The 54,965-nt window shown below is 61.2% G+C and carries 61 protein-coding genes and 3 pseudogenes (2 of these 64 cut by a window edge); 41 read left to right on the top strand and 23 right to left on the bottom strand.

Going from position 1 to position 54,965, the window contains the following annotated elements; genetic code table 11:
• The 3 genes from ilvB to VSR34_RS14300 form a co-directional block, all read left to right on the top strand.
• On the top strand, positions 1–611 hold the end of the coding sequence (gene ilvB / locus VSR34_RS14310) for a biosynthetic-type acetolactate synthase large subunit (RefSeq protein ID WP_342962743.1). 1,255 nt of this gene lie to the left of the window's left edge; 611 of the gene's 1,866 nt are visible here — the last part of the coding sequence; the start codon falls outside the window, past its left edge; the stop codon is at positions 609–611.
• Between the two features lie 185 nt (positions 612–796).
• Positions 797–1,438 (top strand): DsbA family protein, encoded by a 642-nt coding sequence (locus VSR34_RS14305; RefSeq protein ID WP_028210888.1) that lies wholly within the window; start codon positions 797–799, stop codon positions 1,436–1,438.
• A gap of 101 nt (positions 1,439–1,539) precedes the next feature.
• Positions 1,540–1,902: a nuclear transport factor 2 family protein gene (locus VSR34_RS14300; RefSeq protein WP_028210889.1), complete on the top strand. Its 363-nt coding sequence runs from the start codon at positions 1,540–1,542 to the stop codon at positions 1,900–1,902.
• 63 nt (positions 1,903–1,965) lie between these two features.
• On the opposite strand, the gene VSR34_RS14295 is transcribed toward VSR34_RS14300, so the two are convergent.
• Positions 1,966–2,673, bottom strand: coding sequence for an SDR family oxidoreductase (locus VSR34_RS14295; RefSeq protein WP_028210890.1), 708 nt, complete (start codon positions 2,671–2,673; stop codon positions 1,966–1,968).
• Between the two features lie 173 nt (positions 2,674–2,846).
• A complete protein-coding gene (locus VSR34_RS14290; protein ID WP_342962759.1) occupies positions 2,847–3,809 on the bottom strand; it encodes a helix-turn-helix domain-containing protein in 963 nt (320 codons plus the stop codon).
• Positions 3,810–4,134: 325 nt separating this feature from the next.
• On the opposite strand from VSR34_RS14290, the gene VSR34_RS14285 reads away from it, so the two are divergent.
• From VSR34_RS14285 to VSR34_RS14265, 5 genes are all read left to right on the top strand, one after another.
• The gene (locus VSR34_RS14285; RefSeq protein WP_028210892.1) at positions 4,135–4,794 is read left to right on the top strand and encodes a response regulator; all 660 of its coding nucleotides are present in this window, start codon (positions 4,135–4,137) and stop codon (positions 4,792–4,794) included.
• A 152-nt stretch (positions 4,795–4,946) separates the two neighbouring features.
• Complete coding sequence (locus VSR34_RS14280; protein ID WP_051390821.1) at positions 4,947–5,342, top strand: response regulator; 396 nt, start codon at positions 4,947–4,949, stop codon at positions 5,340–5,342.
• A gap of 213 nt (positions 5,343–5,555) precedes the next feature.
• Positions 5,556–6,518 (top strand): LysR family transcriptional regulator, encoded by a 963-nt coding sequence (locus VSR34_RS14275; protein ID WP_342962742.1) that lies wholly within the window; start codon positions 5,556–5,558, stop codon positions 6,516–6,518.
• Positions 6,518–6,700, top strand: coding sequence for a hypothetical protein (locus VSR34_RS14270; RefSeq protein WP_036018409.1), 183 nt, complete (start codon positions 6,518–6,520; stop codon positions 6,698–6,700). Before VSR34_RS14275 ends, VSR34_RS14270 begins: the two co-directional genes overlap by 1 nt.
• A 63-nt stretch (positions 6,701–6,763) precedes the next feature.
• Complete coding sequence (locus VSR34_RS14265; RefSeq protein ID WP_342962741.1) at positions 6,764–7,084, top strand: hypothetical protein; 321 nt, start codon at positions 6,764–6,766, stop codon at positions 7,082–7,084.
• 121 nt (positions 7,085–7,205) lie between these two features.
• Here VSR34_RS14265 and VSR34_RS14260 read toward each other — a convergent pair whose 3' ends face one another.
• Complete coding sequence (locus VSR34_RS14260; protein WP_028210894.1) at positions 7,206–8,759, bottom strand: 4-hydroxyphenylacetate 3-hydroxylase N-terminal domain-containing protein; 1,554 nt, start codon at positions 8,757–8,759, stop codon at positions 7,206–7,208.
• A gap of 35 nt (positions 8,760–8,794) precedes the next feature.
• Positions 8,795–9,328: a flavin reductase gene (locus tag VSR34_RS14255; protein WP_051390823.1), complete on the bottom strand. Its 534-nt coding sequence runs from the start codon at positions 9,326–9,328 to the stop codon at positions 8,795–8,797.
• Between the two features lie 165 nt (positions 9,329–9,493).
• Between VSR34_RS14255 and VSR34_RS14250 the strand changes: the two genes are divergently transcribed.
• A complete protein-coding gene (locus tag VSR34_RS14250; RefSeq protein ID WP_051390824.1) occupies positions 9,494–10,471 on the top strand; it encodes a LysR family transcriptional regulator in 978 nt (325 codons plus the stop codon).
• 60 nt (positions 10,472–10,531) lie between these two features.
• The gene (locus VSR34_RS14245) at positions 10,532–11,329 is read left to right on the top strand and encodes an FAD synthetase family protein (RefSeq protein WP_051390825.1); all 798 of its coding nucleotides are present in this window, start codon (positions 10,532–10,534) and stop codon (positions 11,327–11,329) included.
• A 178-nt stretch (positions 11,330–11,507) separates the two neighbouring features.
• On the opposite strand, the gene VSR34_RS14240 is transcribed toward VSR34_RS14245, so the two are convergent.
• Both VSR34_RS14240 and VSR34_RS14235 read right to left on the bottom strand, forming a co-directional pair.
• Positions 11,508–12,374, bottom strand: a complete 867-nt coding sequence (locus tag VSR34_RS14240; RefSeq protein ID WP_342962740.1) for an ABC transporter substrate-binding protein — start codon at positions 12,372–12,374, stop codon at positions 11,508–11,510.
• 89 nt (positions 12,375–12,463) lie between these two features.
• Positions 12,464–13,204: an SDR family oxidoreductase gene (locus VSR34_RS14235; RefSeq protein WP_342962739.1), complete on the bottom strand. Its 741-nt coding sequence runs from the start codon at positions 13,202–13,204 to the stop codon at positions 12,464–12,466.
• Positions 13,205–13,703: 499 nt separating this feature from the next.
• Between VSR34_RS14235 and VSR34_RS14230 the strand changes: the two genes are divergently transcribed.
• The 5 genes from VSR34_RS14230 to VSR34_RS14210 all read left to right on the top strand — a co-directional run bounded on the left by VSR34_RS14230 (position 13,704) and on the right by VSR34_RS14210 (position 17,854).
• A complete protein-coding gene (locus VSR34_RS14230) occupies positions 13,704–14,594 on the top strand; it encodes an intradiol ring-cleavage dioxygenase (RefSeq protein WP_028210897.1) in 891 nt (296 codons plus the stop codon).
• Positions 14,595–14,686: 92 nt separating this feature from the next.
• Complete coding sequence (locus tag VSR34_RS14225) at positions 14,687–15,280, top strand: malonic semialdehyde reductase (RefSeq protein WP_028210898.1); 594 nt, start codon at positions 14,687–14,689, stop codon at positions 15,278–15,280.
• 33 nt (positions 15,281–15,313) lie between these two features.
• A complete protein-coding gene (locus tag VSR34_RS14220; protein WP_342962738.1) occupies positions 15,314–16,375 on the top strand; it encodes a maleylacetate reductase in 1,062 nt (353 codons plus the stop codon).
• A gap of 120 nt (positions 16,376–16,495) precedes the next feature.
• Positions 16,496–16,726 (top strand): hypothetical protein, encoded by a 231-nt coding sequence (locus VSR34_RS14215; RefSeq protein WP_342962737.1) that lies wholly within the window; start codon positions 16,496–16,498, stop codon positions 16,724–16,726.
• Between the two features lie 54 nt (positions 16,727–16,780).
• The gene (locus VSR34_RS14210) at positions 16,781–17,854 is read left to right on the top strand and encodes a porin (protein ID WP_342962736.1); all 1,074 of its coding nucleotides are present in this window, start codon (positions 16,781–16,783) and stop codon (positions 17,852–17,854) included.
• A gap of 864 nt (positions 17,855–18,718) precedes the next feature.
• Here VSR34_RS14210 and VSR34_RS14205 read toward each other — a convergent pair.
• Positions 18,719–19,165, bottom strand: a complete 447-nt coding sequence (locus tag VSR34_RS14205; protein ID WP_342962735.1) for a response regulator — start codon at positions 19,163–19,165, stop codon at positions 18,719–18,721.
• 317 nt (positions 19,166–19,482) lie between these two features.
• Positions 19,483–20,580 (bottom strand): IS5 family transposase, encoded by a 1,098-nt coding sequence (locus VSR34_RS14200; protein WP_342962734.1) that lies wholly within the window; start codon positions 20,578–20,580, stop codon positions 19,483–19,485.
• 120 nt (positions 20,581–20,700) lie between these two features.
• On the opposite strand from VSR34_RS14200, the gene VSR34_RS14195 reads away from it, so the two are divergent.
• From VSR34_RS14195 to VSR34_RS14180, 4 genes are all read left to right on the top strand, one after another.
• Positions 20,701–21,849, top strand: a complete 1,149-nt coding sequence (locus tag VSR34_RS14195) for a sensor histidine kinase (RefSeq protein WP_028210900.1) — start codon at positions 20,701–20,703, stop codon at positions 21,847–21,849.
• 241 nt (positions 21,850–22,090) lie between these two features.
• Positions 22,091–22,501: a hypothetical protein gene (locus VSR34_RS14190; protein WP_342962733.1), complete on the top strand. Its 411-nt coding sequence runs from the start codon at positions 22,091–22,093 to the stop codon at positions 22,499–22,501.
• A gap of 157 nt (positions 22,502–22,658) precedes the next feature.
• Entirely contained in the window at positions 22,659–22,946 is a 288-nt protein-coding gene (locus VSR34_RS14185) for a hypothetical protein (protein WP_342962732.1), read from the top strand.
• Positions 22,947–23,010: 64 nt separating this feature from the next.
• On the top strand, positions 23,011–23,220 hold the full coding sequence (locus tag VSR34_RS14180; protein ID WP_342962731.1) for a hypothetical protein: 210 nt from the start codon (positions 23,011–23,013) through the stop codon (positions 23,218–23,220).
• A 984-nt stretch (positions 23,221–24,204) separates the two neighbouring features.
• Here VSR34_RS14180 and VSR34_RS14175 read toward each other — a convergent pair.
• Positions 24,205–24,976: pseudogene (locus VSR34_RS14175) on the bottom strand (class I SAM-dependent methyltransferase).
• 183 nt (positions 24,977–25,159) lie between these two features.
• Entirely contained in the window at positions 25,160–26,053 is an 894-nt protein-coding gene (locus VSR34_RS14170; RefSeq protein WP_028210902.1) for an NAD(P)/FAD-dependent oxidoreductase, read from the bottom strand.
• Positions 26,054–26,331: 278 nt separating this feature from the next.
• Here VSR34_RS14170 and VSR34_RS14165 point away from each other — a divergent pair, with 278 nt between their 5' ends.
• On the top strand, positions 26,332–26,964 hold the full coding sequence (locus tag VSR34_RS14165) for a TetR/AcrR family transcriptional regulator (RefSeq protein WP_342962730.1): 633 nt from the start codon (positions 26,332–26,334) through the stop codon (positions 26,962–26,964).
• Positions 26,958–27,073 (top strand): annotated as a pseudogene (locus VSR34_RS14160) (IS5/IS1182 family transposase); the annotation flags it as partial. The gene VSR34_RS14165 and the pseudogene VSR34_RS14160, both read left to right, overlap by 7 nt.
• Before the next feature lie 53 nt (positions 27,074–27,126).
• Here the strand turns inward: VSR34_RS14160 and VSR34_RS14155 are convergent.
• From VSR34_RS14155 to VSR34_RS14135, 5 genes are read right to left on the bottom strand one after another with little or no spacing between them, the layout of a single operon-like run.
• Entirely contained in the window at positions 27,127–27,768 is a 642-nt protein-coding gene (locus VSR34_RS14155; protein ID WP_028210904.1) for a DUF1109 domain-containing protein, read from the bottom strand.
• Positions 27,765–28,268, bottom strand: a complete 504-nt coding sequence (locus VSR34_RS14150; protein ID WP_028210905.1) for a DoxX family protein — start codon at positions 28,266–28,268, stop codon at positions 27,765–27,767. Before VSR34_RS14150 ends, VSR34_RS14155 begins: the two co-directional genes overlap by 4 nt.
• A gap of 5 nt (positions 28,269–28,273) precedes the next feature.
• On the bottom strand, positions 28,274–29,053 hold the full coding sequence (locus VSR34_RS14145) for a DNA-binding domain-containing protein (RefSeq protein ID WP_028210906.1): 780 nt from the start codon (positions 29,051–29,053) through the stop codon (positions 28,274–28,276).
• Entirely contained in the window at positions 29,043–29,957 is a 915-nt protein-coding gene (locus VSR34_RS14140) for a DUF692 domain-containing protein (RefSeq protein ID WP_342962758.1), read from the bottom strand. The genes VSR34_RS14145 and VSR34_RS14140 overlap by 11 nt, the downstream gene beginning before the upstream one ends.
• A 58-nt stretch (positions 29,958–30,015) precedes the next feature.
• The gene (locus VSR34_RS14135) at positions 30,016–30,327 is read right to left on the bottom strand and encodes a DUF2282 domain-containing protein (RefSeq protein ID WP_028210908.1); all 312 of its coding nucleotides are present in this window, start codon (positions 30,325–30,327) and stop codon (positions 30,016–30,018) included.
• A 238-nt stretch (positions 30,328–30,565) separates the two neighbouring features.
• Between VSR34_RS14135 and VSR34_RS14130 the strand changes: the two genes are divergently transcribed.
• Both VSR34_RS14130 and VSR34_RS14125 read left to right on the top strand, forming a co-directional pair.
• A complete protein-coding gene (locus VSR34_RS14130) occupies positions 30,566–31,504 on the top strand; it encodes a cytochrome P450 (protein ID WP_342962729.1) in 939 nt (312 codons plus the stop codon).
• Positions 31,505–31,525: 21 nt separating this feature from the next.
• Positions 31,526–32,197: a hypothetical protein gene (locus tag VSR34_RS14125; protein ID WP_028210909.1), complete on the top strand. Its 672-nt coding sequence runs from the start codon at positions 31,526–31,528 to the stop codon at positions 32,195–32,197.
• A 443-nt stretch (positions 32,198–32,640) separates the two neighbouring features.
• On the opposite strand, the gene VSR34_RS14120 is transcribed toward VSR34_RS14125, so the two are convergent.
• Together VSR34_RS14120 and VSR34_RS14115 are read right to left on the bottom strand one after the other, a co-directional pair.
• Positions 32,641–33,420: a GntR family transcriptional regulator gene (locus VSR34_RS14120; RefSeq protein WP_028231635.1), complete on the bottom strand. Its 780-nt coding sequence runs from the start codon at positions 33,418–33,420 to the stop codon at positions 32,641–32,643.
• Positions 33,417–35,138, bottom strand: coding sequence for a sigma-54-dependent Fis family transcriptional regulator (locus VSR34_RS14115; RefSeq protein WP_028231636.1), 1,722 nt, complete (start codon positions 35,136–35,138; stop codon positions 33,417–33,419). The genes VSR34_RS14120 and VSR34_RS14115 overlap by 4 nt, the downstream gene beginning before the upstream one ends.
• Before the next feature lie 295 nt (positions 35,139–35,433).
• On the opposite strand from VSR34_RS14115, the gene VSR34_RS14110 reads away from it, so the two are divergent.
• The 18 genes and pseudogenes from VSR34_RS14110 (at position 35,434) to VSR34_RS14025 (ending at position 50,090) form a co-directional block, all read left to right on the top strand.
• Positions 35,434–35,676, top strand: coding sequence for a phenol hydroxylase subunit (locus tag VSR34_RS14110; protein ID WP_042290402.1), 243 nt, complete (start codon positions 35,434–35,436; stop codon positions 35,674–35,676).
• A complete protein-coding gene (locus VSR34_RS14105) occupies positions 35,673–36,668 on the top strand; it encodes an aromatic/alkene monooxygenase hydroxylase subunit beta (RefSeq protein WP_342962728.1) in 996 nt (331 codons plus the stop codon). Before VSR34_RS14110 ends, VSR34_RS14105 begins: the two co-directional genes overlap by 4 nt.
• Before the next feature lie 41 nt (positions 36,669–36,709).
• Entirely contained in the window at positions 36,710–36,979 is a 270-nt protein-coding gene (locus VSR34_RS14100; protein WP_028210914.1) for an MmoB/DmpM family protein, read from the top strand.
• A gap of 37 nt (positions 36,980–37,016) precedes the next feature.
• Positions 37,017–38,564 (top strand): aromatic/alkene/methane monooxygenase hydroxylase/oxygenase subunit alpha, encoded by a 1,548-nt coding sequence (locus tag VSR34_RS14095; protein ID WP_342962727.1) that lies wholly within the window; start codon positions 37,017–37,019, stop codon positions 38,562–38,564.
• A 40-nt stretch (positions 38,565–38,604) separates the two neighbouring features.
• Complete coding sequence (locus VSR34_RS14090; protein ID WP_081715918.1) at positions 38,605–38,865, top strand: hypothetical protein; 261 nt, start codon at positions 38,605–38,607, stop codon at positions 38,863–38,865.
• Positions 38,862–39,218, top strand: coding sequence for a phenol hydroxylase subunit P4 (locus VSR34_RS14085; protein WP_342962726.1), 357 nt, complete (start codon positions 38,862–38,864; stop codon positions 39,216–39,218). Before VSR34_RS14090 ends, VSR34_RS14085 begins: the two co-directional genes overlap by 4 nt.
• A gap of 125 nt (positions 39,219–39,343) precedes the next feature.
• Positions 39,344–40,408 (top strand): 2Fe-2S iron-sulfur cluster binding domain-containing protein, encoded by a 1,065-nt coding sequence (locus VSR34_RS14080; protein ID WP_028210917.1) that lies wholly within the window; start codon positions 39,344–39,346, stop codon positions 40,406–40,408.
• A gap of 1 nt (position 40,409) precedes the next feature.
• Positions 40,410–40,766, top strand: coding sequence for a 2Fe-2S iron-sulfur cluster-binding protein (locus tag VSR34_RS14075; protein ID WP_028210918.1), 357 nt, complete (start codon positions 40,410–40,412; stop codon positions 40,764–40,766).
• Positions 40,767–40,784: 18 nt separating this feature from the next.
• Positions 40,785–41,729, top strand: a complete 945-nt coding sequence (locus VSR34_RS14070) for a catechol 2,3-dioxygenase (RefSeq protein ID WP_028210919.1) — start codon at positions 40,785–40,787, stop codon at positions 41,727–41,729.
• Between the two features lies 1 nt (position 41,730).
• A complete protein-coding gene (locus VSR34_RS14065) occupies positions 41,731–42,213 on the top strand; it encodes a heme-binding protein (protein ID WP_042290394.1) in 483 nt (160 codons plus the stop codon).
• A 136-nt stretch (positions 42,214–42,349) separates the two neighbouring features.
• Positions 42,350–43,804, top strand: a complete 1,455-nt coding sequence (locus VSR34_RS14060; RefSeq protein WP_028210921.1) for a 2-hydroxymuconic semialdehyde dehydrogenase — start codon at positions 42,350–42,352, stop codon at positions 43,802–43,804.
• A 51-nt stretch (positions 43,805–43,855) separates the two neighbouring features.
• Complete coding sequence (gene dmpE / locus VSR34_RS14055) at positions 43,856–44,638, top strand: 2-oxopent-4-enoate hydratase (RefSeq protein ID WP_028210922.1); 783 nt, start codon at positions 43,856–43,858, stop codon at positions 44,636–44,638.
• 31 nt (positions 44,639–44,669) lie between these two features.
• Positions 44,670–45,593 (top strand): acetaldehyde dehydrogenase (acetylating), encoded by a 924-nt coding sequence (locus VSR34_RS14050; RefSeq protein WP_028210923.1) that lies wholly within the window; start codon positions 44,670–44,672, stop codon positions 45,591–45,593.
• 57 nt (positions 45,594–45,650) lie between these two features.
• Complete coding sequence (gene dmpG / locus VSR34_RS14045) at positions 45,651–46,697, top strand: 4-hydroxy-2-oxovalerate aldolase (protein ID WP_342962725.1); 1,047 nt, start codon at positions 45,651–45,653, stop codon at positions 46,695–46,697.
• Entirely contained in the window at positions 46,694–47,482 is a 789-nt protein-coding gene (gene dmpH / locus VSR34_RS14040) for a 2-oxo-3-hexenedioate decarboxylase (RefSeq protein WP_028210925.1), read from the top strand. The genes dmpG and dmpH overlap by 4 nt, the downstream gene beginning before the upstream one ends.
• 13 nt (positions 47,483–47,495) lie before the next feature.
• A pseudogene (locus tag VSR34_RS14035) lies at positions 47,496–47,684 on the top strand (2-hydroxymuconate tautomerase); the annotation flags it as partial.
• 62 nt (positions 47,685–47,746) lie between these two features.
• A complete protein-coding gene (locus VSR34_RS14030; protein ID WP_028210926.1) occupies positions 47,747–48,577 on the top strand; it encodes an alpha/beta hydrolase in 831 nt (276 codons plus the stop codon).
• A gap of 133 nt (positions 48,578–48,710) precedes the next feature.
• Positions 48,711–50,090 (top strand): outer membrane protein transport protein, encoded by a 1,380-nt coding sequence (locus VSR34_RS14025; RefSeq protein WP_036045603.1) that lies wholly within the window; start codon positions 48,711–48,713, stop codon positions 50,088–50,090.
• Positions 50,091–50,160: 70 nt separating this feature from the next.
• On the opposite strand, the gene VSR34_RS14020 is transcribed toward VSR34_RS14025, so the two are convergent.
• The 6 genes from VSR34_RS14020 to VSR34_RS13995 all read right to left on the bottom strand — a co-directional run.
• Positions 50,161–51,939: a sigma-54-dependent Fis family transcriptional regulator gene (locus VSR34_RS14020; RefSeq protein ID WP_238327697.1), complete on the bottom strand. Its 1,779-nt coding sequence runs from the start codon at positions 51,937–51,939 to the stop codon at positions 50,161–50,163.
• A gap of 218 nt (positions 51,940–52,157) precedes the next feature.
• Positions 52,158–53,159: a 2Fe-2S iron-sulfur cluster-binding protein gene (locus tag VSR34_RS14015; RefSeq protein ID WP_342962724.1), complete on the bottom strand. Its 1,002-nt coding sequence runs from the start codon at positions 53,157–53,159 to the stop codon at positions 52,158–52,160.
• A gap of 61 nt (positions 53,160–53,220) precedes the next feature.
• Entirely contained in the window at positions 53,221–54,222 is a 1,002-nt protein-coding gene (locus tag VSR34_RS14010) for an aromatic/alkene monooxygenase hydroxylase subunit beta (RefSeq protein ID WP_342962723.1), read from the bottom strand.
• A gap of 12 nt (positions 54,223–54,234) precedes the next feature.
• The gene (locus VSR34_RS14005; RefSeq protein ID WP_028231645.1) at positions 54,235–54,549 is read right to left on the bottom strand and encodes an MmoB/DmpM family protein; all 315 of its coding nucleotides are present in this window, start codon (positions 54,547–54,549) and stop codon (positions 54,235–54,237) included.
• A 19-nt stretch (positions 54,550–54,568) separates the two neighbouring features.
• Positions 54,569–54,904, bottom strand: coding sequence for a Rieske 2Fe-2S domain-containing protein (locus VSR34_RS14000; protein ID WP_028210932.1), 336 nt, complete (start codon positions 54,902–54,904; stop codon positions 54,569–54,571).
• 7 nt (positions 54,905–54,911) lie between these two features.
• Positions 54,912–54,965, bottom strand: partial view of a toluene-4-monooxygenase system B family protein gene (locus VSR34_RS13995; protein ID WP_028210933.1) — the final stretch only. It continues 207 nt past the right edge of the window; only the last 54 of its 261 coding nucleotides appear in the window; its start codon lies beyond the right edge, outside the window; its stop codon occupies positions 54,912–54,914.

Here is a 54,965-nt window from a genome sequence, read left to right as displayed (position 1 = left end):
TCACCACGGGCGTGGGTCAGCACCAGATGTGGGCCGCGCAGTTCTTCGACTTCGTCGAGCCGCGTAGCTTTCTCACCTCGGGCAGCATGGGGACGATGGGCTTTGGCCTGCCCGCTGCGATCGGCGCCCAGATGGGCCGCCCGGATGCTCTCGTGATCGACATCGACGGTGACGGCAGCATGCGCATGAATATCGGCGATCTGGAGACCGCGACCACATATGGCGTGCCGGTCAAAGTGCTGCTGTTCAACAACGCCGGTGACGGGATGATCCGGCAGTGGCAGCGTCTCTTCTACGACGGGCGGCTGTGCGTGAGCGACAAGTCGTTGCATCGCAAGGACTTTGTCATGGCCGCGCGCGCCGACGGGTTCGAGTTCGCGCAGCGCGTGGAGATCCTGAGCGAGGTCGAGGAAAAGCTCCGGGCTTTCGTGGCGTTTGATGGTCCCGCTTTCCTCGAGGTCATGATCGATCAGGATGCCGATGTGTTTCCGATGGTCGGACCCGGCATGAGCTATTCGGACATGATCACGGGCCCGTTCATCCCGTCGAGGGATGGCGAGGAGTCTGGGCACACGCGTGCGGGTCATCAAAGCGCTTCGGACATGTTCTAGGCCGGTACAACGCGCCAGTCGGCTCGTGCGGCGCATTTCGTCTTTCCGCCATGTAACAAAAGAAGTTCTGGCGGTGGCGTTTATCGAGTCCGGCCTCAACCCTATAGTGACTCTGATGGCAGCGAGCGATGCGGGGCATGGGGTCCTGCGGGCTCCGCGTTGTCTTTTCATGTGAGCGAGCAGGAATGAAACTGATATATGTTGGCGACCCGATGTGTTCGTGGTGCTATGGCTTTGGCAAGGAGCTTTCGGCGCTCGTCGCGCGCGTGCCGGACCTGAAGCTGGAAATCGTGGTCGGCGGGATTCGCGCGGGCGCGACCGATGTGCTCGACGCAACCGGCAAGCGCTTCCGGCTACAGCACTGGCAGCGCGTGGAGGCGCTGAGCGGCTTGCCGTTCAACCGCGAAGCGTTCATGGCGCGCGAGGGATTCGTCTACGATACCGAGCCCGTGTGCCGGGCCGTCGTGGCGGCGCGCCGCTTCGCCAGCGGTGACGCCTTGCTTGCGGTGTTCCGTGCGCTGCAGAACGGCTTCTATGTGGAAGGGCTGGATACGACCGACGGTCGCGTGTTGAGCGATATCGCCGCAACGGCGCTGGATGTCGTTGGCGTTCAGGTGAGCGCAGACGCGTTCTACCGGGCTTGGGCAGCAGCGGAAACGAAGGAGGAGACGCAGCGCGATTTTGCCCGTGCGCGAGCGCTTGGCGTCGCGTCGTTTCCGACCTTGCTGCTTGAAGAACAAGGCCGGACGTACGCCTTGCATGCGGGCTATGCGAGCGTCACCGCGCTCGAAGAAAGGCTCAATGAACTCGAGGGGCCGCTTGCCTGATCGTTGTTGTTCCGCGCTGTTCGAAGCGGGCTGCGCAAGCGATTGCACGGCCCGCTTTGACTTTCTGGACCTACGCTTGAATCCATAAGGAGTGTCATGCAATGAACGATAGCAACGAAATCGTCGAACTCGTCCAGCGCTATTTCGACGCCACCTGGCGCGGCGATGTGGAGCAGTTGAGAACGGTGTTCGACGCGCGCGCGATCGTGGCGGGGGAGGTGAATGGCCGGCCCTACTACAAGACGATCGATGAGTATCTTGTGGGCGTCGCAGACAGGCAATCGCCGGCCGAACTGGGTGAGCCGGTCGAAACGGAACTGCTGATGCTCGATGTTCAAAAAAACATCGCAACGGCGAAACTGCGCGTGCGGATGCTGGGTTTCAATTACTACAACTATTTCTCGATGGTGCGCCAGCGCGACACATGGCTCGTCATCACGAAGACGCTGACCAACGTGGCATAAGCGGCCCCCCGCGCCCGCGCCCCGACGAGCCATCGAGCCCGGGGGCGCGGGCTGCTCGTGCGCTTAGTGACCGGCGCTCTGGCCGCCGTCCACGTGCAGGATCTCGCCCGTCACGAACGGTGCCGAGTCGAGATAGAGAATCGCATTGACGATGTCGCTCATTTCGCCCATGTGGCCGACCGGATGCATCGCGCCGAGCGCGGCGTGCGTTTCGGGAGCATGCATTGGCGACTTGATGATGCCAGGCGAAACCGCGTTGGCGCGAATCCCCGCGCGTGCATATTCGATTGCGAGCGAGCGCGTCGCAGCGTTCAAGCCGCCCTTGGTGAGCGATGCAAGAACGGACGGGACTTTGCTGTTGGCCTTGTCGGCAAGCGTGGTGGTCACATTCACCACGTGGCCGCTCCTGTGCTTCTGCATCGCTTCAATCGCATATTGCGTGAGGTGGAAGAAGCCATTCAGGTTCACGTTCAGGATCGCGGCGTAGTCCTCGGCGGTGTACTGCGTGAAGGGCTTCGCAATGAAAATGCCCGCGTTGTTGACGAGCGTATCGACACGGCCGAAGTGCTCGATGGCGGCGTTCACCACGCGGCGAGCCGTAGCGGCATCGCCGATGTCTCCGGCCACGGCGACATAGTTGGCCTCGGCGGCCGGCGTGATGGAACGGGCCGTGGCGACCACGCGATGGCCCTGTGCGCGAAATGCCTTGACGGTTTCTGCGCCGATGCCTTGCGATGCTCCGGTGACGATGACGACCTTGGAAGTGCTCATTGTGTATCTCGCAGTATGGGTAAATCGGCCGGTGGCCGTTCGGATCGACGGATCCGATGGAGATGCACTGTAGGCGCATCGGTTGCGCGTGCGAACACACACCATGGACAAAGAGTCTTGCGCCGCGAGAACAAGTCGCGGCAGGGCGGCGAGTCGGCGCCCGCGGCGATCATTCAGGCGGCGGCCTCGGTCGTGTGGGACTGCTGGCGGTATTGCCGGGGGGTGAGCTTGAGGCGCCGCTGAAACACCATGCGCATATGAGCGGCGTTATGAAAGCCGCAGTCGAAAGCGACGGTTTTCATCGGAATGTTGCGTTCTTCCAGCAGCCGCTTTGCCGCACCGACGCGGACCTGATCCACGAACGCCGAAGGTGTCGTGTGGAGATGCTTCGCAAAGATTCTCGAGAGCGTGCGCCGGCTCACGTAGACTGCACAGGCAAGTTGCTCTATCGAAAGCACGTCCGAAAGATGGTCGTCGATATGGCGTTGCACTTTGCCGATAATCGAACTTTCATCGGTAAGCGGCGCATCGTAATCATTTCGTTGGGAGGGGGCGCTCTGCAGATTGGTGCCGAGACGTCTTGCCACTTGTTCGGCGAGCTTCTGGCCCCAATCTTGCGCGATGAGCGCGAGGCCAAGATCGAGTCCGGCGGCCGCGCCGGCAGACGAAATCAGGCGTCCGTCGCGGATCAGGTTTTTGTCGGGACGTAAGTGGGCGCGCGGGAATTCGCTGGCCATGCGGCTCGCGTCGGTCCAGCGCGCGGCAATCTCCCTGTCATCGAGCAGACCGGCGCGCCCGAGCAGCCATGCCCCGTTGCAAACGCAGCCGTATCGCTTCGACTCAAGTGCGCAGCGCCTCAGCCAGTCCAGCAAATCCCGTTTCGGCCGGACGTGCATTGCGTGAGAGGCGCCTGTCACCAGCAGCACATCGATGTTGGCGCGAAAGTCAGCATAGCCCCACGGCACGCAAAGCTGCATGGCGTTCGAACACGCAACCACGCCTGCGTGCTCTCCAATGAGGAGCACCTGATACTGGCGCGTCTCGCCGAGCAAACAGTTCGCTTCGGAGAATACATCGAGCAGGGCCGCAATATCCATGGCCTGTACACCATCCAGCACCACAATAGCGACTTTCATTTTGCGCACCCAATCTGACCCAGGATCCCGATAGCGCGATAATCCGCTGGAAAAAGATTAGGCGTGCAGCGCCGGGCTGACCATTCTCCTAATGGCTGAAGCTGCATCTTGCCGGCATGTGGTCTCTCATACGCAGGGATGAGCCGTGTAGTTCCCATGCGTGGTGCGCGAAGAGGGACCGGGCCAAGGCGCATGATTTATGGAGGCGCCTGCTTCAAAGGAAGACAGTGCTTGCTATGGTCAAGCGGTGGCGATAAGTCCTGCAATTGCTTACTATAGGGCATCGGCATTTTTTCGCCATCACGAACTTTTCGAAGATCGAGCGATGAAACACGATAGCGCTGGGACGAGAAGCGAACCACTACCGGACTCGCTCGTGTACGTGATTGACGACGACGAGTCCATTCGAGGCGCGCTGACCAGTCTTCTCATGTCAGTAGGCATCGAGGTGTGGGCATTTGAATCGGCTGACGAATTTCTCGCCGTGAAAATGCCCGACGTGCCGAGCTGTCTCATTCTCGATATCCGGTTGCGCGGCGAGAGCGGCCTCACGCTGCAGCAGGAAGCCTTTAAAGAAAGCATTCGATTTCCCATCGTGTTCCTGACGGGACATGGCGATATCGGCATGACCGTCAAGGCGATGAAAGCGGGCGCTTTCGATTTCATGACGAAACCATTCAAGGACCAGGATCTGCTCGACACGATCGCCGCCGCGCTCAAACGCGATGGCGAACTGCGGCGCCAGGCGAGGCTCGTTGCGGGCATTCGTCAAGCGTACGATTCGCTCACCGCACGCGAGCGCGAAGTGATCGGGCTGGTGGCGGAAGGCCTGTTGAACAAACAGATTGCCGACCTCCTGTGCCTGAGCGAGGTCACGGTCAAAATCCATCGCGCTCAAGCCATGCACAAGCTCAATGCGCGCTCCGTGGCCGAGCTCATCAAGAAGTTGCAGCAGGTGCAGCAAGCCCCGCAGAACGCGAGATAGGCATTTGCCCTCTCGCTGCGTGTTGCCTTCGTCAGCGTGCGGATCTCGCCCCGCTAATACGGACTGTCGCAAGAATCATCCGAAGGTGTGATTGCTGACCCCTTGGCGGGTTTGTATTTTGCAGAAAGGTTCAACCTCTCTGCATCATTTCGATGGCCACCGGACCCCAGATAACACCCGCGCACCCGTCTGCAACCATCGCGCTGGTGGATGACGATGAATCCGTCCGGATGGCGCTGTCGAGCTCGCTGCGTTCGGCGAACTGGAACGTCATCTACTATGCCTCCGCCGGCCAGCTTCTGAGCGATGCGCGCCGCTCCAAACCGGAACTCGTCGTTGCCGACATCCAGATGCCGGGCATGGACGGCTTTGGGCTGCTCGAGTCGATCAAGCGATGGAAGCGTCCGATCCCCGTCATTTTCGTGACCGCTTATGTGACCGAGGACGTGCGCGAGCGCGCAAAAAATAACGGCGCCGCCGGCTTCTTTTCGAAACCCGTGGATGATGCGCGGCTTCTCGCACTGGTCAGCGAGTTGCTGAAAAAGTGACGTGGTCGCAGGTCCGGAATTCGGGTGCAGGCGGGTCTGACGCAAGCTCCGCTATGCCGGCCGCTCGTTCAGGCTATCCGCATGTATTAACCGCGCACGCGCCTGCATAAGGCATCACACCACATTGGACGATACCGCCGCAGGGCTTGCGCGCCTACGCTTGACTCGTCGGCCGGGCAAAAACTTGTGAGGTGGGAGATGGATCAGCTTTACATGTTGCGTGCATTCGTTGCCGCTGCGCGGTATCAGAGTTTCAGCAAGGCTGCCGAATCGTTGAACGTGACCACCGGGTCCGTTTCGAAAGCGATCGCCAGGCTCGAAGAATGCGTCCAGACGAGAGTCTTGCTCAGGACCACGCGGTCGGTTTCCTTGACGGACGCCGCGCAATCGTACTACCTGATTTGCTGCCGTTTGCTCGAAGAGCTCGACGAGGCGAACCGGCGCATTGCGATGGAGCATGAGGTCAACGGCGGAAAGTTGCGGCTTGTCGTCCATCCCATGCTGGTGAGCGGAACATTCTCGCGTCTGATACGAAGTCTTCGCGCCAACGCGCCTCATGTGAGTCTGGTGGTGTGCGTTCAGGATCACGCCACGAACCTGTTCGACGGCCGTTTCGATATCGCCATGCTTCCGCCTGAGCTCGTCGAGCAGTCCACCGTGATTCGCCGGACGCTATTGCGCTCGCCTCGCATTCTCGTGGCCTCTCCCGCGTATCTGCAGCAATACGGTGCACCGGATTCCGCTGCGATGCTCGCCAGTCATTTTCTGCTGATCGATCCGGAAACGAGAAAGAAGAGTGCGGGTTCCATCGATCTGCATGAGGGAGGCCGGAAGGTAAGCATAGCGCCCATGTCATTGATGGAGGGCAACGAGGCGCTGCTGCGCGCGGCAGCGCTCGACGGCACCGGGATTGCTGCGCTGCCCGAGACCATGGTTCGCGACGGTATCGATATGGGCGATCTCGTGCACGTCCTGCCGGAATGCACGGTGTCGGATGGCAGCGTTGAGCTATGCCTCTTCTATGCTCACAGGGAACTGATCCCCGCGCGGCTCAGGATGTTCGTCGACTTCTGCATAGAGTTCTATCGGGCGCCCGCGAAGGCGGGTGCGGGTGCCGGTGACGTGATACGCATACCGCGACCGATCAACCGAAGCAAAGCGCTCGCGGTGATGTGATGACGGCTTCCCTCGAGATGCAGGCAAATGAGTACAACGAAGAAGAGGTAGTGATGTCTTATGTATTGCACAACTGGATATTCGTTGGCAGTACTGCTTATGACGAGTACACCTTCGTTCCTTGGCTCAACAGGAACGTCTACCGCCGCACGGTGGATTTGAGCCGTGTTTGCCTGCTGTGAGCGTCGCCGCGTACTGCGCAAGCCGGCTCCTCGATGCTCCCACGAAATGGAAGGATTATTCCCGTGATCGTGGGATTCTCTTGGTCAATGAAAGTGATTAATCTGGCCAGGCTGTTTCCCGGAGGCGTCGCCTCCATCACCTTGCTGGAGTTTGAAATGAAATTGCTTACTGCTGTCCTTTTTGCCTGTTCGCTGTCGGCCAGCTTCGCTGTCCACGCCGAATCCCTCGCTCCGGTGCATGCGGATGCGCAACAAATGGCCCAGGCGAACACGTCCCAGGCGGGTACGTATCAGGCGCCGCGGCGTCCGGCTACGACGCCGGCACGGGACGCCAATACCTGTGTGGGTCCGGCGAGTTTCTGCAACCTGTTCTTTGGCAGTTAAGGTAGCTATGGGTTGGCGCTACGCGCATCGATCGCGATCAGGTACACACATCGGGAGGAATGAGCAGTCGCTTTACCCCGTCCAGGTGTGCGGCACGGCAAGCGCCGCACACCCTTTTTCACTAGACGGTCAGCGCGCTGCGCATGGCGATCTGCTCCTGATGACGCGCCTTGTCCTGAGCCTTGGCGTAGTCAGCGGCGGCGGCATATTCCGTCATCGCCTCTGCGCGATGTTCGATGCCGCAAACCCTGGAGGCGAGCGCGCCATACGGTCCCGAGCCGGCAAATTCCGCGCGCTGCATCGTCAGTGAACGAATGGTCTGCAGCGGCGTGCCGTTGAAATTTTCGAACATGAAGAGGCGCCCGCCCCATTCTGAGAGGAACAGATCGCGCACGACGCGGCCAATTTTCACGCGATCGAGCGGCTCGCCCATCGGGCCGCTGTTCATGCGCTCGAACCACGGACCAAGCTTGGGGTCTTTCCACTGTGCGTCGGTTGGGAAGATCAGCGCGCTGCGGCCGCATAGATCGACCAGTTCATAGATCATCGCCGAGAAGTGTTCGAGGTAAAACGCGCGGCCGAAATCGTAGATCAGAATATTGGGCTTGTAGTGGCCGCCGGGCGTATGAAAACCGAGTTCTTCGGCTGCGATCATGTGCGCGAGCGTCGCCTGATGGAAGCCGATTAGCTTCGCGACGCGTGTCTGCACCTGCGGAATCTTGTTTGTGCCGATGTGCTCGGTGATCAGCACGGCGAGCCCGGCCATCAGTTCCGCACGCACCACCTGACGAATCAGCGCGGCATAGTGCAGCCAGTCGAAGACACGTTGTGGATAGAGCTTGGCGTGCTCCGGGTTGCCAATATGGAATACATGGCTCCACGGAATGAACACGTTGTCGAAAACCGTGACGCCATCGAGTTCGTCGCCTTGTGCCGCAAGCGGGTGCTCTGTTTCATCCTCCCGCACTGTGCTTTCACGGCAAACGATCGTCACACCCTTCGTATTGACGGGAGTAGCGGCAAAAATGATCTGCTCGCCTGGAATGCCGGGGCGAAAGAATACGCCGATATGGATCCAGTCCGCAAACGGCACGCCGGTGCCGATGGCCTTGACCCCGGTGACGGTAATGCCGTGCTCATCGCTCTTGACGACGCGCAGCCCAGGAGATTTCGATTGCGCCTCGGGACCGGAGCGATCCATTTGAGGATCGACGAACTGCGGAGCACAGTTGAAGTCGTTGTCCTTCGCGTACTTCACGAAATTTACGATATTCTGCGCGAGACCTTTGCCTTCTGCACCAATGGCGTGGGTTTCCCACGGCGTCGGGTCGTCGGCGTAAGTCATCAGCACGTAGTTGTTCACGTCTGGCGTCCGCGGAAACGAAGCGCCGGCAAGCTCGCGCATGATCGTTTCGTGATACTTACGTTTACGGCGAAGTTCGTCCTTGTTGCGATGGCCGAACCACTGCATCGAACGTCGAATGCCATCTTCGTCGACGAAGGTCAGAACATCCTGGAGGTCTTTGCGATGGTGCAGATCGTAGAAGTCGGCGTGAATCTTTGCATAGCCGCGCGTTTTCGGGTGCGTCGCTATATTGTCGATCTTCTCGTTGCCGACCCATACGTCACGTCCGTCGTTGAGCGACTCGAGATATTGCTTGCCGGTGCGAATCATTCGTCTACTCCTTTGGTGGTCTTGATGCTGCCTGGTCAGGATTGGGTGGGGCGTGTCGTTGCATAGGCACGTTGGCAGTAAACCAGTGGTGCCGCGTCCGGTGATTTCCGCGCATCCAGTACTTGCGCGAAGAAAACGCTGTGGGTTCCCACTTCCGTTGCCGAAGTGAACCGGCAATCGAGCGAGACAATGGCGTCGGCGCGGTACGGAATGCCGTGTTCGGAGAGCTGCCAGCGTTCGTCGCTGAAGCGCTCCGACATTGGAATCTGGCCGGCGCCGGCAAAGAGCTGCGAGACTTCCGTCTGGAGGGCATGCAGCCAGTTCACGGACAGCAGTCCATTCGCCTTGATAATGCTATTCGCAGCACTGCGCCGGTTGACGCAAAAGAGAATTGTCGGCGGCGCATCGCTGACTGAGCAGACGGCGGAGCAGGTCACGCCGGCCTTGCCTGCCACGCCGTCCGATGCGATGACGGTAACCGGGGTCGCGGCATGGGCAAGCGCCTCGCGAAACGCCGCGGAGTCGATGTGCGGCAGTCGATGCACCGATTCAATTTGCGCTTGAGTCATCGTGTCTCCTCGTTGGCTTTGGCTTTGAACGTGCTGAAAATGCCTGCGAGGCTGGGCGTATTGGCGGAATTCCAATGGTGCCCTCGGGATTACCCGGTGCCCAGCGGCTCTTCGGTTTGAGCTAAATTACACCGACCCAACCCACAGCTCTATGGATGACGCGTCATGGACACTATTCCGCAGCGGAATGAGGCGGATCTCGACTTTCATCACCTGCAGGTTTTCGATGTGTTGATGACAGAGCACAGCATCACGAAAGCCGCGCATGTGCTCAACGTCACGCAGCCGGCGCTGAGCAAGACGCTCGCGCGCCTGCGCCTCTATTTCGGCGACCCGCTCTTCATTCGCGTGTCGATGCGCATGGAGCCGACGCCCAAGGCGCTAGAACTCGCGGACCCCATCAAGTCGATCCTCGATAACTTCAGGCAATTGCGCTCCTCACATGCTGCTTTCGATCCAGAGGCCACGGAGCGGGTGTTCAGAGTTCACGTGGTCGACGCGGGTGTCGTGAACATGTTCCCGCCGCTGCTCAACTATTTTCGCGAGCACGCGCCGCGTGCGCATTTGCAGGCCGTCCATTGTGACGCGCAGCATCTGGACCTGTGGCTGGAGTCGGGATTGATCGACATCGCGATCGGTTCGTTCCCTTCGCTGGCGACAGGCATCCGGCGTTTGCCGTTGTGGTCGGAGCGATTTGCCTGTCTGGCGCGCAGGGGCCACCCTCGCATCGGCGGCACACCGAGCCTCGAGGCGTTCATCACCGAGAAGCACGTGGTCGTTTCGGCCGTCGGCACGGGGCACGAGCATCTGTCCGTCGAGCGCTTGCTGGAGGCACATGTACCGCGCGAGAACATCGTGTCCCGCGTTCCCACGTTTTCGGCCGCGGCACTGATCGCGCAGCGCACGGATGCCATTGCGACGATTCCACGGTCGCTGGCGGTCGGGCTGGTCCGCGATTGCGGCCTTCAACTCGTCGAGCCGCCGTTCGATTTGCCAACCATTGGGATCGCCCAGTATTGGCATGACCGCGTGCACCGCGATCTGGGAAACCAATGGCTCCGAACCGTCATGAAGCAACTCTTCTCCGAGCAAGATTGCCTCCGGACTATGACTGCCGGTTATCTGGATCATTCGATGGTGTAGGTGGCCCGGGCCCCGATTGCCTTCTATGATCGGCTCCATCACCCGTCATGGAGCGAGATCATGAAGATACAGAAGCAAGGATGCGTGATTTCGATTGGCGTTTTCGACGGGGTCCATGACGGTCATCGGCGCGTGTTGCAGACCTTGCGAGAAACGGCGAGCGATCTTGGATTGCAGGCGGCCGTCGTGACATTTGACCCGCATCCGCGTAGTGTGCTGCGACCGGCAAGTGCGCCGGCCATGCTTGTCAGCGTACAGCGAAGGCTGGAGCTGCTGCAATCGACAGGATGCGTCGATCGTACATACCTGATACCCTTCGATCGGAGTCAGCGGGAGCAGGCGGCGGACGATTTCGTACGAAATACGCTCATCGGGCAACTGGGGATGCGGGCGCTGGTGGTCGGCGCAAATTTCGTTTGCGGAAAGGGTCGCGTAGGGACAGTCGAGCATCTTGGGAGACTTGGACAGTCCGCGAATTTCAGCGTCCATCCTGTGGATTTGCGTCCCGCAGTGGACACGAAACCCGCTTCGTCGACGCTCATTCGCCGTCTGATTCTCGAAGGCGATATGCGGCGCTCTGCCCAATTGCTGGGACGGCATCATGAGCTGGAATGCGAAACGGGACCCGATGGAGAATTATTCTTGCCGAGGGGGATGTGTATCCCTCCTGCCGGACGGTATTCGGTTCTTCTACGTCACGGATGCAACGCGACGCTGCAGGCAAGTGTGGGCATAGCGAACGAGCGTGGGTTACACCGCTGTTTTGCTTCGCGCTCCGATTTCGAACCGGGTCTCCATGTCACGGTGCAATTTCTCGACGTGCTCGAGATGATTCGAGATGAGGAGGTCCCGGCATGAAGCCGGGCCGACGCTGCCTTGCGCTACGGCCAATGCGGTTTCCGACTACGCTGTATCGTCGCTGGATACGAGTGTTGATGGGTTGGAACCATTGGAACGCCGAAGCGATCAGTCCGCCGTTGCTCCAGAAGAAGCGACGGCGGACCACGAACCTGCCCCGATCAATAGAATAACGGCACTAAAGGGCAGGGAGGTACATCTGGTCTGCATCTGCCGCGGATACACCGAGTTCGGCGGCGACCGCAGCGACGCCTTCCCGAACCGCCTCGGGGTTCACCTTGCCGTCACCGGTGAACCAGGGGCGAACGTAACGCTCGTAGTGCTGCTGTGCTTCTTCCATCGTCAACCGATTCAGGAGTGACGCGATGTGCTTGACAGCCACGCGCGGTTGCTCGGCGATGGTCCGAAGGGCACGCTTGTTTGCCCGAACCACGGCCTGAAGGGCGGGATCGTCGAGCGCAATGCGCGAACGGTCCACAGCAATGCCCACCGTGGGGATCTGGAAATGGTCTCCCACCCAGGATAGCAGCGTAAGGCCTTCTTCCGCGGCGATTTGTTCGGGCGCCAGCGTGCTACCCACGTAGGCCGCATCGATCGAACCATCACGTAGGCGCCGAAGATCCATTTGATAGTCGGCAGGGATCCGCTCCACGCACTGCACGTCGTGATCGGGATCCAGTCCGTGCTTGCGAAGAACGATTCGCGCGAAACACCCGGGGGCGGTGCGGGCGCCATGGACGGCGAGTCGGCGCCCGCGAAGATCGTCCATCGATTTGATATCGCCGCGCGCGAGAAACCAGAACAGCGGACGATGGGTGTTGGCGGCGAGCACGGTCCACGGGATGCCGTTGGTCATTCGGGACAGCAGAGCCCGGCCCAGGCCGATGGTCGCGCCGCCGCGCACGCGTTCAGTCGGCCAGACCGCTCCGTCACGGAGTGCGACGTGCACGCCTTCGTCTTCAAAATAGCCCTCCTGATCGGCGACATGCGCGATCAGTTCTTCGTGAATACCACTCCCCACATAAGTCAAGTCAATCGAGAGCATGGGCAATTCACTCCTGTATCAGGTTGATTAGATGCATTGGCGAGCGCAGCGCGCTCGCCGTCGGGTAACGAATCCCGTATTCGCCGGGTTCAGTCCATGCCAAGGCCACCACTGACCGGAAGGTAGTGACCGGTGGTGAAACCCGCACCCTCGCCTGCGAGGAACGCCACCGTGCTTGCCACTTCATTCGGATTGGCAAGTCGTTGCATCGGTATGGCGGCGGCGATCGCGCGCAACCGGTCGGGCGAGATCCGCTCCGTCGCGGTGGCGCCCTCCACGGTGGTCGGTGCAACGATGTTGGCCGTGATTCCATGCGGCGCCAGTTCGAGTGCAATGTACCGGACAAACTGGTCCATGGCGGCCTTGGCGGTGCCGAGCGTGATCATCCCCACACGCGGACGACGCGACAGCAATGCACTCAGATAGATCAACCGCCCGTGACTGCGGGACATCATGCCAGGCACGACCGCTTTCGTTGTCAGGAAGGCGGCGCGCAGTTCGCTGTCGAGTTTGTCTCCGAGTTGCTCCCAGGTCAGGTCGGCGAACGAGGTGATGGCATAGGGCGTCAACGCGTTGTGCACGAGAATGTCGACGCCGCCCCACCGCTGGGTGATTTCATCGACCATGGCCGTGACATCGGCGGGCTCCGTTACATCGCCTTTGATCGCCACCGCTTCGCCGCCTGCCGCGACTATGGTTCCGACGACGTCTTCGGCGAGGGGCGCACTGTTGCGATGATTGACGACTACGCGGTGTCCCTCTTTGGCAAGGGTCAAAGCGATAGCCGCGCCAATGCCGCGGCTGGCTCCTGTGACTAGTGCGACGGGCATGAGATCACCTCCGGGTCAGGGCTGGTCTGATACGCTTTCTCTGCAGGACGTTTTTGCTGATCGGCAACAAAGGCGACCAGTTTTTCGCGGGAATCGCTTCCCATATAAGTCGGATCCATTACTCGAATTGGCAAGATAACTCCTCTCCGGTGAATTAAAAAATGACAAAACTACCTTCCCCTGCGATCCAGAATGGCGCAACTGCTCATTGCCTGTATTTTTTTTGTACGGATTTCATCTTCGGCATGTGATGCTGTAGAGGCAACGCCGACTCTTTATCCTTTGAATACACCGATATAGCCGGCACGTGCCGCGACGAGTGACAGCCGTGCAAGCGGACCGGCTTTGAAGCCTGTATGTTTTATTGGAGCCAACAGTACACCGTTTAATAACCGGACTCTATGTATTCCGGGTCATGGATACTATTCCGCGGTGGCATGAGGTGGATGCCGGCGGTTGGATATATCTTTGTTCCAATTCCCTACCATTTGGAGGATGCATGCGAAACGTCAACGAAGACACCATTACGAAAATTGCCCTTGCGTATCACGCGCACGCCGAAGATCCGCGCTTCAAGCAAATCATGACGGGCGCCATCCAGCATCTGCACGCATTCGCACGCGACGTGGCTCTGACCGAAGATGAGCTATACCAGGGAATCCAGTTCCTCACGGATGTTGGCCATATCACCGATGAAAAGCGGCAAGAGTTCGTCCTGCTTTCCGACGCGCTAGGCCTGTCCATGCTCGTCACGGCGCTCAACAACCGCAAGCCAGCTGGCTGCACGGAATCGACGGTGTTTGGACCGTTTTTTGTCTCCAATGCACCTCGTTATGAGAATGGCGGCGACGTCGCCAATGGGGCTAAGGGAGAGCCGTGCTTCGTGAGCGGGCGGGTGATGGGCCTCGCCGGGGAACCGGTGCCGAACGCGCATATCGAGGTGTGGCAGGCGGATTCCGAGGGCTTTTACGACATTCAGCACGATGGCGCAGAGAGCAAAGCCCGTGGATCGCTGCGCAGCCTCAAGGACGGATCGTTCCACTTCCGTTCAATTACGGCTGAATCCTATCCAATCCCGTACGACGGTCCCGTTGGGCGCATGCTGAAGGCACTCGGGCGGCATCCCTGGCGTCCAGCTCATCTGCACTTCATGATCGAGGCCCCGGGCTATGAACGGCTCATTACCCATGTATTTCGCGAAGGCGACCGCTACCTCGATTCCGATGCCGTGTTCGGGGTGCGCTCTTCATTGATAGCCGACTGGAAACACCACGAGCGCGGCACGGCGCCTGATGGCACTAGAGTCGATACACCGTTCAGCACGCTCGACTTCAATTTCGTCCTCAATCGCGCCGCGGCTGCGGTCCCGCATCGGAGCAACGCGGCGTAGGGAGTCTGCCGGCCGCAGGGCTCGTGTTGACGTATCGCCGTCTGCGACGTCTTGCGCGAGCGAATTTCTTCTCTCTAATCAGGATGACGAACATGATCAAACAGCCGGTTTCAGTCGAACTCGACACGCTTTTCCGCGGCGCCCGTACTCAAAACGGCTGGCTCGACAGGCCAGTGGCTGACGAGCTATTGCACTCGCTCTACGACCTGGCCAAATATGGCCCAACGAGCATGAACACTTCGCCGGCGCGCTTCGTGTTCCTGCGTACACCCGAAGCGAAGGCGCGCTTGCTGCCGGCGCTGGCGCCGGGGAACGTCGAAAAGACACGCGCCGCGCCGGTGTGCGTCATCGTCGCGCACGATCATCGCTTCTACGACCACTTGACGAAGTTGTTTCCGCATCGCGCCGATGCTCACACGATGTTCGAAGGTAAGGCGGATCTGATCAAGAGCACGGCATTTCGCAACGGCACCCTGCAGGGCGCGTATCTGATTGTCGCTGCACGCGCGCTTGGGATGGACTGCGGCCCTATGTCGGGCTTTGATGATCAGAAAATCAACGACGAGTTCTTCCCGGAAGGCGATATCAAGGTGAACTTCCTTTGCAACATTGGTTATGGCGATCCGGGCAAGGTGCTCGAGCGATTGCCGCGCCTTTCGCTCCAAGAGGCATGCCAATTCCTGTGAGTGCACCGCTGTGCGATATATCGGGGAAACAGAATGATGAAGGGTTCTTTTGTCTACCAGATGCTCCCAGCGAGGGTCGTCTTCGGCCGTGGCACGATTGCCGCTCTGCCCGCAGAGGCGGAGCGGCTGGGCTTGCGGCGCCTGCTGGTATTGTCGACCCCGGAGCAGGTCGGCCTGGCGGAACGTGTCCGAAAGTTCCTCGGTGATCGCGCAGCCGGGATATTTGGTCTTGCGACGATCCACACGCCGATCGAGGTGACTAAACAGGCGCTGGAACTCGTCGCGGCGGAGCGGATCGACGGCGTCGTCTCGGCGGGGGGCGGGTCCGCGACCGGGCTAGGCAAAGCTATCGCACTGCGCACTGATCTGCCACAGATCGTGCTTCCGACTACCTATGCGGGCTCCGAAATGACGCCGATTCTCGGCGAGACGCAGGATCGCCGCAAGACGACTCAGCGCAGCCCGAAGATCCAGCCCGAGGTCGTGATTTACGATGTGGACCTTACGCTTACCCTTGCGCCGCTGATGTCGGCACTGTCCGCATTCAACGCACTCGCGCACGCTGTCGAGGCACTCTATGCGCCCGACAGCAATCCAATAGTTGAGATGATGGCCGAGGACGGGGTTCGCGCGATCGTGGCAGCGCTGCCGAAGGTACTGAAAGAACCGACCAACCCGGAGGCGCGCGCATCGCTGCTATACGGAGCGTGGCTTTGCGCCTGCTGCCTCGGTGTGACCACAATGGGTCTACATCACAAGCTGTGCCATACGCTGGGCGGTTTGTTCGATCTACCGCACGCGCAGACGCATGCCATCGTATTGCCCTACGCGCTTGCCCACAATGCGCCGATGGTCCCAGAGGCCATGACGCGCCTATGTCGCGCAATCGGTTCCGATGATGCTGCTGGAGCGCTCCTGCGGCTGGGACACGACTGTGGTATTCCACTGGCGCTACGCGACATCGGTATGCCGCATGATGGCATTGCCTATGCGATCGAGCAGGCACTCACGAATCCTTATGCTAATCCACGTCCCATCGAAGTCGGCCCATTGAGCAATCTGCTCGAGCGCGCGTGGGCCGGTGCAGGGCTCTGACGTGTTTGAAGGAGACGTCTGAGTCGTAGCGCGGCGCGTGGTCGATGCGACTCTGATCGCGGTGTTGCGTCCGGGGCGCCTACGCAGGAGGCTGACGCCGTGTGCCCCTGTGAGTCGGGCATGGAATTTCACATTGATCAAGGACGTGGATTAGGTACCAGCCTGGCCCTCTCCGTTGGCCATCGCCCGATTTCCGGTTTGGGGCGAACAGTATTTTCGATCTCAACTCTGTCCCGCGGTCGATTCCGTATAGGGAATGCGCGCGGCGAGCAGCAACGCGCCACGGAAACCGCCTCACCATCAACCGACGGTCTGCTTTTCCACGACATTCTGCTCGTTTCGCAATATTGAATATTCATGTTGATTGGTAAGGATTACAGATGATAACCGAAAGGAGGTATCGAGATGGGACGCATCAGGGTGAGATTGTTGTGCTTCTTCATGCTGTTGCTCGATTCACTTGTTGCCTACGCACAATCGGGTGTCACGCTGTATGGGCTCGTGGATGCGGGGCTGGAATATTCCAGCAAGGTTGCGAATTCAAAAGGAGGCAACGCCGGACACAAGTATGCGCTGGTCGATAGTGGCGTGGGTCCGTCATCGTTTGGCATGGTTGGCAGAGAGGACCTTGGTTCAGGGGTGAGGGCGGAGTTCACGCTCGCGAGTGGGATCAGCATTGCCAACGGTGGGTTCAAGAGCTCCAACGGAAATTTGTTCGGACAACAAGCATGGATCGGCATCGACAGCCCATTGGGCATGGTCAAGGGCGGCGTCCAGTTTTCCCCGTTTTATCTCGCGTTGTACGACTCGGACCCACGTCAGTTTTCGGAATTCGGCAGCGGGCTCGTGGTGTACTGCAACAACGTCTTCGTTACGGGGGCGTTCAATTCCAATGCGGTGTCCTATACGAGCCCTCCCGCGGCAGGTTTTCAGGGCAGCGTCATGCTTGCACTGGGCGGTCAAGCCGGCGATTTTTCTGCAGGACGGCAATGGTCGGCGAGTTTGAAGTATCAAAATGGCGCCGCTGAAATCAATGCAGCGATATACGACGGCAACGCGGGCGGAACAGTCCAGACCCCGATCCCGAGCACGGTTCAGTTCGAGGGGCGAACGCTCGGTGGAAGCTATACGATCGGGTCCTTGACCATAAGAGGGGCCTTTGTCAACTACAAGGTCGCACGGTCGAACAATAACAACGTCTACGGAGGCGGTATCCGATATCAGGTCACACCTTTCCTCGACGTGAATACGGGCGCGTGGTACACGAGCGACCGCGATGCCACTGCGAACCACTCGTTGATGGTGGCAGCGGGAACGGACTACTTTTTGTCCCGGCGCACGGCACTATATCTGCAGGTCGGCGTTGTCTCCAATCACGGCAACATGAGGACCGGTCTTGCCGTATCCGATCTGAGCTTGTTGCGTGGAGTGTCGGGCACGACGGTCGGGGGAAACGTTGGCATAAGGCACACGTTCTAGGGTCGTTCGATACACGGTGGGGCGGCTTGCGCGCCTGTTGGGGTAGGCCTTCTTTTGTCACCCAGGATTCGCTTCCGGCGCGCCACGGGGCCTGCCGGTGTGAATGGGAATGGATCCCGGAAGGATGGCGACCCAACTGGGTCAGGGTGGACGCGGAGGGGGGCATGCACTGACCGTTCCGATGTCCATTTGACGTTGCGATTGCAGTCAGCCAAACTTTATAGTTCGTAATCCTATGTTTGTAAATCGAGGCGGCGATGACGTGGTGACGCGATCTGACCTCGAGGTCGATCACTCGCATATAGGCAGTGGCCGTGAGTGTTAAAGATTACGAGCGCTGCCGGGGAATAAAGGGCTGGAACAACGTTTTTTAAGCGGTCATGTATCAAAACGACAGGAATTGCTTGTCCTTCCTGCCATTACGCGCTGTGGGTGGCGGATTTCTCGGCTCAAAACGACAAGAATTGGTTGCAAAACAGCGACATCAATTGGTGAACTCCACAAAAAAATCTGTCCAGAGTGAGGCGACGTCGCATGCGGTGCATATTCGGTTCTTGTGCGGCGCGAACTCGAATCCTACAGATGGGTAAGCTTCGCCTACCAGACAAGCGAATCTGACTTGATGACTGTTGAGGCGTTAGGATCGTTCGTTTTCGACGCAAGTATGTATAAAGACTCTGTGCTCGCTGCATCGGCGATTGACGGAACCGAGTAGGCCTGCGGCAACAGACGGCCAATTTCGGCCATTTGACCGAGTTTCGCGGTTGACATTTCAAATTCCGTTGCACTCAGTTCAACCACCTTTTGTGCGCCTGTTCGTCCCGCGCCTTGCGCATTGGGGATTGCGGAGCACCGGGAATTTCTTCAGTGTGGCATTTCGGCAATCTGTTCGAGTAGACGCAGCAGTGAATCGGAGGCTGCGCCCTTTTGGCAGTACCCGTCAAACCCGGCCGCGATCCCCGCAGCCCGCACGGCGACTTCGTCCTGGGCGGTAAAAGCTACAATGGCGATATGCTGCGTCCGCTTGTCGTGGCGCAACTGCCGTGCGACTGCAAATCCGTCCATGCCTGGCATGTTGATGTCCAGCACTGCGATCTCAGGCGTCCAGGCAGCGAGGATGTGCATGGCGGCCTGCCCGCTCAGGACGAATTGAACCTCATACCCCGACATGGAAAGCGACGCGACGATCGCTTCAGCCCCTGCCTGCTCATCGTCGACGACAAGCAGCCGACGCGGGCGGCTCGACTGTTTTCGAGAGAGAGTGCGCGGTGTCCAGCGGGTGGCGGGGGGGGGGCACCATGTTCGATCCATGCCTTCAATCGGGTGAAAAGGAAGGAGCGCATTAGCTGTTCCCGTTGTAGCAGGGAGCGATGGCGGGAAACGCGCGTGCCGAAACGGTCGCCCTCAGCGGGGTTTGTTCCGATCGGCGTTCGCGCGAAGTGCGCGTAAGATCTGTACGCTGCCGGCCCTTAACAGGTTGCGGAAATACACCCCCCACCGGAAGCGGCGCTCCTCGATTTACGCGCTCGCCGGTCGCAAACTTTCGCATTGTGCAATCTCAACGCGGATTCAACGTTCTTTCGGCGGCTTGAGGCTAATTTTTGGCCTCGTTGTCGCGCTTACCGCCATTACGGACGGACTTGTGCCAGCGATCGCATGCGCACAAGGTTGTACGCTGCCATGTTCAACACGAACATCTGGTCCACCTTCTTCAAACCACGCACCATCACCTGGCGCATGCGGCCCACGGTCTTGGCCCAGCCGAAACCCTGTTCGATCAACTTGCGCTTTTGCTGCGAAATGGCGTAGCCCGCGCTCGATGCAATCATATCGGGCACTGCCGAACGCCGCCCCGAGGTGTTTTGCGCAACGTGCGGTGTGACCTTCATCTGTTGGCACGCCTCGATGAATTCCTGGGCATCGTAACCCTTGTCTGCACCCAACGTAATTTCTACGTTCGGATCCTGTACCGCTTGCCGTGCGTCATGGATCATGATCTTTGCCGCTTCACGCTCGGCATGCCCGTCGGCACGTGTCACGCGCGCGTTGACCACCAGGCCGTGACGGTTATCGGTCAGCGTATGGCCCATGTACCGCAATTCGCTGGCCGTTTTGCCTTTGCGATAGAGCTGCGCATCTGGATCGGTCTTCGACTGATGTGTCTCGTTGCTACGTTTTTCGCCCTTGAAATCGCCCGCGCCGCCACCGTCGTTGTCCTGATCGCCCCCATTCTTGCGTATGAAGCTCTTGTGTCCAGCCCACGCCTGAATCAGCGTGCCGTCGACGCTGAAGTGTTCACCCGAGAGCAGGCACTTCTTTTCGGCAATGGCCACCACTTCGTTGAAGAATTCGATGACGGCGTCGTGTTTGATCAGGCGTTCGCGGTTCTTCGTGAAAACCGTGGGCACCCACACCTCGTCATCCATTGCCAGGCCGATGAACCAGCGAAAAAGCAGGTTATATTGAACCTGCTCCATCAGTTGGCGCTCTGAGCGAATGCTATAGAGCACCTGGATTAGCATGGCTCGCAGCAACTTCTCTGGCGCGATGCTCGGCCGTCCACCTTTTATGTCCGCTTCGTACATCTCGCCGAATAGTCGATCCATCCTCGCCAGCGCTTCGTTCGCCATCACGCGGATCGAACGCAATGGATGCGACTTCGGGACGAAGTCATCCAGCTTGCGCACGGAAAACAGACTCTCGGTGAACGTGTCGGCGCCGCGCATGATTTCCAGTGGGCAAGTGGTGGTTCATCTATCAACGCTTCACGAACTCTGCGCGATGACGTCTTTCAGCGGTACTTCAGCAACCTGTTAAGGCCCCGTTTCCTGTTCGGAGATGCCTTCATGCGCCTTGCCGACTTTATCCTACGAGACATGGAGCCGATCCTGGAGCAATGGGAGGCGTTCGCCGCAACCCTCCTGCCGGCGGCGGAAAACATGGAATCGCTGGCATTACGTGACCACGCGCAGTCCATCCTTCTCGCGGTAGTACAGGACCTGCGGACCTCGCAGACCAGGGAAGCTCAACGCGAAAAATCCTTGGGGCGCAGCTCCAATCCGATCGACGCGACCGAAACAGCCGCGCAAACGCATGCGGTGTTGAGAGCCCGGGCCGGTTTCAAAATCAACCAACTTGCCGCCGAATATCGCGCCCTGCGCGCAAGCGTACTGCGCTTGTGGATGGACGACTGCGCCCCCGAAGCGCCTGATTTGGACGACGTCGTTCGTTTTAACGAAGCGATCGATCAGGCGATTGCCGAATCGGTCGGCTTTTTCAGTGCACAGGTGGACCAGAGCCGTAACCTTCTGCTTGGCATGTTGGGACACGACATGCGAGGCCCTCTTCAGGCGATTCTGGTGACTGCTTCGTATCTGGCGAGACTGAATGACGGGGAGCGCGTTTCGGTCGCCGCCGCCCGCCTGATACGGAGCGGAGCGCGGATCCAGGCGTTGCTTGATGACCTGACCGATTTCAACCGAACCAACCTGGGCTTGGGCATTAAGGTGATCCCCTCGAGCATCAATCTGGCGGATGTCTTTGCTGAGGAGGTGGATGAGTTGCGTGCAATTTTTCCTGACAGGCAGATTGAGCTACACGTGAGCGGTGATCCGCAGGGGGTCTGGGACGGCCGGCGCCTGCAGCAATTGCTTGGAAACCTGGTTTTCAACGCCATCAAGTATGGAGCGCAGGATACTCCCGTGCGCGTGACTGTGACTGGCGACGTATCGCATGTCCGGTTCGACGTCAACAATCGCGGACCTGCCATTGAGAGCACCGTGCTGGCGCAGATCTTCAATCCCCTGACGCGGGGGGCAGACCGTCAGGGCGTACACGAGACGGCGGGTAATCTCGGACTGGGACTGTATATTGCAAGCGAAATCGCCAAGGCCCACCATGGAGTCATCGAAGCGCGGTCCGATGAGACGGAAACCAACTTTTCAGTCACACTCCCTCGTGCGAATGGAACCGTAGAACCAGGGCGCTCAGATTGAGTCGCAGCGAGAACCAGTGTTGGACGGTGGTCCTCGCGAGCACACGCTGGACAGCGAGCGCCCATTGATCTGGCGCGACCGACAAGGCCGTTTCATCCCTGGAAACAGCCATTGATGTTGCGCGCGATCGCCACACTTGATCGTCGGGCGCTGGCCGGCCAGAAGCGGCCGTTCGACATGAGGGCGTGAATCGCGGACAATTGCCCCGTCCGCCGCCGATAGTCTCACCGGAGCATCCAACATGAGCTGGGACGTCTCGCTGTACAAATTCACCCGATGTTATCGCCGAATCGAGGAGATTCCCGGCGACGAGCAGCCACGTTCGCTAGGGTCTCGTTCCGAAGTCCAAATCGCTCTATCAGAGGTTTTTCCAGGCACAAACTGGAATGATCCCGGCTGGGGCATCTACGACGGCGAGTTCGGCTCGATTGAGTTCAACCTCGGAAAGGACGATTCGGTGCGAAGCCTAGCTCTTCACGTACGGGCGAGCACAGAGATCATCGGTGGAATCCTTCAGCTCTGCGAGCGCCTTTCCTGCCAGGCCATAGACCTTTCAGACAGTAGCTTGCTCGACCAATCCGAGCACCCTGCCACCGGGCTGGAGAAGTGGCGGAAATATCGCGACCAAGTCATCGGAGAGTCTCGAGGCTAAGGATTGTCGTGCGCCGTCGACACGTCGCCGGCCGCCGGTACGGCATTGTTGGTCGGCGTGCGGCCATGACCGGTCACTGGCACTCAGTGCTGGAATCGTCGACAATCCGACGACGGAGCACCACTAGAAAATCCTTCGACACGTGCGGAGAGAGCGAATGGAAGATGGGTTGATAGCAATCGACGTCGCGTGGAAGCACGACTTCGACGCGGAGCCAGTCCGTCTCGTGTCCGTCCTCGACCGGAATCGCTATGAGATTTGTAAACTTGAATTCTTTCGCGACGGGCGAGTTGGATTTGCAGACGGAAAGCGATCGGCGTTGGGGACACAACTCGGATTGCTGCCGGTGCCCTCATTGACCGAGATAAACGCCGACCCGCAGTTCGAAGCACGGGAAACGACGATAAAAGCGTTTGAAGTGCTGTGGTCTCGCCTTGTGACGTGACTGATCATCCCAGCTGAGTGCGGCCAATTTCGGTCACTCGACTGCCCCACTTGCGACTTTAAAAATGACAGTCGAAGAACTTCGGCGGAATTTGCTCCAGTTGGTTGAAACCTACGTGACCGATCCCAAGACTCGTGATGAGCTGCAATCCTTGGTGAGTAGGGATGACATCCCAGCGAAGGCCATCCTTGTCCAATTGACACCCTTCATGTCTGGCAACGTTTCTGAATCTGACGCGAAGATCATTGGCGAAATCGCCTTTTACTTCTGCTGACCAACTTGCGGTCGCAGCGGGTTGGGCCTCGGCCTATTGCATCGGGCGCCGGTCGGCCAGGTGTGGTCGCTCGATGTCGCGGCTGGATTCGCTGACAATCGCCCCGCGACGGCGACCCGCTGGTCGGCAAACGAGAACGGAAGATGCAAATAGACACGCAATATGGTTCGCTCAGAATTGTGAATGAGGCGACATACTCATTCGGGTCACAAGACAATGTGCGTTCGTACCCGTTCGAAGCACGTCTTACAAACGACTCGCTTACGTCGATCCATGGGGTCGAGCTAAACAGCCGCGGCATTATGGTCGTTGGTGCCGGTGGCGGATGCTCTGCGGTGCATGAGCGTTCGGCTTTGGTGATTCATGACAAGCTTTACTTGGCTGTCGGTGATCATCTAGCGTGCCTGTCGTTGGAGTTTCCATATCGGTTAATCTGGTCAACTCGTGTCGATACAGCGACGTGCTTTGGTGTCTACTGGGACAGCGAGCGGGCTGCGCTCATTTCGCATGGGGAACTGGAGATTGCACGCCTCTCACTGCATGGCGATCTGGTCTGGCAGGCTCCGGCGCCGACATATTTTCCGAAGGCTTTCGCTTGCTACCCGACTATATCGAGGCGGTAGATTTCAATCAGACCATCTATCGGTTTGACTACGTGACCGGCGAAGCGATTCTTCGCTAGCGCTTCGAACGGATCAACGGCCGCTTTTGGGAAGATCTAACGTCCGCTTCGGGTCGAGTTCTGCCCGACGCGGACTGATCAAGGGCGGCCTACTCCGCAAGCTCAACGTCGGACCGGGATCGACCACAAACTGCCGGTCACATGCGCCGCCGGCAGGCCGCGCAGGCGTCGGCTCTGCTTCGCAACCGGCCATCTGATTGTCACTAGGCGAGCGCTCGTTCATCGGCCACAAGGGACATCAATCTGAGCGGCCAACGACGCCCAGCTCTACCGAGCGGGGGCGTCGACCCTGTTCATTCCTGTCAGCTTGCCGGATTGCGTGCCATGACGATCCACGCCGCGCCGTCGATCATCACCGATCGCTCGCCGGCGAGGCCTGCGAAGGCGGCACGAACTGCGGCCGAGGCGCGGGCGCGGATGTCGTCGGGCTGATCAGCGAGCGCACGCGAAAGCGGGCCGACCTCGAGCGTCATCTTCACCGCGTCGTCAATCGCAGCGTCACGCGTCCTGCCCTCGCCGAACGCGACGGAAGCGTCGAACGGCGCGATAGCGATATCGGTGAAGCCGGCCGCCGTCAGGATGCGCGCAACGCGCCCCCGGTCGCCGAACGAAAACGGGGCATGCGCTTCGGGATCGGGCAGCGCGGTCGGCGGGACGATGCCCTTGAGCGCGCCCACCGGCAGGCGCATCCAATCGTTCTTGGCCGCGCCGCGCCAGCAGACGAAAGCGACCCGCCCGCCCGGCCGGAGCGCGCGTCGCATATGGGCGAACGCCCCTGTCGGATCGTCGAAGAACATCACCCCGAAACGCGAGAACAGGATGTCGAACGCGCCCTCGGGAAACTCGGCGCTGCTGGCGTCGGCCACTATGAACAGGGCCGGCGTGTCCTGTGGCGCAAGCGCGCGCCCGACCGATCAGCGGTTCGGATATGTCCACGCCTGGCACTTGGCCCCCCGCGCCGACGCGGGCAGCCAGAGCCCGACTCGACGCGCCCGCGCCGCAGCCGATGTCCAGCACGCGCTCACCCGTCGCGGGTGCGGCGGCTTCTATCGCGGCCTGACCGAACACTGCCACCATAGCGTCGAGCCGGGCCTGGTTGGCGACCCAGCGTTCCCCGCTTTGACCATTCCAGTCACCGACCTGATCTGCATTTTGTTGCCATGTCGTCTCCTTGACTCGACAATTCGTCCTTCACCGCGCCGATCTGCGCCAACCTTTTGAAGGCGACGACGCGACGGGAGAAGGGAATCTGCGCTCTCAAACCACCATTGACTGCTGGGCGAAGATGCCCGCCATCGCGCCCTGCGATGATGCTTGCGTGACCGACGGCAAGAAGGGTGTGGCGAGGTCACCAGCGGCGTAGATTCCGGGCATGCTGGTTTCGCGGCGCTCGTCGACCTTGAGGACGATGCCGGTGGGCGTATCGACCGTGGCGAGGCCCAGTGATTCATGCAGGCTTGCGGACGGCTTGTTGCGCGGATGGGCGAACAGGACGTCGACCGCGACGTTGCGGCGGGTATCGAGATTGACGGTGGCGATATGGCCGTTCTGGTGGGCGATTTCGACGATCCGGCCATCGACGAGAGGTATGTTGCGGCGCGCCAGATCGGCCAGGATATCGGGCGCAATGTCATGACCATCGGTGAAGACAGTCAACTTGTCAGTCCAATCGCGGAACAGCCTGGCAGACTGGTACGACTGCGGGCTGGACCAAACGAGGCCCCAATGCTGGCCGGCGACTTCAAAGCCGTCGCAATAGGGGCAGGGCACGATGGACGTGCCCCAGCTTTCGGCAAAGCCCGGAACATCAGGCATCTGGTCGGCGACGCCATAGCTTAGGATCACGCGGCGCGCCCTCAGGCTTTCGTGATCGTCAGTGACGACGCAGAAATCGTCGATGGTGCCAGACACGCCCTCCGCCCGGGCATTGACCAGCCTGATTGCTGGATAGCGCGACAGCTGCTGCTGCGCCTCGACCAGGATGTCGAGTGGCGGCTTGTGATCGTGGCCGAGCAAGCCATGCGAGTGGCCGGCAAAGCGGTTGCGCGGCCGGCCGGTATCGAGAACGATGACCTTGCGGCGGGCACGGCCAAGCTGCAGGGCGGCAGCGAGGCCGGCAAAGCTGCCGCCGATGATGACGACGTCATTCATAGTGATGCGCTCCGTGTTGTGGAGGGAGGGGGCTGGGCGTGGTGTGCAATATCGTCCAGCGGTACGCGCTTGAAACGGTCAGCGAGCAGGGCTTTGACATTGGCAAGAAAGTCGCTCATGGCTGTAGTGATCGGCCTGACAATGCTGCACTCGATATCGCCGGGGCCCGGGGAACCTCATTTGGACAACCGGTTGAAAGCTACCCTTGGCTTGCACATTGTGATACTTTGCGGTATCGTAATTCGAGAATTTGAATACTGTCAAGTACTGGAATTGACGTGACCGAAAATAGCCAGGGCCGGCGCGGCCGGCCCGCCAACGAGGCGCTTCGCCAAACGATCGTCGACGCTGCCTGCGAACTCTTTGTGGAATTGGGTTTTCAAGCGACGACCATGGACAAGGTTGCGCAGCGCGCGAAGATATCCAAGCTCAGCATCTATCGGCACTTCGAGAACAAGGAGGCGTTGTTCAGCGCGGCCATGGCGGCCCACTGCCAGCAGTTTGCACCGCAGACCCTTACCGAAGGCATCGCCGGTTCGGCTGAAGATCAGCTCATGGCGGTGGGATCATCGCTGCTTCGCACGCTGTTGAGTCCGGACGTCCGCAGTGTCGAAGCCATGGTTTTGGCCGACAAGACGAATCAAAGGTCGTTAAGCAAGCTCCATTACGAAGCCGGGCCCGCCCATGTCATCGCCCAAATCGAGGCCGTGTTGCGTCAGTTGCACGCGAAAGCGATTCTGAACGTACCCGACGCTCACCGGTCCGCCCGCTTGTTTGGCGCGCTCTTCAAAGGATGCGATCTGCTGCTTATCGCACGCTTCGATGAGGCGAGGGCAACTGACGACAACGAAATCGAGTCCTGGTGCCGGTCGGCCGTCGCCATGTTCATCGCCGCGCACGGTGGCATCTAAAGGTGCGCTATCGCGGATTGATGACGAACCCGCAGAGTTGCACACGCTGTTCGCTCTGAGCAATCTGTGGATGACGCGCGAACGACTGATGCGCGAGGCCGCTGCATGAGCGCAAAAGCCGCCGCACAGGAAAGGGATCGGTATGGTAGTGGCTTAGAGCACTCACCAGCGCAGAAAATGCGGCGCGATGGCCGAGCCGATGGCAGCCGTGATGGCGATCGCGAGCACGTACCAGACGCCCCAGAACGGGACCGCCATCTCCGAGCAATACAGCGAGTAGACGAGCAATCCCTGCGCGCCGGCCAGAAGACCCGCGCCCGCGCCGGCCAGGGTGAGACGCGTCGGCGCGAGCTGCTTCATCGCGCGCATCATCGCGGCGAGCGAGGGTAGCGAGAGCAGCACGACGTTCGCCGTCGTCGTGCGCCAGGTCGTGCCGAGCATCAACTCGAGCCGGTAGCCCGGCGGCGTCGCGAGCAGGATGCTGCCTGCGGCGAGCAACATCGAGGCCATCGGCAGCGCCACCGCGAACCAGGCGAGCTTGAGCCGCGCACCGGGGCGGCCCAGCCGCTCGGCGAGCTTCATGGCCGCGGCGATGATCGCGAGCGGGAACGCGAGGCGCGCCCAGAACATCGTCGTGAGGACCAGTTCGGGCATATCGCTGCGCACGCCGTACAGCGCGACCAGCAGGACCGCGCTACTGGCGAGGCCGTGCAGCAGCGCGCGCGTGAGGAGCCTCGGGACGGCGTTGCGCTCGATGGCCGACACATTGCTCGCGAGCCGGGTGAGTAGCTCTCGCGTTTTCACGACCGGTACGCGCGGTCTCCGAGGAGGTAGTCGATCGATATCACGCCGGGGCCCCACGCAGCGATGGCGAGCGCCATGGCGGCCCACGTGATGTGGATCGGCCAGCCGTCCGGCACCGTCAGCTCGATGATGCAGGTCATCAGCAGCAACCCGGCGGCCGCGAAACGCGTGCCGAGTCCGAGCACAAGCAGCACTGGGAAACCGACCTCGCCGCACGCGGAGAGGAACGCAAAGATGGCCGGCGCCGGGAACGGATAGGGGCCCCCGGGCAGATGGAGCTTGAATTCGTCGGTGAAAAGCGCGATGGCCGTATCGTTGAGCTGCAGGAACCCGTGCCACTTGAGGATGCCCGATTTCCAGAAAGGCACGGCCAGCGCGAGGCGCAGCACGAGTTGCACGAACGACGGGTGTGCGAGCCGCTCGATGAAGCGTCGCGCGCACCCAATAGCGTGCGCGACATTGTCCGGAAAAGACAGTCTGGAGTCTTGTCGAGTCTGCATGATGTTTACGCTCCCGGTTGAACGGCGGCGAACACGCCGGCCGAAATCATCGCGGCCAGGCTGGCCGGTAAGTCGAAGGTGTCGCTCTCCTGGAAGCCCGCCTGTGCAGCGGCGCCTAGCGGCAGGCCTTCGATGAGCGCAAGGAGAAACGCTGCGCCGCCCGCGGGCAGGCGCGAGACAATTACGTCGTATTCGGGCCGTGTGACGAGTGCGTCTTCTGCGTCGCTCGAATGCAGCGGGGTGACGGGGCCGACTCCCCGGTTCAGCGCGAAGATCGCGACCGCCGGGTAGCGCGAGCGCACGATGCGTGTGGCCGGATGTGGGACAAAGCACACGTGCGCGAGCGAACCTGGATCGATGTTCGCGAATGCTTCGGCCGCGAGCGGGGCGGCGTCCTCTGCGTGATAAGCGTCGAGCCACGCGCGCTCGATGCGTGCCGTATCGGCAAGCCACGGCATGTCGCGCGCGTACTCGTAGCTCTCGATGAACGACGGAAAATCGCGTCCATATTCGAAGAGCAGCGGTGAAGCCGGCGGCGTGGCGCGCACGTGAAAGCGTGCCATCGCGCGGAAAAAATCGACTCCCGTGATGCGCTGCACGGCGGGGTAGATCGCAGCCAGCGCATCGATGAGGCTAACCGTGACGTTGTTGCGATAGACGTTGTAGCGCTTGACGACGCCCTTGCCGGACGCGGCGACGACGTCTTGCGGCGTGGCAAGTTCGGGGTTCGTCAGTCCCGGCGAAAAGGCCGTTGCGTAGTCGCTCGTGTATTGCTCAAGCATCATGGTCGGTGCACTCCGGGTAATATACGTTGGACTCCGAATGATAGAATGCCGCGAATTCGGCGCTAATTCGCCAGGCCTTCAGCGCCTGTGCGCGCAATTCGGGCCACGAAGGCAACTGGCTGTCCCATTCGATCAGCGTCGGCATCGGCCCGGTGTGCGCGATTCCCTCGCGATAGAGCGCCCATACCGGATCGGCGACGGTGCGGTCGTGGCTGTCGATGAGTAGCGGCGCGTGCTCGTCATCGTATTGCTCGCTGTGGCCGGCCAGGTGAATCTCGCCGACGTATTCGAGAGGGAAATCCGCGAGATAAGCGCTTGCCGCAAAACCGTGATTGGTCGCCGAAACGAAAACGTTGTTGATGTCGAGCAGCAGCCCGCAGCCCGTGCGCTGCGCGACCGCACGGATGAACTCCGTTTCGCTCATCGTCGACGACGCGAACGCTACGTACGTCGACGGATTCTCGAGCAGCATCGGACGTCCAATGGCTTCCTGCACCTGATCGATGTGTTCGCAGACTTTGTCGAGTGTCGCCTTCGTGTAAGGCAGTGGCAGCAGATCGTTAAAGAACGTACCACCGTGCGAGGACCAAGCGAGATGTTCTGAAACGAGCGCTGGTTCGTAGCGCGCGACCAGTTCGCCAAAGCGCGCGAGGTGGCCGGCGTCGAGCCTGTTCGGTCCGCCGATCGACATGCATACGCCGTGCAGGGAGACCTGATAGCGCTCGCGGATAGCGCTCAATGCGCGGTGCGGCGGGCCGCCGGCGCCCATATAGTTCTCGGCGTGTACCTCGAAGAAGCCGTCCGGCAGGCCGTGTTCGAGAATCGCCGCAAGATGTTCATGCTTGAAGCTCGTGCCCGCGAGCCCGGCCGCGCTGGGCGCCGTGCGGAGGGGACGGCCGGGCATCGGCGCTGGTCGGATGGAAGTGTTCATAGCCGTCCCCTCTCTTTCCTCGTTGAAGCGATCAGGACTTGATCGGCGTGAGCGAGCCGTGGCCGCCGCCAGGCACGACGATGCTCGCGCAGGTACCGCCCTGGACGAACTTCCACGAGTTGCCCTGGAAGTCCATCGTCGACGTGCCCTGACAGGTCGTGCCAGGACCAGCGGCACAATCGTTTTGCCCCTTCAGCGCCACGCCGAAGCATTTTTCCTTGTGAGCGGCGAGGGCGGCGCTCATTTCTTCCTTCGTGAGCGGCGCGGCATGAGCGACTGAAGCCAGCAGGCTTGCAACGGCGCCTGCGAGCAGGGCGGTACTAACAGTGGTCTTTGCGGACATGGACTTTCTCCAGTGATTGAGATGAGAGGTATCCGTCGCGGATACACCAGCTAATTCGCGTGATTTCGAACGCCGGTTACACCGATCGAATTTTTTGCGTGAAGCTTCGAGGGGAGTCGGTGCAGGACGCTCGGCAGATCTACTGCAAGTGCTCTCCTGCGAAAAAATTCCTTCCGGCTGTAACCGGAATGCGTAACCGAACGAATTAACGGACCGGGGCAACGAACGTCGTGGCTGCATGCGGCTTTATGGCCAATATCGGCGGACGCTGACGAAAGAATTCATGATGAAACGTATCGATGAACTGCGACCGTTCGTGCAGACCACGTTCGACACATTGCTCGATCAGATGATCGCAAATGGTGCGCCGGCCGATTTCATTCGGGATGTGGCGCTACCGCTACCGTCTGTCGTTATTTCCATCATGCTTGGTGTTCCGTATGAGGATCATGCGCGTCTGCAACTGTTGAGCAGCAACCGCATGAGGCTAGACATCAGTCCGGCGCTTCTCGCGCAATCGGCTCAAGAGATGGAGCAGTACATAGACCGGCTGCTGCGCGAGAAGGAGCAGGAACCGGGTGACGGAGAGGATCTATTGAGCCGTCTTGCACTGGAGTGGATTAACCCGGGCAAGCTGTCGCATGCGGACGCCGTGCAGATGGCGGTGTTGCTCTATCTTGCTGGTCATGAGACGACTGCCAATCAGATTGGACTTGGCTTGCTGAGTCTGCTGCAAGATCCGCAACAAAAGGCCGCGCTTATCGCCGAGCCGTCACTGGCGCGCGGCGCAGTGGAGGAAATGCTGCGCTTCCATTCGATCACGCACATGAACTCCGCCCGCGTGGCGACTGCCGACGTGATGATTGCCGGTCAGTTGATCCGCAAAGGCGAGGGCGTGTTCGCGCCGGTTCAGGCGGCAAATCATGATCCGGAGGCGTTCCCGGAACCCGAACGGTTCGATATCCGCCGTGATACGAAACACGCGTCACATGTGGCGTTTTCATTCGGAGTGCATCAATGCCTGGGGCAACCGCTCGCGCGCCTTGAACTTCAGGTAGTCTTCGAGACGCTGTTCAAGCGACTGCCTTCGCTATGGCTTGCTGCGCCCTTCGAACAGCTCGAGTTCAAATGCAATGGCAATGTGTTCGGTGTCGAGACGCTTCCCGTAGCGTGGTGATCGAACTATGAGGAAGAAAGCATGAGCTCGTTCGGACACGCCATCCCGTGCGCGACGCTCGACATGCAGGAAACGGATATCGAAAACTTTGTCGTGTGGCATACACGCGAGCATCTGCCAGAGCGACTCGACGTTCAGGGTTTTCTACGTGGAAGACGCTTCGCACGGGAAGCCGCTGAGCCGCGCTACCTTATCTTGTACGACGTGACGAGTCTGGCGATTCTCACGCAGCCGGACTACATCGAACGACTCAATGATCCAACACCCTGGACCCGAGCGACGCTGCCGACCTTTCAGAACGGACACCGTTCCGCTTATCAGGTCATCGCGCGTAACGGTCAAGCAGAGGGTGCATGCGTGATGATGATGCAGCTGATGCCGCCGAACCCTGAGCGCGTGAAGCGAGAGATCGAACTTTGGGTTATGGACGAGGGCATTTCCCATCCGGGAATCGTAAGCATTGCGTTCGCGATTCCTGACAAGGGTTCATCGTCACTCGACACCGAGGAGAGTCGTCAGAGCCGAAATCGGTCTACAGATGAATGGGTCATTCTTGTCGAGGCGATATCGGAGACGAAGTTGCTCGACTTTGTCCAAGCGGAGATGACGCAGCCCCGTTGTGAAAGTTGGGGGCTCTCAACTGGAGACCTGTCGAAAATATTTCGGCATCAGGTACGAGTGGGTCAGGAGTGAGCATGCTGCGCTGCGGACTTCGGCTATGACGTTTCCATCGTGATGACTTGCTGCAACGCACGGGTTGCGAGCGCCGAATTCTAACGAAATCGCAGTTTCGCGCTTACAAGGCGTCGGCTGACGTGATGCATCGAGGGATGGCGACAACGCGTCAAAATCCGAAAGGCACTGGTAGTGGTCGTCGGCGTCATGACGAACTGAGCGGCGGTACATGGTCCGAAGCAGTTGTTGATGCCGCAAGGTTTGAGGGGCTGCTGCCGAACTATGAACGCCGGCAAAGCGACTCGTTGCCGCCTGACGGATGCGATACCTGAAGGTCAGGTATGGCCGATTTGCGCGCATTCAATGGCAGGCGGCTTTCCGGGTGATTCGGCCGTTGGGAACAAATTACTTGCAGAACGGGAACAAAATCGCTTGCCGCGCATGCGCAGCCGGTCGCGCGTTCACGCAAAGGGCAGCGTGCCCGCCGGAGCCCGCCGCACGATCGTCAGCGTCGTGCCGATGTGGTCCTCCAGCGCAAGCGCCGCGCGTGCGTCGGCGCGCTGCATGGCGGCCTCGAAAATGCGCAGATGCTCCTCGTGCACGTCGCGATGCATGTCGACGAGACCGATGCATACCCGGCGATAGCGCTCGCCATGCTGCGAGAGAATTCGCAGGACCAGATACGTCCACGGCGAGGCAGCCGCGGAAATCAGCTCTTCGTGAAAGCGGCGGTTATGCACTTCCCAGGCAGACCGGTTCTCGACCGAGACGGGTTGTTCGAACGTGGAAAGCATCTCGAAGCTTTGGCGCACGCGTTGCTCCCATGCGTGGTCGCCACGCCGCACAGACTCGCGCAACGCGTCCACCTCGATATGAATGCGCAGGCGCGTGACGTCTTCGAGGTCGGCCAGCGACATGGGCGTGACGCGGAATCCGCGTTGGCCTTCGGCCACCACCAGCGCGTCGCTCACGAGCCTCGTGAGCGCCTCGCGCAGCGTGCCCGCGCCCACGTTGTAAACGTCTCTCAGATGCTCGACGCGCAGCTTCGTCCCCGGCGGGTAACGACCTTCGATGATGTGCTGGCGCAGTTGATGGTAAGCCTGCTCGCCGAGCGTGCGGGCAGACAGCCCATTCGATTCTTCGCCGTGAAGCGACTCGGCAGTAGGGAACGCCGGTGCGGGCAGCGGCGTATCGTTTGCGAAGGCTGCGCTGAGCGGGTGGGCCGGATGAGTTCTGTTCATGGCTGCTGCCCCTCCTTGTCCTGATCGCGGCTGAGACGATAGCTGAGCTGCGGGCGTGTCAGGCCGAGCATGCGCGCCGCGGCGGACAAATTGCCTTTGGCCTTGTCCACGGCCTCGCGCAGTAGTGCGCGTTCGAGGCCTTCCAGTCCGCCGGCGCAGTTTCGCAACTGATCGAGCAGCGCCTGGCAGTCTATCTGCGTCGCGTTGCTGTCCGCAAGCTGGCCGCGCTGGTCGACCGACGCGCCGGCCGGAAATTCGATACCGGGAAAGAGATCCCTTGCTTCGATCTCCCGATTCGGTCGCGAGAGGATGACCGCTCGTTCGACCAGATTTTCGAGCTCGCGCACGTTGCCCGGCCACGCATAGCGGCGCAACGCTTCGCAGGCGTGATCGGTCAGCGTGGGTACTGCCTTGCCGTGCAGCCGCGCAAATCGCTCGAGCATGGCCTGCGCCAGCGGTTCGATGTCGCATTGCCGTTCACGCAGCGGCGGAATGACCACGGGGTAGACGTTGATCCGGTAATAGAGATCGGCGCGAAAGCGTCCTTCCCGCACCGCACAGCTCAGGTCCTGGTTCGTGGCGGTCACGAGGCGCACATCGACCTTGCGGCTCTGGGTTGAACCGAGGCGCTCGACCTCGCCTTCCTGGATCACACGCAGCAGTTTGGCCTGCACTTCCATGGGCAGTTCGCCCACCTCGTCGAGAAAGAGCGTCCCTCCCTCGGCGCGCTCGAAGCGGCCAGGGCGCGCAGCTTGTGAGCCCGTGTAGGCGCCTTTCTCAGCGCCAAACAGCTCCGATTCGATCAGCGCATGGGGAATCGCAGCGCAGTTGACGGCTACGAAAGGCCTGTTGGCGCGTGGGCTCAATGCGTGCAGCGCCTGCGCGAAGCGTTCCTTGCCCACGCCGGTTTCGCCTGTGAGCAGCACGGTCACTTTGGTGGGCGCCGCCAACTGGAGCAGTTCATAGGCAGAACGAAACGCCTCGGACTGGCCTATCAACTTCGTGCGGTTCGCTTCCGGTGCGATTTCGAGTCGCAGCGATTCGACTTCAGTTTGCAGGTTCTGGAGCGTGCTGATCAGCGACTCGGACTTGAACCAGGCGGCGAGCTCATCCGCATCGGGCCATTCGTCGAGCGGTTTGCCGACGATGCGGCAGTGCGTATCGCCCTTGCCGACACACGCGGTTTCCTTGAACAGGATGGTGCGCCCCATGAAGGCGCTCGTATAGCCGGAAGCGTAGCCAATGAGCATCCAGCAGACGGGCTCTGTCTGGAGTCCGAAGTTGCGCGTGTGGACCTCGGCCTCCCATGAATGCTCCCACTGATACTCGCCGGAAAAATACCCGGTTTGTGGGTTCGCGTCGAAGCGTATCGGCTTGACTTGCACCGCGCCTTCGAGCATGTGGAGTTGGGGGCCCACGGCGAACATGTCGTAAAGCGATGCGCCACTCCTGATCTCGCGGGCGAGCGCCGCGTCGCGCTCGCCCGCGGCGAAGCCGGCCCGCATGAAATAACGGCGGGTCTGTACCGGGCCCACGCTTTCCATCATCTCCTTGCGCAACGCGCCAAGCGCGGCTGCGTGAATCAGCACCATGCGTTGATCGGCCAGCCAGATGCGTCCGTCGCTGGTTGAAAAATGAATCAGGCGCCGAAGGTCGGCGTCCGCGGGGAAGGACGCGGGCTGTGAGCTGGATCGGGGGGCGGGTTGGGGTGCCGTCATGTCTCCTCCGTCGAGATTTTCCGCTTTCCCGCTCCTGGAGCGCGGGCGAGGGTGACGATTTCATGAATTCATCAAATGCGGACGTATGCGTTTATGAAATCATAAAAACAGACTGGAAATCAATGTGTTAATGGCCGATGAATGGCGGTTTCACGGTTCGGGTTTACCTCGATTTTCGCTGAAAACCACGCGGCGGACCTAAGTGTTTGCCCTTAATTCTCGAGATTCTCGACGAAGGGGCCGCCTCGTGGCATGGATGGTGCATTGAAGTCCGGGCATGAAGGAGACACCCACCATGCTGAAACAACCGGCATCCGCGCAAGCCGATACCGACTCGATCGACACGACCCGCAAGTTCGTCAGGGTCACCGGCATCAACCCGCGAGGGTTCGTCGAGTTTGAGTTCGCGGTCGGCATTCCGGAGCTTTGCGTCGAACTGATGCTGCCGCGAGACGCGTTCGAGGAGTTCTGCATCGCGCAGAACGCCGTGCGCCTCGCGGCGGAAGGTGAACCCATGACCAGCAGGAGCAAGCAGTGACCATCGATCTGAAGACAGTGGATATCAAGCCGCTGCGGCACACGTATGCCCACGTGGCGCAATACATAGGCGGAGACAAGACGGCCTCGCGCTATCAGGAAGGCATCATGGGCGCACAGCCTTCCGCGAACTTCCACTACCGGCCCACGTGGGATCCGGAGCATGAGCTGTTCGACACCGGGCGTACCGCCGTTCGTATGCAGAACTGGTACGCGTTGAAGGACCCGCGCCAGTTCTACTACGCGTCGTGGACCATGACGCGTGCGCGCCAGCAGGACACGATGGAGGCGAACTTCGAGTTCGTGGAATCGCGCGGCATGGTCGGGCTCATGTCCGACGAACTCGTCAACCATGCGTTGGCCGTGCTCGTGCCTTTGCGCCATGTCGCGTGGGGCGCCAACATGAACAACTCGCAAATTTGCGCGATCGGCTATGGCACGGCGTTCACGGCGCCCGCGATGTTTCATGCGATGGATAACCTCGGCGTCGCGCAATACCTCACCCGGCTCGCGCTGTCGATGTCCGGTCCTGAGCACCTGGACGAGGCGAAGGAAGCCTGGATGGTGGACCGCACGTGGCAGGCGCTGCGTCGCTATGTGGAAGACACGCTGGTGCTCAAGGATCCCGTGGAACTGTTCGTTGCACAGAATCTGGCGCTCGACGGACTTCTGTATCCGCTCGTGTACGAGCGTTACGTCGACGAGCGCGTAGCGCTCGCAGGCGGCAGCGCGGTGGCGATGCTCACCGCTTTCATGCCGGAATGGCACGACGAGTCGAGCCGCTGGGTCGACGCGGTCGTCAAGACCATGGCGGCCGAGTCCGAAGACAACAAGGCGGTGCTGAGCCAATGGGTGCACGACTGGGAGGAGCAGGCGGCCACGGCGCTGCTGCCGGTCGCGGAGCTGGCCTTCCCGGCGAGCGGCCATAGTGTGCTCGACGAAACACGCCAGCAATTGCGTGCGCGGCTGGCCAAGCTCGGCATCGACGCCTGAGCCCCGCCGACAAACTGACTAACTGATACAGGGAACATTCGATGTCCAACGTATTCATCGCCTTTCAGGCCAATGAGGAGTCCAGACCAGTGGTCGAGGCGATCCTCGCGGATAACCCGGACGCCGTCGCGGTGGAATCTCCGGGCATGGTCAAGATCGATGCCCCGGGGCGTCTGACGATCCGCCGTGAAACCATCGAGAACCTCATCGGCACGCGCTTCGATCTGCAGCAGATCCAGGTGAATCTGATCACCTTGTCCGGCCATCTCGACGAAGACGACGACCAGTTCACGCTGAGCTGGAAACACTGAACAACGCAACACGGATTACATCAGGAAGGAGACACAAATGGACACGCCTGTGCTGAAAAAGAAACTCGGCTTGAAGGAGCGCTACGCGGCGATGACGCGCGGCCTCGGCTGGGAGACATCGTATCAGCCGATGGAGAAGGTTTTTCCGTTCGACCGCTACGAAGGCATCAAGATTCACGATTGGGACAAATGGGTCGACCCGTTCCGTCTAACGATGGACGCGTACTGGAAATATCAGGGCGAAAAGGAAAAGAAACTCTACGCGGTGATTGACGCATTCACGCAGAACAACGCGTTCCTGGGCGTAACCGACGCGCGCTACATCAACGCGCTCAAGCTCTTCATCCAGGGCGTGACACCGCTCGAGTACTACGCGCACCGTGGTTTTGCGCACGTAGGCCGGCATTTCACCGGCGAGGGCGCGCGCGTGGCGTGCCAGATGCAGTCAATCGATGAACTGCGTCACTATCAGACCGAAACGCATGCCATGTCCACGTACAACAAGTTCTTCAACGGCATGCATCACTCGAACCACTGGTTCGACCGCGTCTGGTATCTCTCGGTGCCGAAGTCATTCTTCGAGGACGCGTGCACGGCCGGGCCGTTTGAGTTCCTCACCGCCGTGAGCTTCTCGTTCGAGTATGTGCTCACCAATCTGCTGTTCGTGCCGTTCATGTCGGGCGCCGCCTACAACGGCGACATGTCGACCGTCACGTTCGGCTTCTCTGCGCAGTCAGACGAATCGCGCCACATGACGCTCGGCATCGAGTGCATCAAATTCATGCTCGAGCAGGACCCGGACAACGTGCCGATCGTGCAGCGCTGGATCGACAAGTGGTTCTGGCGTGGCTACCGGCTGCTCACGCTCGTGGCGATGATGATGGACTACATGCAACCGAAGCGCGTGATGAGCTGGAAGGAAGCCTGGGAAATGTACGCGGAGCAAAACGGCGGCGCGCTGTTCAAGGATCTTGCCCGCTATGGCATTCGCGAGCCGAAGGGCTGGAAGGATGCGTGCGAAGGCAAGGATCACCTCAGCCATCAGGCATGGGCCACCTTCTACAGCTTCGGCGCGGCTGCCCCGTTCCACACGTGGCTGCCCCGCGAAGACGAGATGACGTGGCTCGCGGCGAAGTACCCGGATAGCTTCGATGCGCACTATCGGCCGCGTTTCGAGCACTGGGGCGAACGCGCGAAGGCGGGCGAGCGCTTCTACGTGAAGACGCTGCCGATGCTGTGCCAGATCTGCCAGATCCCGATGTTCTTCACCGAGCCGGGCGACGCGACGAAGATCTGCGCGCGGGAGTCAGACTATCTGGGCAACCGCTTCCACTTCTGCAGCGACCACTGCAAGGAGATCTTCGAGCACGAGCCCGAGAAGTTCACGCAGTCGTGGCTTCCCGTTCACCAGATCTACCAGGGCAACTGCTTCAAGCCCGGCACCGATCCCACGAGCGAGGGCTTCGACCCGCTTGCGGCCGTGCTCGACTACTACGAGGTGAACCCGCGCGACAGTATGGACTTCGAAGGATCTGAAGACCAGAAGAACTTCGCAGCCTGGCGCGGCCAGGCAACGAGCAACTGATCGCCGGGTATTGCGCATTTGACTGACATCAGGTGTCGAGATGGATGCAGAGAAAACATCGTTGCGTTCGCTGGTTGAGAAATGGCTCGGGCCCACGCCGACGCGGCCGCTGCGCGTCACGCGATTCGGTCGCACCGCCAAAGGAGTGCGTTATGTAGCGCTCGAAGTGCTGCGAATGGCCGGCCCGCTGACCATCGCCTTCTTTCGCCACGAGAACGGTGCCTGGTGTGTGTTCCCGCCCGCGCAAGCCCCCTTAAGAGAAATTCCTGTTAGTGCAAGTTTTGCAAGGAGCAAGCCGTGACGATTATCGCGCTCAAACCCTACAGCTTCCCGCCGCAGGACACGGCGGAGAAGTTTCCGGCGCCGCTGCTCTACATTGGCTGGGAAGACCATCTGATGTTCCCGGCGCCGTTCTGCCTGCCGTTGCCGCCGCAGACGCCCTTCGGCGCACTGGCCGAGCAGATCCTGCCGGGCATCTACGGCTACCACCCCGACTTTGCCAGGATCGACTGGCGCGCGGTGCAGTGGTTCAAGTCCGGCAAGCCGTTCCAGCCCGAACCCGCGAAAACGCTCGCGGAGAACGGCATCGGCCACAAGGACCTGATCCGCTTTCGCACGCCGGGCCTGACGGGCATAAAGGGGTCCTGTAGCTGATTCGCGCAGCTGCAATACGCCGGCAATGTGCGGCGAACCGGACTGCGTTGTCGCGGTCCGGTTGCAAACAGTGCGACCGCAAACGCCATTGCGGCCGGAATTGACGTTTGAAGTATCGATCGACCATGAGCCATCAACTGACCATCGAACCCCTGGGCGCCACCATCGAAGTCGAGGAAGGACAGACCATTCTCGATGCCGCCTTGCGCCAGGGCATCTATATTCCACACGCGTGCTGTCACGGCCTGTGCGGGACCTGCAAGATCGAGATTCTCGAAGGCGAGGTCGATCTGGGCGAAGCCAACCCGTTCGCGCTGATGGACTTCGAGCGCGAGGAGCGCAAGGCGCTCGCCTGCTGCGCGACGCTTACCGCTGACACGTCGATCGAAGCCGATGTCGAGGAAGATCAGGATGCCGAAATCATCCCTGTCAAGGATTTCACGGCGGAGGTCGCCCGCATCGTTCAGCTCACGCCAACGATCAAGGCCATTCATCTGAGACTTGCCGATCCGCTGCATTTCCAGGCGGGCCAGTACGTCCAGCTCGAGATTCCGGGCATGCACGAGCGCCGGGCGTTTTCCATTGCCAATGCGCCGGCCGATGCCGCGGCCACCGGCGAAATCGAGTTGAACGTGCGGCAGGTGCCCGGCGGCGTCGGCACGGGCTACCTGCACGAGAAGCTTGCGGTGGGCGACAAGGTGAAGCTTTCCGGCCCCTACGGGCGGTTCTTTGTACGCAAGTCCGCGCAGGTGCCGATGCTCTTCATGGCCGGCGGCTCGGGCCTGTCGAGCCCACGCTCGATGATCCTCGATCTGCTGCAAAGCGGTTGCAAGGAGCCGATCACGCTGGTCTACGGCCAGCGCAACGCGGCGGAGCTGTACTACGACGAAGCCTTTCGCGAGCTGAGCCGCCAGTACCCGAACTTCACCTATGTGCCCGCCCTGTCGGAGAGTGCCAATGGCTCGGGTCAGCCCGTTGCGCACGGCTTCGTTCACGAAGCCGCGAAGGCGCACTTCGACAACAACTTTTCCGGTCACAAAGCGTACCTGTGCGGGCCGCCCGCGATGATCGATGCGTGCATCACCACGCTGATGCAGGGCCGGCTCTTCGAAAGCGACATCTACCACGAGAAGTTCATCTCTGCGGCAGATGTTCAGCAGGTGCGCAGCCCGCTATTCAGGAGGGTTTGACATGGACGCCAGTGAGCGCACCGTAGCCGTGACGATCGCGCAGACCGGCGAGCGCTACCGCTGTTCGGTACAGGAGTCGCTGCTTGCGGGAATGTCGCGGCTTGGTCGCCGGGGCATTCCGGTCGGATGCCTGAATGGCGGCTGTGGCGTGTGCAAGGTTCGGGTGTTGCAAGGCGAAGTTCAGAAGCTCGGACCGGTAAGCCGTGCACATGTGAGCGTGCAGGAGGAAGAGGCTGGCTATTCGCTCGCATGCCGGATCGCCCCGCAAGGCGATGTGGAGCTGGAAGTGGCCGGCAGGATGCAAAAGCCGTTTTTCAAGGGATTCGCCTGCCAGGCATCCCAAACTTATACCGGGTAGAGAAGGAGGAGAGCAATCATGGGTGTGATGCGAATCGGCCATGCCAATCTGAGGGTGATGGACATGGATGCGGCGCTCAAGCATTACCAGAATGTTCTGGGCTTGAAGGAAACGCTGCGCGACAGCGAGGGCAACGTCTATCTGAAATGCTGGGACGAGTGGGACAAATACTCGCTTGTCCTGAGCCCCTCGGATCAGGCGGGCCTGAACCATGTCGCTTACAAGGTGGAGAAGGACGCCGATCTCGACGCCTTGCAGGAACGTATCGAGGCGTATGGCGTGCGCACGCAGATGCTGCCCCAAGGCAGCCTGCCAGCAACGGGCCGTATGCTGAAATTCAATCTGCCAAGCGGTCACGAAATGCGCCTTTACGCCTACAAGGAGCAGGTGGGCACCGACGTCGGCTCGCTCAATCCCGACCCCTGGCCCGACGACGTGAAGGGCTCAGCGGTTCACTGGCTCGACCATTGCCTGCTGATGTGCGAGCTCAATCCGGGAACGGGCGTCAATCGCGTGGCCGACAACACCCGCTTCATGCAGGAATGCCTCGACTTCCATCTGGCCGAGCAGGTGATGGTGGGACCGGGCAACAGCATCCAGGCCGCCACGTGGCTGTTTCGCAGTTCGACGCCGCACGATATCGCGTTCGTCGGCGGCGCGACCAACGGTCTGCATCACATCGCCTTCTTCCTCGACGACTGGGCCGACGTGCTGAAGTCGGCGGACGTGATGGGCAAGAACAAGGTGAAGATCGACGTGGCGCCCACGCGTCATGGCATCACGCGCGGCACGACCATCTATTTCTTCGATCCGAGCGGCAACCGCAACGAGACCTTCGCGGGGCTCGGCTACATGGCGCAGCCGGACCGGCCCGTCACCACGTGGACCGAAGACCACCTTGGGCGCGGCATCTTCTTCCACTCGGGCGAGATCAACGAAGCCTTCACTACGGTGTACACCTGACATGGCACCCGGACAACGCGCGCGCCCGGCGCACGAGGGCGCGAATGCCGTGCCGCATGGCGTCGAGGCACGCACGATCGACTGGCCCGCGGCCAGCCGCGCGGCCGCTGCCGCCGCGCGCGAGGCGCAGCAACTCGGCGTGCGCGTAAACGTGGCCGTGGTCGATGCGGGCGGGAACCTTGCCGCGTTCGTGCGGATGCCGGGTGCGCCGTTGCACTCGATCGACATCGCGATCGACAAGGCGTACACGGCGGTCAGCTTCGGCTTGCCCACCGGGGGCTGGAGCGAAGCGCTGCAGGCGCATTCCTCGGCCGTGCGGCAGGGCATCGTGCTGCGACCGCGATTCGTCGCGTTTGGCGGCGGGCTGCCGATCACGGAGGACGGGCAGCGCATTGGCGGCATAGGGGTATCGGGTGGCAGCGAGGAGCAGGACGACGCCTGCGCGCAGGCTGGATTGCGCTCGCTCGGCCTGGCCAATGCGTGACGCTCGCGAGAATGGCAACGCGCCGCGAGCCGCAGATTTCATGGAATACGAACACATCGTTGAGACGATCATGCTGAAGACAGAACCCAATGGCGCGCCACATCTGGCGACCGATGTGCCAGCGCCCGATAGCGGCATCCGACTGGTCAGGAATTTCATTGACGGCGAGTACCACGACGGCCAGCTCTGGTTTGAGAAGCGCTCGCCGCTGAACAATGCGGTTATCGCGCGGGTGGCCGAAGCCGGTCGCGCAGAGGTCGACGCGGCCGTGCGTGCCGCAAAGGCCGCGCTCAAAGGTCCCTGGGGGGCGATGACGGTGCCGCAGCGCGTGGACGTGCTTTACGCGCTGGCCGATGGCATCAACCGCCGCTTCGACGACTTTCTGGCCGCCGAAGTGGCCGACACTGGCAAGCCGGTGAGCCTTGCGAGCCACATCGACATTCCGCGCGGTGCGGCCAACTTCAAGATCTTCGCCGACGTGGTGAAGAACGTGCCCACCGAATGCTTCGAAATGCCCACGCCGGACGGCTCCGGTGCGATCAACTACGCGATGCGGCGCCCGGTTGGTGTAGTAGGCGTGGTCTGTCCGTGGAATCTGCCGCTGCTGCTGATGACCTGGAAGGTGGGCCCAGCGCTCGCCTGCGGCAATACCGTGGTGGTCAAGCCGTCGGAAGAGACGCCTCAGACCGCGGCGCTGCTGGGCGAGGTCATGAACGCAGCGGGCGTGCCGCGTGGCGTCTACAACGTCGTGCACGGTTTCGGGCCGGGCTCGGCCGGAGAGTTCCTCACTACGCATCCTGGTGTGAACGCCATCACGTTCACGGGCGAGACGCGCACCGGCACCGCCATCATGAAGGCCGCGGCCGAGGGCGCGCGCCCGGTGAGCCTGGAGATGGGCGGCAAGAACGCGGCCATCGTGTTTGCGGACTGCGATTTCGAGGCTGCCATCGAAGGCACGCTGCGCTCATGCTTTGCCAATTCCGGCCAGGTTTGCCTCGGCACGGAACGTGTCTATGTCGAGCGCCCCATTTTCGAGCGCTTCGTGGCGGCGCTCAAGTCAGGGGCTGAAGCCCTGCGCATCGGCTTGCCGCAGGATGCGAGCACCGGCATGGGACCGCTCATCAGCCAGGAGCATCGGACCAAGGTGCTCTCCTACTACAAGAAGGCGGCGGATCTGGGCGCGACCGTGGTGACGGGCGGCGGCGTGCCTGAGATGCCGGGCGATCTGCATGCGGGCGCCTGGGTACAGCCGACGATATGGACGGGACTCGGCGACGACTCACCGATCGCCCGTGAAGAGATCTTCGGCCCCTGTGCGCTCGTCATGCCGTTCGACTCCGAGGAGGAAGTCATTCGCCGCGCGAACGACAACGACTATGGCCTCGCCACGGCAGTATGGACAACGAATCTTTCGCGCGCGCATCGGGTCGCAGCGGCCATCGAGGTCGGCATTGCCTGGGTGAACTCATGGTTCCTGCGGGACTTGCGCACGCCGTTTGGCGGCGCGAAGCAGTCCGGCATCGGCCGCGAAGGCGGCGTGCATTCGCTCGAGTTCTACACGGAACTCAAGAACGTGTGCGTCAAGCTTTGAACGACCGCTTTGATTAACCGCTTTGACTAACTACGGCCATTGGGAAGTTTCATGGAATCCACGTTGATTACCGAACTGGGCGACAGACTCTACGGCGCGCTCACTGCGCGCGAGACGCTGGCGCCGTTGACCGACAGCCACCCCGGCATGTCGATCGAGGATGCGTACCACATCCAGCAGCGCATGGTACAGCGGCGCCTGAACGCCGGCGAGACGGTCGTGGGCAAGAAGATCGGCGTGACGTCGAAGGCCGTGATGGACATGCTGGGCGTCTATCAGCCCGACTTCGGCTATCTGCTCTCGGGCATGGTGTACGGCGAAGGCGAGAGCATCGCGCTCGACACCTTGATCCAGCCGAAAGCCGAGGGCGAAATCGCCTTCGTACTCAAGAAGGACCTGATGGGGCCGGGCATCACCAACGCGATGGTGCTGGCCGCCACCGAATGCGTGATGCCATGTTTCGAGATCGTCGATTCGCGCATTCGCGACTGGAAGATCAAGATCCAGGACACCGTAGCAGACAACGCCTCGTGCGGCGTCTTCGTGCTGGGTGACCGCGCGGTGAGCGCGCGCAGCGTGGACCTCGGCACCTGCGGCATGGTGCTCGAACGAAACGGCGAGGTGATCGGCACTGGCGCGGGCGCGGCGGCGCTCGGCTCGCCCGTCAATGCGGTGGCCTGGCTCGCCAATACGCTCGGGCGCCTCGGCATCGGCCTGAAGGCGGGCGAAGTTGTGCTCTCCGGCGCGCTCGCGGCCATGGCGCCGGTCAAGGCTGGCGACAGCTTCCGCGTAGCCATCGGCGGCATCGGCGCGTGCTCGGTCCGCTTCGCCTGAACTTCATTGACATTCAGAAGGACATTTCACCATGACACAGAAAATCCGTTGTGCGTTGATCGGGCCGGGCAACATCGGCACCGACCTGCTCGCCAAACTGCAACGCAGCCCGGTGCTCGAGCCCGTCTGGATGGTGGGCATCGACCCCGAATCCGACGGCCTGAAGCGCGCCCGCGAACTGGGCATCAAGACCACGGCCGAAGGCGTGGACGGCCTCTTGCCTCACGTGAAAGCCGACAATGTGCAGATCGCCTTCGACGCGACGAGCGCCTACGTTCACGCGGAGAACAGCCGCAAGCTCAACGAGTTGGGCGTGATGATGATCGACCTCACGCCGGCCGCCATCGGGCCGTACTGCGTGCCGCCGGTGAACCTCAGGGAGCACATCGGCAAGCGCGAGATGAACGTCAACATGGTGACGTGCGGCGGACAGGCGACCATTCCGATGGTGCATGCGGTCTCGCGCGTGCAGCCGGTGGACTACGCGGAAATCATCGCGACGGTGTCGTCCCGCTCGGCGGGGCCCGGCACGCGCAAGAACATCGACGAATTCACGCGCACCACCTCGGCGGCCGTGGCGAAGGTGGGCGGCGCGAAACAGGGTAAGGCGATCATCGTCATCAATCCCGCGGACCCGCCGCTCATCATGCGCGACACCGTCCACTGCCTGACCGAGGGCAAGCCGGATGAAGCGCGCATCACCGAATCCATTCACGCGATGATCGCCGAAGTTCAGCGCTACGTGCCGGGCTACAAGCTCGTCAACGGGCCGGTGTTCGACGGCAGGCGCGTGACCGTCTATCTCGAAGTGGAGGGCCTGGGCGACTACCTGCCGCGCTATGCAGGCAATCTGGACATCATGACCGCCGCGGCCGCGCGCACGGCTGAGATGTTTGCCGAGGAGCTGCTTGCAGGCCGAATCTCGCTTGTGCCCGTGGAGAACGCGCCGGCCTGAGCACAGGGCCACTGTGTCCGCCTGCTTCCGACTTACCCCAATATCGAAGGAAACACCATGAATCTCCGAGGCAAACGCATTACTGTCCACGACATGACGCTGCGCGACGGCATGCATCCCAAGCGTCACCAGATGACGCTCGACCAGATGCGCAACATCGCCCAGGGGCTCGACGACGCCGGTGTGCCGCTCATCGAGGTGACGCACGGCGATGGTCTGGGCGGCTCGTCGGTCAACTACGGCTTTCCGGCGCATACCGACGAGGAATACCTCGGCGCCGTCATTCCACTGCTCAAACGGGCGAAGGTTTCGGCGCTGCTGCTGCCGGGCATCGGCACCGTCGACCATCTGAAGATGGCCCACGATCTGGGTGTTCACACGATCCGCGTGGCCACTCATTGCACCGAAGCCGATGTGTCCGAGCAGCACATCACGCTCGCACGCAAGCTCGATATGGACACGGTGGGCTTCCTGATGATGAGCCACATGAACAGTCCGCAGGCACTCGTGAAGCAGGCGAAGCTCATGGAAGGGTATGGTGCGAACTGCATCTATATCACCGACTCGGCGGGTTACATGCTGCCCGAGGACGTGAAGGCGCGCCTGAGCGCCGTGCGCGAAGCGCTGAAGCCCGAAACGGAGCTGGGCTTTCACGGACACCATAACCTGGCGATGGGCGTGGCGAATTCGCTCGCCGCCATCGAGTGCGGCGCCAATCGTATCGACGGTGCGGCCGCGGGGCTCGGCGCGGGCGCGGGCAACACGCCGCTCGAAGTGTTCATTGCCGTGTGCGATCGGATGGGCATCGAAACGGGCGTGGACGTCTGGAAGATCCAGGACGTGGCCGAAGACCTCGTGGTGCCGATGATGGACTTCCCGATCCGCATCGACCGCGACTCGCTCACGCTCGGCTACGCCGGCGTTTACGGCTCGTTCCTGCTGTTTGCGAAGCGCGCTAGCGAAAAGTACGGCGTGCCCGCGCGCGACATTCTCGTGGAGCTCGGACGGCGCGGCATGGTGGGCGGCCAGGAAGACATGATCGAAGACACGGCGCTCACGTTGAAGAAGGCGCGTCAACAGATCGCCAGCAAGGAAGCAGCATGAACCTCACCACTGAAATCATCCACTCGCTCGCCGAACAGCTCGACGCATGCGCATTGCACGCGCGCGACACGGTCAAGATCACGGACACGTGGCCGCAGATGGACTGGGACGACGCGTATGCCGTGCAGGATGCGATTCGCGAGCGACACTTGCGGCGCGGGGCGCGGCTTGTCGGCTACAAGGCCGGTTTGACCTCGCACGCGAAGATGCGCCAGATGGGCGTGGACACGCCCGTGTTTGGCTATCTCGTCGACGTGTACTCGCTTGAAGACGGCGGTGCATGCCGCGCGAGCGAACTCATCCACCCGAAGGTGGAGCCTGAGATCGCGTTCGTCACCAAAACCGAGCTGAAAGGGCCGGGCTGCCATATCGGCAGCGTGCTGGCCGCCACCGACTTCGTCATTCCGGGCATCGAGGTGATCGACAGCCGCTACCGCGACTTCAAGTTCGACCTGAAGAGCGTAGTGGCCGACAACACTTCGGCGGCACGCTTCGTGGTGGGCGGCCAGCCGATGTCGGTGGACGGCGTGGACCTGCGCACGGTCGGCATCGTCATGGAGAAGAACGGTCAGCCGGTTTCGTTCGGCGCAGGCGCGGCCGTGCTCGGGCACCCGGCGGCGGCGGTGGCGATGCTGGCCAACCACCTTGGCGCGCGCGGGGAATCGATTCCGGCCGGGAGCCTGATTCTCTCGGGCGGCATCACGGAGGCAGTGGCCGTTGAAGCCGGAGACAGCATCACGTTGCGCGTTCAGGGCATGGGCTCCACTGGATTGCGCTTCATTTGACGAGGAGAACGCCGTGCCGATTGCTCATCTTTATATCCTGGAAGGTCGCGACGACGAGAAGAAGGAGCGCCTGATCGCCGAGGTCAGTGAGGCAATTCATCGCGCAATCGACGCACCGATCGAGTCGGTGCGCGTCATCATCACCGAGATGCCAAAAGGCCATTTCGGAATTGCCGGGCAAAGTGCGAAAAAGCGCGGCCGCCAGGGTTTGCGCGAAAGTCGTGGAGACCCTGTGAAACTCTCTAAATGAGCAGACATATCACCATGCAGACCAATCCTGAAATCGGCAAGAGCATTCTTGCCCATGGCATCCGAACCAACTACCACGATCTGGGCGAAGGGCCACCCGTATTACTGATTCATGGATCAGGGCCGGGTGTGACGGCGTGGGCGAACTGGCGTCTCACCATGCCCGAGTTGGCAAAGCACTTTCGTGTGATTGCCCCCGACATGGTTGGCTTTGGGGAAACCGAACGTCCCACGGGGCATCGCTATTCGATGCAGACCTGGGTCGATCACTTGCTAGGGCTGCTCGACGCGCTGAACATCCAACAGGCTCACGTAGTGGGCAATTCGTTCGGCGGCGGGCTAGCGCTGGCGCTTGCCATCAAGGCGCCGCGCCGCGTGGGCAAGCTCGTGCTGATGGGCAGTGCCGGAACCGCCTTTCCCCTTACCGAAGGGCTCGACGCGGTGTGGGGCTACACGCCATCAATCGAAAACATGCGTGCGCTGCTCGATATCTTTGCGTTCGACCGCACGCTCGTGAACGACGAGCTCGCAAAGCTACGCTTCGAGGCAAGCGTGCGCCCAGGCTACCAGGAGGCGTTCGCGAACATGTTTCCCGCGCCGCGTCAACGCTGGGTCGACGCGCTGGCTAGTCCGGAAGAGGCGATTCGCGCGATTCAGCACGAAACACTGATCGTGCATGGCCGCGAGGACCGCGTGATCCCGCTTGAGGGCTCGCTCAAACTGCTGGATCTGATTCCGCGGGCGCAACTGCATGTATTCGGGCAGTGCGGACACTGGACGCAGATCGAGCACACCGCACGGTTCAACAGGCTGGTGATGGAGCATTTCAGCGAAGGGAAGGTCTAGTCAACCGCAAGCGCACGGACGCAGAAGAGCGCGCTTCAGCGGGTCGTCGGCGTAATGGGGAGTTTCTGATTCTATATCTCCGACATCGATTCTGTTAGTAATACATATTAAATATATATACCAGGAGACGGAAGTGAAAGGCAATTGCATTCGCGCGGCGGCGGCGCTTTGCGCGGCTGTTTGGGGGGCGCAGGCACAGGCGACCGATGTTTTCAACCTTGAAGGATACGGGCCGATCTCCCGCGCGATGGGGGGCAGCGGGGTCGCCTATAACGTGGGGCCGGCGGCGATGATGCTCAACCCGGCAACGCTCGCGCTGATGAGCGATGGAAAATATATCAACTTCGGACTCGACGTCGTGACCACCGACATACGGGTGACCAATACCGCAACCGGCGAGTCCGTGACATCGGGGAATCACGGCAACAACAATGGTCCGTACTTCGCGCCCGAAGCGGCATTCGTCTATCGGCAGGGCAAGTATACGTTTGGCGTGGGCGCGTTTGCTGAAGGCGGGCTCGGTACCCAGTACGGTGGCAGCAGCTTTCTCTCGCGTACGACCACCAATGATGTGAATACGGGCCTCGATAACTTCTCCAGATTGCTGGTACTGCGCATTCCGTTCGCCGTCGCGTACAACATCACGGACAAGCTCACGGTGGGCGGCTCCATTGATGCGGTCTGGACGTCATTGAATCTGGGCATGTTGCTGGATGCGTCACAGATCGGCTCGCTGGCGAGCCAGCATCGCGTGTCCGGCTCACTGGTTCCCGCGCTGCTGAGTGTACCAGGCCTCTCCGGCGGGTACATCAACTTCGAGCATGACGGCATCGTGGGCGGCGGTGCGGACGCCTGGGGAATCGGCGGCAAGCTTGGCCTGACGTATCAGCTCACGCCGAACACGCGAGTCGGTCTCGCGTACAACTTCAAGACGCACGTAGGCGACCTGGGCGGGCATGCGACCCTGACGGCGGTGAGCTCCGTGGCGGGCAACATACCGATCAATGGGAACATTACCGTCCACAGCTTCGAAATGCCTGCGCAATTCACGGCGGGGATCAGTCACACGTTCAACGACCATTGGAGCGTCTCGGCGGACTACCAGCGCGTGTTTCTGGCAGGCGTATTCAAGGATATCAACGTGAGCTTCGTGCAGTCGGGCACGGGCGCGAACCTGAATCTGTCCTTGCCGCAGAATTACCGCGATATCAACGTGTTCTCGGTTGGTGCCGAGTACCGCTACAACCCCAGCTGGACGTTCCGCGCGGGTTTCCACTACGCGCAGGAAGCCGTGCCGAACAACATGCTGTTTGCTGTCATTCCCGGCATTCCGACTACGACGGTCACCGGCGGCGTTTCCTACGCATTCGGCAAGAACGATGTGATCGACCTGGGCGTATCGTACGCATTCCAGAAGACGCTGACCAACACGAGTCAGCCCAATACTTCGGTGCCGATCAAGGTGACGCATTCGCAGCTCAATGCGGCGATCTCGTATCAGAAGCGCTTCTAGCGCGTGAGGGCGGGGCAGGCGCGGCGCGAAGGCGCCTGCCTCGTCGCGCGACGGCAGCGAATGGGCCGGTTCAGGCCCGACCGATGGGGATACCGTATTTGCGCAGACGATAGGCGAGCTTTGGGCGGCTGATGCCGAGCACGCGGGCGGCAAGCGAGAGATTGCCGTTCGCTTCGGCAACGGCCGCGCGCAGCATGGCTGCTTCCGTTTCGGCAAGGCCAGGAAGTCCAGCGGGGACGAACGCGGGCGGCGCGACCTCGACCGGCTCGTTGAGGGGCGCGATATTGCCGCTGCGCTTGAGAATGAACGACGAAACGTCGATCTCCTCGCCCGTTGTAAACAGGTGGCACAGGTCGAGGGCGCCGCCGTCTTCCGCGAGAATCACGGCGCGCTCGATCATGTTTTCAAGCTCGCGCACGTTGCCGGGCCAGTCGTAGTTGAAGAGCGCGTCCACCGCACGTTCGCGAAATCCGGTGATGTGCTTGCCGTGCTTCTTGGCGAGGCGCTGCAAGAACCAGTTCATCATCAAAGGTATATCGTCGCGCCGGTCGCGTAACGGCGGCACCAGAATTGGAAAGACATTCAGGCGGAAGAACAGGTCTTCGCGGAACTGCCCGGCCTTCACAGCCTCGCGCAGATTCACGTTGGTTGCCGCCACGACTCTAACGTCGATTTTGCGCGTGCGGGTGTCGCCCACGCGCTCCAGTTCGCCCTGCTGCAACGCGCGCAGGAGCTTGCCCTGAGCCGTGAAGCTGAGCGTGCCGATTTCGTCGAGAAAAAGCGTGCCGCCATCGGCGCGTTCGAAGCGCCCGGGACGTGAAGACGTGGCGCCGGTATATCCGCCGCGCTCCACGCCGAACAGTTCGGACTCCATGAGATGCTCGGGAATCGACGCGCAATTGACGGCGACGAACGGCCCGTCCGCGCGTTTGCTGAGACGATGCAGGTTGTTGGCGAAGACTTCCTTGCCCACGCCGCTTTCACCGAGAAAGAGCACGGTTGCCTCGGTAGGGGCGACCTTGTTGACCATGTGGCAGACCGTATTGAAGCCCACGGAGATGCCCACGACGCCAAAACTGTTTTCGGGAGCGCTTGCCAGCCGCTGGGCAATGCGGCTCGTTGCGGGCAGCATGCTTTGGGGTTCGACCGACCATTTGACGAAATCGCCGATCTGCAGGAAGCGCAGATCGTCCTGTGGGTCGTCCCAATCTTCCACGGGCTTGCCGACCACGCGGCACTTCGCGTGGCCCATGCCGCGGCACTCGATCTCGCGCCAGAGAATAGGGCGTCCCATGAAGGCGCTCGTGTAGCCGCAGGCATAGCCGATCAGCATCCAGCACACCGATTCGTTGCCGATGCCATAGCTCGCGATGTGCGCTTCGGCTTCGGCGCAGTCGGTCAGATAGAAGTCGCCGAAGTAGTGGCCGCGCTCGACGTCGATGTCGAGCGTAATCGGCTCGCAGTGCACGATGCCTTCGAGCGACACCAACTGCGGACCAGCGAGGAAATCGTCATAGCGGTTGGAGCCCGCGCGAACCTTGCGTGTCATCGCCGCGTCCCGCGAGCCGGCCTGATAGCCGATGCGGGTCACGAGGCCGCGAGCCGTTTCCTTGCCGAGGCTCTCAATCAGCTCCTGGCGAAGCGCGCCGAGAGAGCTGATGTGCATAAGCATCATGCGCTGGTCGTCCAGCCAGATGCGGCCCTGCTGCGGCGCGAAGCGCAACCGCTTGGCCAGATCGTGGATGGCGGGAACGCGGATCTCCGTCGACTGCCGGCGCCGCGCCACGTGAGCGGGGGAATCCGTGTTGGAGGGAGTCGTGGCGACTCCGTGCGTGCGGCTCTTGGGCATGCTCACCTCGAAGGCTACCGGATTGGCGGCCGCGACCACGTTCGCTGTGGCGCGATGATCGTTGCGCGGATTGTCCGCTGCCTGCGCCGGGAGCTGAAAAAATCGAATTGACCGTGTCAGGTTACTCCTCCTTGCAGCGACAGGCGATTGGTGTAAGTACGCGAGCGGTGCGCTGGCACGGAACCCGGCACAGGGGCCGGGCAAGACAAACGGTGCGTTCAGACGAAACGGTCGAAGTGGATCTGGTTGTAAGGCACGCGATGTCGCTGCATCAGCATTTCCTGCACGGCCTCGATCATGGGAGGCGGGCCGGCGAAGTAGAACTCATGTTGATCGAGCGGAGATGCGAGCGAGCGCTCGACCTCTGCGTGCACGAAGCCCGTGGCGCCGGCCCACGGCTGGGATGGCTCCGGCGACGACAGCACCACCGAAATGCTCAGGCGCTCCTGAGCAAGCTCGTGCAATTGCGCGGTCGCACCGAGATCGGCCTGCGTGCGTGCGCCATAGAAGAAGTGCACACGCCGCTGCCCCGGCTGGGCAAGCGCACCGCGTGCGACGGACAGCATGGGCGCAAGACCCGAGCCGCCCGCAATGCACACGATATGGCGCTCGTTGTCGTCGCGCAGATAGCCATGACCGTAGGGACCGTCCATCACGATCTGGTCGCCAACCAGGAGCGAGTCGAAGAGCGCATTGCTGCCCGCGCCACCCGGCACGCGACGGATGATGAACTGCCACAGCCCCTCGCCGTTGGGCAAGTTGGACATCGAATAGGCGCGGGCGCCCTCCGCCTGCGCGGGGTAAAGCAGCGCGTACTGTCCGGCGCGGAAGTGCGCTCGTCCAGCGATATGAAACGTGAACTCGCTCATGTCCGGCGTCAGCGGGCGGCGAGACTCCAGTCTTGCGCTCCAGCGCGCGGGGGCCACGGCTGGAAGATAGCTGTCATCGCAGCGCACGCGTATCGTGCAGTCGCTCAACGGGCGTGACTGGCAGGCGAGGCGCTTGCCGCGCTTGCGGTCGCGTTCGCTGAGCCCCGGCGCCTGCGCCCAGAGCGTTTCCATGTTGCCTTCGACGAGTTCGAATCGGCACGCACCACATCCGCCGACACTGCACTCGTGCGGGAGTCCCACATCGGCGCGCAGCGCGCCGCGCAACAGGGAGTCTTCCTCGGCGCAGACGCTGAATTGCGCACCGCCCTCGATCGTGATCCGATGTTTCATTTCACGCTTTCCAAAGTTTCGGGGCCGGCTTGCGCCGGCACTTGCTTCACAACGCTTCGATTCAGAGCCCGTCGACTGACAGTCCCGTCGCGCGCCTGAATTCGCGCGTGGCTTCCTTCGCGCGAGCGCCCGCCTCGGGTGCGTCGGGCAGGGCGGCGCACCAGGCCGTGATGGCTTCGTCGGCAAGCGGTTCCCACTTGCTTACCCACGCATTCAGCACGGCGTGGTTGCCTTCGTGCCCGAGAGCCATGCGCACCAACTCGGTGGCCCAACGCCGGTGCCGCTGCGCGTCGACGAGCTGCGCATCGGTGACGAGCCCGAGCAGGGTGTCGCCGTTGTGCCGCGCCGCGACGCCGAGACCGCGCAAGATGGTTTCTTCCACGGCCGGGCGCGCGACGAGGTTCAGTGCGACGAAGCATTCTGCCCAGTCCCACGCCGTGAGCGCCTGTTCGGCGAGCTTGCGCCAGCCCTGCCATGCCGCGTCCAGCTCCCAGCAGCGCCGCTCCCCGCTGCCGAAGCCGAGGTCGGCGAAGGTCAGCGACAGCTCCTTCGTGCGATACGCGGTGTGCGTGAGCCAGCGCAGCGAATCGGCGGTCTGGTACGCGGCGCAGTTCGAGATCGTGGAGGCGGGGGCCATCTGGGTCAGATAAGCCGAGCCCATTTGCAGTGCATGAAAGAGGAAACGCGCGGGCGTATAAAGACGCGCGAGCGTACTGGCCCATGCTGGCGTAAGCATGGCGTCGTGACCGCGCGTGGCGAACTGGTCAAGCAGACCGAATACATAGGTTTCCTGACCGTCCTGCAGCATGTTGTAAGTGCGATAGACGATCTCGTCTGGATCGCGAAATGCGTTCCAGTCGGGGTGACGCAGCGGCGAAGCATTGCGGTTGCGCTTGAACCATTGCGCCATTTCGAAGTTCGGGTCGAGTTCGAAGGGTGCATCGGGGTTGTCGGTCGTGTAGTGCAAATTGGTCGAGACGATCTCGTACTCGCTCGGCTTGCGCCGCCGCGTGGCGAGATGGCTCCACGTTTTCAGCGGCTTGAGAACTTGGGGTTGGGTCATGCTCGTCTCCGGTTAAAGCGTCTTCTCGTAGTAAAAGCGCACGTAGTCGTCAGTCGTCTCGATGCGGCCTGCAAACGAGCTGAGATTGACTTCGAGTTCGGACATCCTGAACGGCCTGCCCAGCGTCTCTTCCAGCGTGGCGCGGCGCAGGATCAGCTCGCCGTCCGTGTCGATGCGCACGTACGCGAGCTTGTCGTCGACGCGAATCTCCTTGCCGGGGTTGTCCTCGTGCGCGGCTTCGATGACGCCGGCCGTGATGCTGCCGGCGCGGAGCACGGGACCCACGCGGTTGTTGCGGTAGGCCTCGGCGGTGTTGTCGGTAGTCATGGAGTGATCTCCTGTAATTTCAGGAATGAGCAAAAAGCGGTTCGACGCCGCCCACAGCGACGAGGACATCATCGCCTTCGATCTTCACGGCGTACTCGGCAAGCCGGCAGTCACCCGGATTGATCCCTTTGCCGGTGTTCGCGTCGAAGGTCCACTGATGGGCGCGGCACATCAATACGCGACCGTCGAACTTGCCTTCCACGAGCGGAATGTCCTGGTGCGGGCAAATGCCCTGAAAGGCGCGCGGCTCGCCGCCTTCGGGGCGCACCAGGACGATCACGTGGCCGTCCACTTCCACTTCGGTCATCTCGCCTTCCCACAGGTCGTCGAGCGTGCAGACTTTCTGGTACTTCATGTCGACCTCATTCGTCGCAAAAGATAAATTCCAGCGCTTCCATCGGCTTGATGTCGGTATC

Origin of the sequence: Paraburkholderia sp. JHI2823 (genome assembly GCF_038900695.1) — a bacterium.
In the GTDB taxonomy this organism is placed as follows: domain Bacteria; phylum Pseudomonadota; class Gammaproteobacteria; order Burkholderiales; family Burkholderiaceae; genus Paraburkholderia; species Paraburkholderia mimosarum.
The sequence above is the reverse complement of the archived record's forward strand: the minus strand, read 5'-3'. Positions and strand labels throughout refer to the sequence as shown.

What these genes read in the sequence shown, in the direction of transcription:
- VSR34_RS14305 (WP_028210888.1), top strand. Translation starts at nt 797, where the DNA reads ATGAAACTGATATATGTTGGCGACCCGATGTGTTCGTGGTGCTATGGC.
- VSR34_RS14300 (WP_028210889.1), top strand. Translation starts at nt 1,540, where the DNA reads ATGAACGATAGCAACGAAATCGTCGAACTCGTCCAGCGCTATTTCGAC.
- VSR34_RS14295 (WP_028210890.1), bottom strand. Translation starts at nt 2,673, where the DNA reads ATGAGCACTTCCAAGGTCGTCATCGTCACCGGAGCATCGCAAGGCATC.
- VSR34_RS14290 (WP_342962759.1), bottom strand. Translation starts at nt 3,809, where the DNA reads ATGAAAGTCGCTATTGTGGTGCTGGATGGTGTACAGGCCATGGATATT.
- VSR34_RS14285 (WP_028210892.1), top strand. Translation starts at nt 4,135, where the DNA reads ATGAAACACGATAGCGCTGGGACGAGAAGCGAACCACTACCGGACTCG.
- VSR34_RS14280 (WP_051390821.1), top strand. Translation starts at nt 4,947, where the DNA reads ATGGCCACCGGACCCCAGATAACACCCGCGCACCCGTCTGCAACCATC.
- VSR34_RS14275 (WP_342962742.1), top strand. Translation starts at nt 5,556, where the DNA reads ATGTTGCGTGCATTCGTTGCCGCTGCGCGGTATCAGAGTTTCAGCAAG.
- VSR34_RS14270 (WP_036018409.1), top strand. Translation starts at nt 6,518, where the DNA reads ATGACGGCTTCCCTCGAGATGCAGGCAAATGAGTACAACGAAGAAGAG.
- VSR34_RS14260 (WP_028210894.1), bottom strand. Translation starts at nt 8,759, where the DNA reads ATGATTCGCACCGGCAAGCAATATCTCGAGTCGCTCAACGACGGACGT.
- VSR34_RS14255 (WP_051390823.1), bottom strand. Translation starts at nt 9,328, where the DNA reads ATGACTCAAGCGCAAATTGAATCGGTGCATCGACTGCCGCACATCGAC.
- VSR34_RS14250 (WP_051390824.1), top strand. Translation starts at nt 9,494, where the DNA reads ATGGACACTATTCCGCAGCGGAATGAGGCGGATCTCGACTTTCATCAC.
- VSR34_RS14245 (WP_051390825.1), top strand. Translation starts at nt 10,532, where the DNA reads ATGAAGATACAGAAGCAAGGATGCGTGATTTCGATTGGCGTTTTCGAC.
- VSR34_RS14240 (WP_342962740.1), bottom strand. Translation starts at nt 12,374, where the DNA reads ATGCTCTCGATTGACTTGACTTATGTGGGGAGTGGTATTCACGAAGAA.
- VSR34_RS14235 (WP_342962739.1), bottom strand. Translation starts at nt 13,204, where the DNA reads ATGCCCGTCGCACTAGTCACAGGAGCCAGCCGCGGCATTGGCGCGGCT.
- VSR34_RS14230 (WP_028210897.1), top strand. Translation starts at nt 13,704, where the DNA reads ATGCGAAACGTCAACGAAGACACCATTACGAAAATTGCCCTTGCGTAT.
- VSR34_RS14225 (WP_028210898.1), top strand. Translation starts at nt 14,687, where the DNA reads ATGATCAAACAGCCGGTTTCAGTCGAACTCGACACGCTTTTCCGCGGC.
- VSR34_RS14220 (WP_342962738.1), top strand. Translation starts at nt 15,314, where the DNA reads ATGATGAAGGGTTCTTTTGTCTACCAGATGCTCCCAGCGAGGGTCGTC.
- VSR34_RS14215 (WP_342962737.1), top strand. Translation starts at nt 16,496, where the DNA reads ATGGAATTTCACATTGATCAAGGACGTGGATTAGGTACCAGCCTGGCC.
- VSR34_RS14210 (WP_342962736.1), top strand. Translation starts at nt 16,781, where the DNA reads ATGGGACGCATCAGGGTGAGATTGTTGTGCTTCTTCATGCTGTTGCTC.
- VSR34_RS14205 (WP_342962735.1), bottom strand. Translation starts at nt 19,165, where the DNA reads ATGGATCGAACATGGTGCCCCCCCCCCGCCACCCGCTGGACACCGCGC.
- VSR34_RS14200 (WP_342962734.1), bottom strand. Translation starts at nt 20,580, where the DNA reads ATGCGCGGCGCCGACACGTTCACCGAGAGTCTGTTTTCCGTGCGCAAG.
- VSR34_RS14195 (WP_028210900.1), top strand. Translation starts at nt 20,701, where the DNA reads ATGCGCCTTGCCGACTTTATCCTACGAGACATGGAGCCGATCCTGGAG.
- VSR34_RS14190 (WP_342962733.1), top strand. Translation starts at nt 22,091, where the DNA reads ATGAGCTGGGACGTCTCGCTGTACAAATTCACCCGATGTTATCGCCGA.
- VSR34_RS14185 (WP_342962732.1), top strand. Translation starts at nt 22,659, where the DNA reads ATGGAAGATGGGTTGATAGCAATCGACGTCGCGTGGAAGCACGACTTC.
- VSR34_RS14180 (WP_342962731.1), top strand. Translation starts at nt 23,011, where the DNA reads ATGACAGTCGAAGAACTTCGGCGGAATTTGCTCCAGTTGGTTGAAACC.
- VSR34_RS14170 (WP_028210902.1), bottom strand. Translation starts at nt 26,053, where the DNA reads ATGAATGACGTCGTCATCATCGGCGGCAGCTTTGCCGGCCTCGCTGCC.
- VSR34_RS14150 (WP_028210905.1), bottom strand. Translation starts at nt 28,268, where the DNA reads ATGCAGACTCGACAAGACTCCAGACTGTCTTTTCCGGACAATGTCGCG.
- VSR34_RS14145 (WP_028210906.1), bottom strand. Translation starts at nt 29,053, where the DNA reads ATGATGCTTGAGCAATACACGAGCGACTACGCAACGGCCTTTTCGCCG.
- VSR34_RS14140 (WP_342962758.1), bottom strand. Translation starts at nt 29,957, where the DNA reads ATGCCCGGCCGTCCCCTCCGCACGGCGCCCAGCGCGGCCGGGCTCGCG.
- VSR34_RS14135 (WP_028210908.1), bottom strand. Translation starts at nt 30,327, where the DNA reads ATGTCCGCAAAGACCACTGTTAGTACCGCCCTGCTCGCAGGCGCCGTT.
- VSR34_RS14130 (WP_342962729.1), top strand. Translation starts at nt 30,566, where the DNA reads ATGCGGCTTTATGGCCAATATCGGCGGACGCTGACGAAAGAATTCATG.
- VSR34_RS14125 (WP_028210909.1), top strand. Translation starts at nt 31,526, where the DNA reads ATGAGCTCGTTCGGACACGCCATCCCGTGCGCGACGCTCGACATGCAG.
- VSR34_RS14120 (WP_028231635.1), bottom strand. Translation starts at nt 33,420, where the DNA reads ATGAACAGAACTCATCCGGCCCACCCGCTCAGCGCAGCCTTCGCAAAC.
- VSR34_RS14115 (WP_028231636.1), bottom strand. Translation starts at nt 35,138, where the DNA reads ATGACGGCACCCCAACCCGCCCCCCGATCCAGCTCACAGCCCGCGTCC.
- VSR34_RS14110 (WP_042290402.1), top strand. Translation starts at nt 35,434, where the DNA reads ATGCTGAAACAACCGGCATCCGCGCAAGCCGATACCGACTCGATCGAC.
- VSR34_RS14100 (WP_028210914.1), top strand. Translation starts at nt 36,710, where the DNA reads ATGTCCAACGTATTCATCGCCTTTCAGGCCAATGAGGAGTCCAGACCA.
- VSR34_RS14095 (WP_342962727.1), top strand. Translation starts at nt 37,017, where the DNA reads ATGGACACGCCTGTGCTGAAAAAGAAACTCGGCTTGAAGGAGCGCTAC.
- VSR34_RS14090 (WP_081715918.1), top strand. Translation starts at nt 38,605, where the DNA reads ATGGATGCAGAGAAAACATCGTTGCGTTCGCTGGTTGAGAAATGGCTC.
- VSR34_RS14080 (WP_028210917.1), top strand. Translation starts at nt 39,344, where the DNA reads ATGAGCCATCAACTGACCATCGAACCCCTGGGCGCCACCATCGAAGTC.
- VSR34_RS14075 (WP_028210918.1), top strand. Translation starts at nt 40,410, where the DNA reads ATGGACGCCAGTGAGCGCACCGTAGCCGTGACGATCGCGCAGACCGGC.
- VSR34_RS14070 (WP_028210919.1), top strand. Translation starts at nt 40,785, where the DNA reads ATGGGTGTGATGCGAATCGGCCATGCCAATCTGAGGGTGATGGACATG.
- VSR34_RS14065 (WP_042290394.1), top strand. Translation starts at nt 41,731, where the DNA reads ATGGCACCCGGACAACGCGCGCGCCCGGCGCACGAGGGCGCGAATGCC.
- dmpE (WP_028210922.1), top strand. Translation starts at nt 43,856, where the DNA reads ATGGAATCCACGTTGATTACCGAACTGGGCGACAGACTCTACGGCGCG.
- VSR34_RS14050 (WP_028210923.1), top strand. Translation starts at nt 44,670, where the DNA reads ATGACACAGAAAATCCGTTGTGCGTTGATCGGGCCGGGCAACATCGGC.
- dmpG (WP_342962725.1), top strand. Translation starts at nt 45,651, where the DNA reads ATGAATCTCCGAGGCAAACGCATTACTGTCCACGACATGACGCTGCGC.
- dmpH (WP_028210925.1), top strand. Translation starts at nt 46,694, where the DNA reads ATGAACCTCACCACTGAAATCATCCACTCGCTCGCCGAACAGCTCGAC.
- VSR34_RS14030 (WP_028210926.1), top strand. Translation starts at nt 47,747, where the DNA reads ATGCAGACCAATCCTGAAATCGGCAAGAGCATTCTTGCCCATGGCATC.
- VSR34_RS14020 (WP_238327697.1), bottom strand. Translation starts at nt 51,939, where the DNA reads ATGCCCAAGAGCCGCACGCACGGAGTCGCCACGACTCCCTCCAACACG.
- VSR34_RS14015 (WP_342962724.1), bottom strand. Translation starts at nt 53,159, where the DNA reads ATGAAACATCGGATCACGATCGAGGGCGGTGCGCAATTCAGCGTCTGC.
- VSR34_RS14010 (WP_342962723.1), bottom strand. Translation starts at nt 54,222, where the DNA reads ATGACCCAACCCCAAGTTCTCAAGCCGCTGAAAACGTGGAGCCATCTC.
- VSR34_RS14005 (WP_028231645.1), bottom strand. Translation starts at nt 54,549, where the DNA reads ATGACTACCGACAACACCGCCGAGGCCTACCGCAACAACCGCGTGGGT.
- VSR34_RS14000 (WP_028210932.1), bottom strand. Translation starts at nt 54,904, where the DNA reads ATGAAGTACCAGAAAGTCTGCACGCTCGACGACCTGTGGGAAGGCGAG.